This window comes from Candidatus Margulisiibacteriota bacterium (genome assembly GCA_041658645.1).
In the GTDB taxonomy this organism is placed as follows: Bacteria; Margulisbacteria; WOR-1; order O2-12-FULL-45-9; family XYB2-FULL-48-7; genus JBAZZV01.
Map to the genome: position 1 here is coordinate 1 of JBAZZV010000004.1, position 54,710 is coordinate 54,710.

The 54,710-nt window shown below is 54.7% G+C and carries 62 protein-coding genes and 3 tRNA genes (1 of these 65 running past the window's edge); 38 read left to right on the top strand and 27 right to left on the bottom strand.

The window, feature by feature from the left end; translation table 11 throughout:
* The 5 genes from WC903_03910 to tsaE form a co-directional block, all read left to right on the top strand.
* The coding region (locus WC903_03910) for a DUF4870 domain-containing protein (protein ID MFA5893089.1) at nt 1-328 on the top strand (328 nt) is incomplete at its 5' end.
* A 7-nt stretch (nt 329-335) separates the two neighbouring features.
* Entirely contained in the window at nt 336-1,712 is a 1,377-nt protein-coding gene (gene tilS, locus WC903_03915) for a tRNA lysidine(34) synthetase TilS (protein ID MFA5893090.1), read from the top strand.
* The gene (folP, locus tag WC903_03920) at nt 1,709-2,893 is read left to right on the top strand and encodes a dihydropteroate synthase (GenBank protein ID MFA5893091.1); all 1,185 of its coding nucleotides are present in this window, start codon (nt 1,709-1,711) and stop codon (nt 2,891-2,893) included. Before tilS ends, folP begins: the two co-directional genes overlap by 4 nt.
* 2 nt (nt 2,894-2,895) lie before the next feature.
* A complete protein-coding gene (gene folK, locus WC903_03925; GenBank protein MFA5893092.1) occupies nt 2,896-3,555 on the top strand; it encodes a 2-amino-4-hydroxy-6-hydroxymethyldihydropteridine diphosphokinase in 660 nt (219 codons plus the stop codon).
* A gap of 27 nt (nt 3,556-3,582) precedes the next feature.
* Nucleotides 3,583-4,029, top strand: coding sequence for a tRNA (adenosine(37)-N6)-threonylcarbamoyltransferase complex ATPase subunit type 1 TsaE (gene tsaE / locus WC903_03930; protein MFA5893093.1), 447 nt, complete (start codon nt 3,583-3,585; stop codon nt 4,027-4,029).
* 8 nt (nt 4,030-4,037) lie between these two features.
* Here the strand turns inward: tsaE and WC903_03935 are convergent, their stop codons facing one another.
* Nucleotides 4,038-5,174, bottom strand: coding sequence for a hypothetical protein (locus WC903_03935; GenBank protein MFA5893094.1), 1,137 nt, complete (start codon nt 5,172-5,174; stop codon nt 4,038-4,040).
* Nucleotides 5,175-5,226: 52 nt separating this feature from the next.
* Between WC903_03935 and tsaB the strand changes: the two genes are divergently transcribed.
* The 4 genes from tsaB (at nt 5,227) to WC903_03955 (ending at nt 9,755) form a co-directional block, all read left to right on the top strand.
* Complete coding sequence (gene tsaB / locus WC903_03940; protein MFA5893095.1) at nt 5,227-5,886, top strand: tRNA (adenosine(37)-N6)-threonylcarbamoyltransferase complex dimerization subunit type 1 TsaB; 660 nt, start codon at nt 5,227-5,229, stop codon at nt 5,884-5,886.
* 12 nt (nt 5,887-5,898) lie between these two features.
* Complete coding sequence (rimI, locus tag WC903_03945; protein MFA5893096.1) at nt 5,899-6,312, top strand: ribosomal protein S18-alanine N-acetyltransferase; 414 nt, start codon at nt 5,899-5,901, stop codon at nt 6,310-6,312.
* On the top strand, nt 6,305-8,770 hold the full coding sequence (locus WC903_03950; protein MFA5893097.1) for a homocysteine S-methyltransferase family protein: 2,466 nt from the start codon (nt 6,305-6,307) through the stop codon (nt 8,768-8,770). The genes rimI and WC903_03950 overlap by 8 nt, the downstream gene beginning before the upstream one ends.
* A 97-nt stretch (nt 8,771-8,867) precedes the next feature.
* Entirely contained in the window at nt 8,868-9,755 is an 888-nt protein-coding gene (locus WC903_03955) for a hypothetical protein (GenBank protein ID MFA5893098.1), read from the top strand.
* On the opposite strand, the gene WC903_03960 is transcribed toward WC903_03955, so the two are convergent.
* The 4 genes from WC903_03960 to WC903_03975 form a co-directional block, all read right to left on the bottom strand.
* Nucleotides 9,706-10,689 (bottom strand): serine/threonine-protein kinase, encoded by a 984-nt coding sequence (locus WC903_03960; GenBank protein ID MFA5893099.1) that lies wholly within the window; start codon nt 10,687-10,689, stop codon nt 9,706-9,708. The genes WC903_03955 and WC903_03960 overlap by 50 nt on opposite strands.
* A gap of 72 nt (nt 10,690-10,761) precedes the next feature.
* Nucleotides 10,762-11,451: a hypothetical protein gene (locus WC903_03965; protein MFA5893100.1), complete on the bottom strand. Its 690-nt coding sequence runs from the start codon at nt 11,449-11,451 to the stop codon at nt 10,762-10,764.
* A 202-nt stretch (nt 11,452-11,653) separates the two neighbouring features.
* Entirely contained in the window at nt 11,654-12,535 is an 882-nt protein-coding gene (locus WC903_03970; protein MFA5893101.1) for a hypothetical protein, read from the bottom strand.
* A complete protein-coding gene (locus tag WC903_03975; GenBank protein MFA5893102.1) occupies nt 12,532-12,897 on the bottom strand; it encodes a hypothetical protein in 366 nt (121 codons plus the stop codon). Before WC903_03975 ends, WC903_03970 begins: the two co-directional genes overlap by 4 nt.
* A 322-nt stretch (nt 12,898-13,219) precedes the next feature.
* Here WC903_03975 and WC903_03980 point away from each other — a divergent pair, with 322 nt between their 5' ends.
* The 9 genes from WC903_03980 to WC903_04020 are packed head-to-tail and all read left to right on the top strand — an operon-like array spanning nt 13,220 to nt 20,799.
* The gene (locus WC903_03980; GenBank protein ID MFA5893103.1) at nt 13,220-13,876 is read left to right on the top strand and encodes an NAD(P)H-hydrate epimerase; all 657 of its coding nucleotides are present in this window, start codon (nt 13,220-13,222) and stop codon (nt 13,874-13,876) included.
* Between the two features lie 25 nt (nt 13,877-13,901).
* Nucleotides 13,902-15,212: an electron transport complex subunit RsxC gene (rsxC, locus tag WC903_03985; GenBank protein MFA5893104.1), complete on the top strand. Its 1,311-nt coding sequence runs from the start codon at nt 13,902-13,904 to the stop codon at nt 15,210-15,212.
* Nucleotides 15,209-16,117 carry an RnfABCDGE type electron transport complex subunit D gene (locus WC903_03990; GenBank protein MFA5893105.1) on the top strand — a complete coding sequence of 303 codons (909 nt, stop codon included), beginning with the start codon at nt 15,209-15,211 and terminating at the stop codon, nt 16,115-16,117. Before rsxC ends, WC903_03990 begins: the two co-directional genes overlap by 4 nt.
* Nucleotides 16,117-16,563 carry an FMN-binding protein gene (locus tag WC903_03995; GenBank protein MFA5893106.1) on the top strand — a complete coding sequence of 149 codons (447 nt, stop codon included), beginning with the start codon at nt 16,117-16,119 and terminating at the stop codon, nt 16,561-16,563. Before WC903_03990 ends, WC903_03995 begins: the two co-directional genes overlap by 1 nt.
* Entirely contained in the window at nt 16,560-17,150 is a 591-nt protein-coding gene (gene rsxE, locus WC903_04000; GenBank protein MFA5893107.1) for an electron transport complex subunit RsxE, read from the top strand. The genes WC903_03995 and rsxE overlap by 4 nt, the downstream gene beginning before the upstream one ends.
* A complete protein-coding gene (locus WC903_04005) occupies nt 17,150-17,728 on the top strand; it encodes an RnfABCDGE type electron transport complex subunit A (protein MFA5893108.1) in 579 nt (192 codons plus the stop codon). The genes rsxE and WC903_04005 overlap by 1 nt, the downstream gene beginning before the upstream one ends.
* Complete coding sequence (locus WC903_04010; GenBank protein ID MFA5893109.1) at nt 17,725-18,513, top strand: RnfABCDGE type electron transport complex subunit B; 789 nt, start codon at nt 17,725-17,727, stop codon at nt 18,511-18,513. Before WC903_04005 ends, WC903_04010 begins: the two co-directional genes overlap by 4 nt.
* 11 nt (nt 18,514-18,524) lie before the next feature.
* On the top strand, nt 18,525-19,070 hold the full coding sequence (locus WC903_04015) for a hypothetical protein (protein ID MFA5893110.1): 546 nt from the start codon (nt 18,525-18,527) through the stop codon (nt 19,068-19,070).
* 22 nt (nt 19,071-19,092) lie between these two features.
* Nucleotides 19,093-20,799, top strand: coding sequence for a hypothetical protein (locus WC903_04020; protein ID MFA5893111.1), 1,707 nt, complete (start codon nt 19,093-19,095; stop codon nt 20,797-20,799).
* 2 nt (nt 20,800-20,801) lie between these two features.
* Here the strand turns inward: WC903_04020 and WC903_04025 are convergent, their stop codons facing one another.
* From WC903_04025 to WC903_04035, 3 genes are read right to left on the bottom strand one after another with little or no spacing between them, the layout of a single operon-like run.
* Nucleotides 20,802-21,569 (bottom strand): TatD family hydrolase, encoded by a 768-nt coding sequence (locus WC903_04025; protein MFA5893112.1) that lies wholly within the window; start codon nt 21,567-21,569, stop codon nt 20,802-20,804.
* On the bottom strand, nt 21,532-22,407 hold the full coding sequence (locus WC903_04030) for a dihydroorotate dehydrogenase (protein MFA5893113.1): 876 nt from the start codon (nt 22,405-22,407) through the stop codon (nt 21,532-21,534). Before WC903_04030 ends, WC903_04025 begins: the two co-directional genes overlap by 38 nt.
* The gene (locus WC903_04035; GenBank protein MFA5893114.1) at nt 22,398-23,195 is read right to left on the bottom strand and encodes a dihydroorotate dehydrogenase electron transfer subunit; all 798 of its coding nucleotides are present in this window, start codon (nt 23,193-23,195) and stop codon (nt 22,398-22,400) included. The genes WC903_04030 and WC903_04035 overlap by 10 nt, the downstream gene beginning before the upstream one ends.
* 27 nt (nt 23,196-23,222) lie before the next feature.
* Between WC903_04035 and WC903_04040 the strand changes: the two genes are divergently transcribed.
* From WC903_04040 to WC903_04060, 5 genes are all read left to right on the top strand, one after another.
* Nucleotides 23,223-23,295 (top strand) — tRNA-Gly (locus tag WC903_04040).
* A 9-nt stretch (nt 23,296-23,304) separates the two neighbouring features.
* A tRNA-Cys gene (locus tag WC903_04045) sits at nt 23,305-23,377 on the top strand.
* A gap of 68 nt (nt 23,378-23,445) precedes the next feature.
* Nucleotides 23,446-23,519, top strand: a tRNA-Val gene (locus tag WC903_04050).
* Between the two features lie 18 nt (nt 23,520-23,537).
* Nucleotides 23,538-24,827 (top strand): dehydrogenase, encoded by a 1,290-nt coding sequence (locus tag WC903_04055; protein ID MFA5893115.1) that lies wholly within the window; start codon nt 23,538-23,540, stop codon nt 24,825-24,827.
* Nucleotides 24,828-25,063: 236 nt separating this feature from the next.
* The gene (locus tag WC903_04060; protein ID MFA5893116.1) at nt 25,064-25,555 is read left to right on the top strand and encodes a hypothetical protein; all 492 of its coding nucleotides are present in this window, start codon (nt 25,064-25,066) and stop codon (nt 25,553-25,555) included.
* 100 nt (nt 25,556-25,655) lie between these two features.
* On the opposite strand, the gene WC903_04065 is transcribed toward WC903_04060, so the two are convergent.
* The 10 genes from WC903_04065 to WC903_04110 all read right to left on the bottom strand — a co-directional run bounded on the left by WC903_04065 (nt 25,656) and on the right by WC903_04110 (nt 34,150).
* Nucleotides 25,656-26,174 carry an NADH-quinone oxidoreductase subunit B family protein gene (locus WC903_04065; GenBank protein ID MFA5893117.1) on the bottom strand — a complete coding sequence of 173 codons (519 nt, stop codon included), beginning with the start codon at nt 26,172-26,174 and terminating at the stop codon, nt 25,656-25,658.
* Nucleotides 26,174-27,742 (bottom strand): NADH-quinone oxidoreductase subunit C, encoded by a 1,569-nt coding sequence (locus WC903_04070; protein MFA5893118.1) that lies wholly within the window; start codon nt 27,740-27,742, stop codon nt 26,174-26,176. Before WC903_04070 ends, WC903_04065 begins: the two co-directional genes overlap by 1 nt.
* Complete coding sequence (locus WC903_04075; protein ID MFA5893119.1) at nt 27,743-29,140, bottom strand: proton-conducting transporter membrane subunit; 1,398 nt, start codon at nt 29,138-29,140, stop codon at nt 27,743-27,745.
* A gap of 1 nt (nt 29,141) precedes the next feature.
* Nucleotides 29,142-29,777 carry a hypothetical protein gene (locus WC903_04080; protein MFA5893120.1) on the bottom strand — a complete coding sequence of 212 codons (636 nt, stop codon included), beginning with the start codon at nt 29,775-29,777 and terminating at the stop codon, nt 29,142-29,144.
* A gap of 4 nt (nt 29,778-29,781) precedes the next feature.
* Nucleotides 29,782-30,633, bottom strand: a complete 852-nt coding sequence (locus WC903_04085; GenBank protein ID MFA5893121.1) for an NADH-quinone oxidoreductase subunit H — start codon at nt 30,631-30,633, stop codon at nt 29,782-29,784.
* Nucleotides 30,633-32,459, bottom strand: a complete 1,827-nt coding sequence (locus WC903_04090) for a proton-conducting transporter membrane subunit (protein ID MFA5893122.1) — start codon at nt 32,457-32,459, stop codon at nt 30,633-30,635. The genes WC903_04085 and WC903_04090 overlap by 1 nt, the downstream gene beginning before the upstream one ends.
* A 272-nt stretch (nt 32,460-32,731) precedes the next feature.
* Nucleotides 32,732-33,313, bottom strand: coding sequence for a sigma-70 family RNA polymerase sigma factor (locus tag WC903_04095; protein MFA5893123.1), 582 nt, complete (start codon nt 33,311-33,313; stop codon nt 32,732-32,734).
* Complete coding sequence (locus WC903_04100; protein MFA5893124.1) at nt 33,313-33,519, bottom strand: hypothetical protein; 207 nt, start codon at nt 33,517-33,519, stop codon at nt 33,313-33,315. The genes WC903_04095 and WC903_04100 overlap by 1 nt, the downstream gene beginning before the upstream one ends.
* Before the next feature lie 2 nt (nt 33,520-33,521).
* Nucleotides 33,522-33,761: a hypothetical protein gene (locus tag WC903_04105; GenBank protein ID MFA5893125.1), complete on the bottom strand. Its 240-nt coding sequence runs from the start codon at nt 33,759-33,761 to the stop codon at nt 33,522-33,524.
* A 47-nt stretch (nt 33,762-33,808) separates the two neighbouring features.
* Entirely contained in the window at nt 33,809-34,150 is a 342-nt protein-coding gene (locus WC903_04110) for a C-GCAxxG-C-C family protein (GenBank protein MFA5893126.1), read from the bottom strand.
* Nucleotides 34,151-34,230: 80 nt separating this feature from the next.
* Between WC903_04110 and WC903_04115 the strand changes: the two genes are divergently transcribed.
* The 5 genes from WC903_04115 to WC903_04135 all read left to right on the top strand — a co-directional run bounded on the left by WC903_04115 (nt 34,231) and on the right by WC903_04135 (nt 39,427).
* Nucleotides 34,231-35,550: a TolC family protein gene (locus tag WC903_04115; protein ID MFA5893127.1), complete on the top strand. Its 1,320-nt coding sequence runs from the start codon at nt 34,231-34,233 to the stop codon at nt 35,548-35,550.
* The gene (locus tag WC903_04120; GenBank protein MFA5893128.1) at nt 35,550-36,527 is read left to right on the top strand and encodes an efflux RND transporter periplasmic adaptor subunit; all 978 of its coding nucleotides are present in this window, start codon (nt 35,550-35,552) and stop codon (nt 36,525-36,527) included. The genes WC903_04115 and WC903_04120 overlap by 1 nt, the downstream gene beginning before the upstream one ends.
* Nucleotides 36,528-36,567: 40 nt before the next feature.
* Nucleotides 36,568-37,245, top strand: a complete 678-nt coding sequence (locus WC903_04125; GenBank protein ID MFA5893129.1) for an ABC transporter ATP-binding protein — start codon at nt 36,568-36,570, stop codon at nt 37,243-37,245.
* The gene (locus tag WC903_04130) at nt 37,242-38,435 is read left to right on the top strand and encodes an ABC transporter permease (protein MFA5893130.1); all 1,194 of its coding nucleotides are present in this window, start codon (nt 37,242-37,244) and stop codon (nt 38,433-38,435) included. Before WC903_04125 ends, WC903_04130 begins: the two co-directional genes overlap by 4 nt.
* 323 nt (nt 38,436-38,758) lie before the next feature.
* On the top strand, nt 38,759-39,427 hold the full coding sequence (locus tag WC903_04135) for a hypothetical protein (GenBank protein ID MFA5893131.1): 669 nt from the start codon (nt 38,759-38,761) through the stop codon (nt 39,425-39,427).
* A 386-nt stretch (nt 39,428-39,813) separates the two neighbouring features.
* Here the strand turns inward: WC903_04135 and WC903_04140 are convergent, their stop codons facing one another.
* Nucleotides 39,814-39,966: a hypothetical protein gene (locus WC903_04140; GenBank protein MFA5893132.1), complete on the bottom strand. Its 153-nt coding sequence runs from the start codon at nt 39,964-39,966 to the stop codon at nt 39,814-39,816.
* Between the two features lie 63 nt (nt 39,967-40,029).
* Here WC903_04140 and WC903_04145 point away from each other — a divergent pair, with 63 nt between their 5' ends.
* A complete protein-coding gene (locus WC903_04145) occupies nt 40,030-41,223 on the top strand; it encodes an ABC transporter permease (protein ID MFA5893133.1) in 1,194 nt (397 codons plus the stop codon).
* Between the two features lies 1 nt (nt 41,224).
* Here WC903_04145 and WC903_04150 read toward each other — a convergent pair whose 3' ends face one another.
* From WC903_04150 to gmhB, 6 genes are all read right to left on the bottom strand, one after another.
* Entirely contained in the window at nt 41,225-41,704 is a 480-nt protein-coding gene (locus tag WC903_04150; protein ID MFA5893134.1) for a TlpA disulfide reductase family protein, read from the bottom strand.
* Nucleotides 41,705-41,738: 34 nt separating this feature from the next.
* On the bottom strand, nt 41,739-42,701 hold the full coding sequence (trxB, locus tag WC903_04155; GenBank protein ID MFA5893135.1) for a thioredoxin-disulfide reductase: 963 nt from the start codon (nt 42,699-42,701) through the stop codon (nt 41,739-41,741).
* Nucleotides 42,698-43,720: an LptA/OstA family protein gene (locus WC903_04160; protein ID MFA5893136.1), complete on the bottom strand. Its 1,023-nt coding sequence runs from the start codon at nt 43,718-43,720 to the stop codon at nt 42,698-42,700. Before WC903_04160 ends, trxB begins: the two co-directional genes overlap by 4 nt.
* A 1-nt stretch (nt 43,721) precedes the next feature.
* A complete protein-coding gene (locus WC903_04165; protein ID MFA5893137.1) occupies nt 43,722-44,321 on the bottom strand; it encodes a hypothetical protein in 600 nt (199 codons plus the stop codon).
* Nucleotides 44,322-44,401: 80 nt separating this feature from the next.
* Nucleotides 44,402-45,856 (bottom strand): D-glycero-beta-D-manno-heptose-7-phosphate kinase, encoded by a 1,455-nt coding sequence (gene rfaE1, locus WC903_04170; GenBank protein ID MFA5893138.1) that lies wholly within the window; start codon nt 45,854-45,856, stop codon nt 44,402-44,404.
* Nucleotides 45,840-46,418 carry a D-glycero-beta-D-manno-heptose 1,7-bisphosphate 7-phosphatase gene (gene gmhB / locus WC903_04175; protein MFA5893139.1) on the bottom strand — a complete coding sequence of 193 codons (579 nt, stop codon included), beginning with the start codon at nt 46,416-46,418 and terminating at the stop codon, nt 45,840-45,842. The genes rfaE1 and gmhB overlap by 17 nt, the downstream gene beginning before the upstream one ends.
* Nucleotides 46,419-46,459: 41 nt before the next feature.
* On the opposite strand from gmhB, the gene recR reads away from it, so the two are divergent.
* Genes recR through WC903_04215 form a run of 8 tightly spaced genes read left to right on the top strand, consistent with a single transcriptional unit; the run spans nt 46,460 to nt 52,507 of the window.
* Nucleotides 46,460-47,056 (top strand): recombination mediator RecR, encoded by a 597-nt coding sequence (gene recR / locus WC903_04180; GenBank protein MFA5893140.1) that lies wholly within the window; start codon nt 46,460-46,462, stop codon nt 47,054-47,056.
* The gene (locus WC903_04185) at nt 47,056-47,751 is read left to right on the top strand and encodes a hypothetical protein (protein ID MFA5893141.1); all 696 of its coding nucleotides are present in this window, start codon (nt 47,056-47,058) and stop codon (nt 47,749-47,751) included. The genes recR and WC903_04185 overlap by 1 nt, the downstream gene beginning before the upstream one ends.
* Nucleotides 47,730-48,308: a 2-oxoacid:acceptor oxidoreductase family protein gene (locus tag WC903_04190; GenBank protein ID MFA5893142.1), complete on the top strand. Its 579-nt coding sequence runs from the start codon at nt 47,730-47,732 to the stop codon at nt 48,306-48,308. Before WC903_04185 ends, WC903_04190 begins: the two co-directional genes overlap by 22 nt.
* Complete coding sequence (locus WC903_04195) at nt 48,305-48,595, top strand: 4Fe-4S binding protein (GenBank protein MFA5893143.1); 291 nt, start codon at nt 48,305-48,307, stop codon at nt 48,593-48,595. The genes WC903_04190 and WC903_04195 overlap by 4 nt, the downstream gene beginning before the upstream one ends.
* Nucleotide 48,596: 1 nt before the next feature.
* Entirely contained in the window at nt 48,597-49,766 is a 1,170-nt protein-coding gene (gene porA, locus WC903_04200) for a pyruvate ferredoxin oxidoreductase (GenBank protein ID MFA5893144.1), read from the top strand.
* 1 nt (nt 49,767) lies between these two features.
* Nucleotides 49,768-50,709: a thiamine pyrophosphate-dependent enzyme gene (locus tag WC903_04205; GenBank protein ID MFA5893145.1), complete on the top strand. Its 942-nt coding sequence runs from the start codon at nt 49,768-49,770 to the stop codon at nt 50,707-50,709.
* Nucleotides 50,706-50,984: an HU family DNA-binding protein gene (locus tag WC903_04210; protein MFA5893146.1), complete on the top strand. Its 279-nt coding sequence runs from the start codon at nt 50,706-50,708 to the stop codon at nt 50,982-50,984. Before WC903_04205 ends, WC903_04210 begins: the two co-directional genes overlap by 4 nt.
* Nucleotides 50,981-52,507 (top strand): R3H domain-containing nucleic acid-binding protein, encoded by a 1,527-nt coding sequence (locus tag WC903_04215; protein MFA5893147.1) that lies wholly within the window; start codon nt 50,981-50,983, stop codon nt 52,505-52,507. Before WC903_04210 ends, WC903_04215 begins: the two co-directional genes overlap by 4 nt.
* Here the strand turns inward: WC903_04215 and WC903_04220 are convergent.
* Both WC903_04220 and nadB read right to left on the bottom strand, forming a co-directional pair.
* Entirely contained in the window at nt 52,504-52,866 is a 363-nt protein-coding gene (locus WC903_04220) for a hypothetical protein (protein ID MFA5893148.1), read from the bottom strand. The two genes, WC903_04215 and WC903_04220, sit on opposite strands and share 4 nt — an antisense overlap.
* 40 nt (nt 52,867-52,906) lie before the next feature.
* Entirely contained in the window at nt 52,907-54,487 is a 1,581-nt protein-coding gene (nadB, locus tag WC903_04225) for an L-aspartate oxidase (protein MFA5893149.1), read from the bottom strand.
* A 37-nt stretch (nt 54,488-54,524) separates the two neighbouring features.
* On the opposite strand from nadB, the gene WC903_04230 reads away from it, so the two are divergent.
* Nucleotides 54,525-54,710, top strand: the 5' portion of a protein-coding gene (locus WC903_04230; GenBank protein MFA5893150.1) for a hypothetical protein. The gene runs 51 nt beyond the window's last position; only the first 186 of its 237 coding nucleotides appear in the window; it begins with the start codon at nt 54,525-54,527; its stop codon lies off the right edge, out of view.

Sequence of the window (54,710 nt, forward strand, 5' to 3'; positions counted from 1 at the left end):
AATCCCGGCCCCCGGCATTATTCCTATGAAAGACAAGACACTCGCGGCATTGGCCTATATCACCTGGGTCCCTTCACTTTATGTTGTCCTCACCCGGAAAAGAGGGGAGGAGTTCATGACTTTCCATGGGAACCAGGCGCTCCTTCTTTGGTTGCTGATCTTCCTGGCCTTTTTTACGCTCCGTGCCTTGGTCAACCTGGTCTGGAGCTTGATCTATATCCCGTATCTCGACCTGTTGGAAGTCCTCTTTGGCTTTGGCGCCTGGGGCTACGCTTTTTATTGCGGGATCCGTTGCTACCGGGGAGAACCCTTTACCATTCCCCATTAAGGACAATATGGCCATAAAAGATAAATTCATCGAGACGATCAGGGAATACAAGATGTTCGAGCCGGGCGACCTGGTGCTGGTCGCCGTTTCCGGCGGCGCCGATTCGACCGGCCTGCTTAATTTGCTCTACGCTTTCCGCGAAGAGCTGAAGATCTCGCTCCATGTCGCCCACCTTAACCACATGCTGCGCAAGGGGGACGCCGAACTAGACGTCCGCTACGTGGAAGATATGGCCCAGCGGATGGCGGTGCCGATCAGCGTCGAGTCCTTTGACGTCAGCGACCTGGCGGCGCGCGAGAAGATCGGCATCGAAGAAGCGGCCCGGATCGCCCGCTACGAATTTTTCGGCCGGATGGCGAGAAAGATCGGGGCGGGGAAGATCGCCGTCGGCCACACCGCCGATGACAATATCGAGACCTTCCTGATGCGCCTGTTGCGCGGCGCCGGCCTGCGCGGACTTTGCGGCATCCCGCCGAAACGGGCCAATATCGTCCGGCCGCTGATCAAGGTTTGGCGGCGGGAGCTCGAAGATTACGTCGGGGCGCTCAAGCTGGTGCCGCGGCGCGACCACACCAATTACGAATCAAAATACATGCGCAACAGCGTCCGCCTGAAACTGGTGCCGCAGCTCAAGATCTACAACCTCAACATCAAGGAGATAATCCTCCAGACGATCCTTCTGCTGACCGAAGACAATGTCTATCTGGAAACGAAGGCGGCGGAGCTGCTGCCGGAGATCAAGAGCTTCCAGGATGCCGGCCAGATCAGGTTAAGCCAGGATAAACTGGGCCGGTTGGAACCAACTATCCAGCGCTATGTCCTCCGCCTGGCGGTGGAGCAGGTCAAAGGGAACTTGACCCAGCTTTCGTTCGGCCATATTCATGATGTGCTCGACAAGCTCGGCTCGAACGAAAAATGGGAGATCCATTTGCCGGACAATATCTTTGCCAGCGGTGAACGCAACGTCCTGACGATCTCGCGTGAGCGGCCGAAAGAGCGGGAAGCCAAGCCGTTCCGCTACCTGCTGGCTATCCCGGGTGAGGTCAGGCTCGAAGAGGTTGGGCGGGTCTTGCGCGGCAGTTTTGTCGATAAGGTCGAAGGGGCGACTGGCGAGCAGATCGCCTTTGTCGACTACAGCGCCTTCGGCAAGGAAGTGATCGCCCGCAATAAGCTGGCGGGGGACCGTTTTGTCCCGCTCGGGATGAAAGGGAGCAAAAAGCTCCAGGACTTTTTTGTCGATGAGAAAGTGGCGCCGGCGGAGCGCGACGTTATCCCGGTGGTCGAGAGCGCCGGCCGGATAATCTGGGTGGCAGGCCAGCGGCTGGATGACCGGGCGAAAGTGACCGACAAGACGAAAAAGATAGTCAAACTGGAGTTGTTGTGATCGCGCGCCTGATCGAGGGTGACCCGGCAGCCGAGATGAAGGCGCTCGGCGCCGATCCAGCCGGGATCAGACTGATGGCCCCCAAGGCGGTTTTCCGGCTGATCAAGTTGACGGCCCTTCGCCCGGTCGCGGCCAATATTATCAAACAGACGATGCTATCTAATGGCGGGGACGCGGCGACCGCTTACGGGTCCGTCAATCTCTCCGTCAAAACGACCGATCTCCTGGTCTTTGGCACTCTGCAACAGCTCAAATCGCTGGTGGCAAAGCTCAAGGCCCACCAGTTTGGCCTGCCGGTCATTGCCGCCGAAATTGACCGGGCGCTGGCCAATTATACCGCCAACCCGAAAGCGATCAAGGTCGGCCCCAAGAAAATAACCTTTGGCCGGCGGACATTTGTCATGGGGATATTGAACGTGACGCCGGATTCTTTCTCGGATGGCGGACAATTCAGCGAGCGAGTGACGGCCCTTTGCCAGGCGGAAAAAATGATCGCGGAAGGAGCCGATATCATTGATGTTGGCGGCGAATCGACCCGGCCGGGGGCGCGGCCAGTCTCGGCGGCTGAAGAGATAGCCCGGGTCATCCCGGTCATTAGGGAATTGGGTAAGTGGCGTGGTTGTGCCGTTTCGATCGATACCCGGAAAGCGGCCGTTGCCCGGGCGGCGCTCGAGGCCGGGGCGGATATGGTCAATGACATTTCCGGTTTAAAACATGACCGGCAGATGGGCAAAGTGGTGTCCAGGGCGGGGGTGCCGGTTTGCCTGATGCATCTGCGGGGGACGCCGAAAACGATGCAGCGCAATCCCGTATATAGCGACCTGATGGGCGAGGTCATTGCCGAGTTGGCCGAATCCCTTGCAATTGCGAATAATGCTGGTATACTACATGAGAAAATTATCCTTGATCCTGGTCTTGGCTTCGGTAAAACTGCCGGGCATAACCTTGAGATCATCGCCCGTTTGCGGGAATTGAAGGTTCTTGGCCGGCCTCTTTTGGTCGGTCCGTCCCGTAAATCTGTTATCGGCCAGGTCCTCGGTTTGCCGGTCGAAGCGAGGTTGGCAGGGACGGCCGCCCTGGTGGCGGCGGCGATCATGAACGGCGCCGACTTGGTCAGGGTCCACGATGTCAAAGAGCTGGTCCGGGTCGCTCGGATGACGGATGCAATAAAAAGGAGATAACAATGGCTAAGGCGAAAAAAGTGAAGAAAGCGACGAAAGCCAAAAAGATCAAGCCGGCCGCTAAGCCCAAAAAAGCGGCCAAAGCGGTCAAACTTAAAAAAGGGAAGAAACACAGCGGCCCGGCCGTCGCCTACTTGGCGCTCGGCTCGAACGTCGGCGACCGCGAAGAGTACATCGAACAGGCCTGTTTCCTGCTGGAAAAGAACCCTAACATCCAGGTGATTAAACGCTCGACGAATATCGAAACAGAAGCAGAAGGTGGCGGCGAACAGCCCAATTACATGAACGCGGCGATCGCCATCAGGACGAAGCTTTCCCCCCACAAACTGCTGGAAGTTTGCCAGGAGATCGAGACCGTGCTCGGCCGCGAGCGGGAAGTGGAGTGGGGCCCGCGGACGATGGACATCGATATCTTGATGTATAACAACGAGATCATCTCCGACGAAAAACTGCAGATCCCGCACCCGCTGATGCACGAGAGGATGTTCGTCCTGAAGCCGCTGCGCGAGATCGCGGCCAGCCTCTTCCACCCTGTCCTCGAGAAAACGGTCGAATCGATCTACGAGGAACGGAAAGTCGAAGGGGGAGAGAAGTACGACGACGAACTACCCGGCTTCAAAGAGATCCGGACCGGGGGATACGACGATTATGAGCGGTGGTAGGGGGGAATGACTAATTCCTAATGACGAATGACTAATGAAGGACTTTTTTATCATTCAAAATCTGCCGAAGATACGGTTCAATTGGGGAAAAAGATCGGTTCCATTCTTCAGCCGAACGATATAATTGCTTTGACCGGCCAGCTAGGGGCCGGAAAAACTACTCTGATCCAGGGGATAGCGGCGGGGATCGGCGTCAAAGATTACGTTACTTCACCGACTTTTATCATCATTAACGAGTACCAAGGACGTCTTCCTTTTTATCATATTGATCTTTATCGTTTGGACGAAATAAAAGAGGTTGAAGATCTGGGGATTGAGGAATATTTTAATCGTGGCGGGGTGTGCGTGATCGAGTGGGCGGAAAAGCTGGGCGGTTTGCTTCCCGCGAACGCGGAACGGATCACCATCGAACGATTGTCGGAAAATGAAAGGAACATATGCGTATCCTCGGGCTTAGCGGCGCGGCTAGAGTAGTTTTTGAATCAGTACAATTTTGAAGCAAAAAATACCATTTGTTTATTTGAAGGATCAGCTGCAATTAAAGGGGCCAGGCCATACTTTTCAAAGAATACGCGATAACGACTGGTGAAACCCGGTAAATCCACTTGCAGCTTGCGCCCAAGATCAATATCTGGCCAAAGTAAAACGTCCCCGGTCATGCCAGCCTGTTTATAGGTCCGATAGACCGAAGCCAGTACAAAACCTCTTTCTACGGGCGTGTTCAAGGACGAGAGCATTAAATTGAAGAAATGGCATCTGAAATAGCCGCCGTAAAAATTTGTTAATTCGTCAGTAGAAATATCCGGTTGCGCTTGAGCAAACATGGCTTGGCGGTCTTCTTCAGCCAATGATTCGTTATGTATCGGCGCGGCGAAACCAAAATGAAAACGGACGTTTAATAGTTTGGCTGGCTGTCTTAAGGAGTTTATTTCTTCATGGTCCGATAAACGTAACATATATAGCAGACTATCAAGGCCGATTGGATTGGAATGTTCTCCGTTTCTGATCCGAGAAACAGAATCGCAAAAATCGATAATAAATAGTGGGGAACGCAGGTTTTTTGGTAAAGCCGTAATGTCTGCTGGAAGATGTGCTTTAGTTAAGTCCATGTAAAACCCGTGGAAAAGCACAAGTTGTGTAAGTGTTTCTAAAAAGGGAGAGTGCTGAAGCATTTGATTAACAACTTGACGTCCTTCCTCGGCATGATTCCATTCAATACCAAAAGGCACGCCCAGATCGTGCGCCCAGGCCGCCAATACTAAGGCACTTTTATCAATTGAGGTAAATTGTTCGCAGATGGATATTATTTTATCCGTAGCAGCCTTATAGTCAACCTCATGAGCTATAGGCGTCAAATCTAATTTCCGGCAATCGCTTTGTTTAATAGCCGGGTCAAGTTTTTCGTAGAAGTAACGATTTTCACCTTGTATAACAGCCTGCAATGAATCGACAACGGTTTGAATATGCATGGCTCTACTGGCATTAACCGTGCTTAATTCTGCTACAGCGGTTTTTAAAACGAGGAGATTGTGCGGATACGACCTGCTTCTCTGGCCGAGCTTATAAGCTTTTGGATAAATACTTTTGGTTTCAGTAAGAGATGGCATTGTCTTTCCCAATTATATATCGTCAAAAATAGCCAAGTATTTCATACTTTGCTATACTTTTAATATGCGTATCCTCGGCCTTAGCAGCGCGACTAAAATAGTCAGTCTCGGCCTGGCGGATGAAACCAGGGTCCTGGTTGAGACGACCGTGGCCGGAATGAACTCGGAACGGATCATGTTCTATGTTCAGGAGGCCGGGATAACTCCGGAACAGATCGACGGGGTGGCAGTGGCGGTTGGGCCTGGTTCGTATGCCGGGTTGCGCGGCGGTTTAGCCGCGGCCAAGTCGCTGGCCCAGACCTTGAACGTGCCGCTGGTCGGTGTCCCGACTCTCGACGCGATTGCTTATAACTTAGTGGCAGTCGAAGGGACGATCGCTGTTTGCCTCGATGCCCGGCATGACGAGTATAACTTTGCCCTGTTTGGCGCGGCGGACGGCCGCTTAAAGCGTTTGACCGCTGACCTGGTGATCAAGCTCGATCGGATCAAGGAATTGCTGGGCAAGATAACAGGGGAAATGCATTTCATCGGATCGGGGCTGGGGACCGGGGACTGGGGACTGGGGGAAAATATTAAAGTCGCTGATGAGTTGCAGACTCTCCCTTACGGGATCAATGTGGCTAGGCTGGGGTTGTTAAAGCTCAAAGCCGGGGAGCAGGACGATCCGCTGAAACTCGTCCCAAATTATTCCCACCAACCTAATTTCCGGGAATATGGGGTGTGATATAATTTAACCATGATCACTATTTTCCCCATGAAGGAGAAGGATATTCCGGCGGTCGTGGAGATCGAGCGGATGTCTTTTACTTTTCCCAAGCCGGAAGCTGTTTTTCGCGAAGATGAGCATAAATATCTGGTCGCCAAGGACGAGAACCGGGTGGTCGGCTACATCGGCGTGGAAAAGATCCTCGATGAGACGCACATTATCAACATGGCGGTCCACCCGGAATATCGCGGCAAAGAGATCGGCAAACGGCTGATGCAGCATGTCCTGAACGACGAAGATGTCTTTTTCCTGGAGGTCAGGGTTTCGAACGAGACGGCGAAAAAAATATATGAGCGCTACGGCTTCAAGGTCATCAACACCCGCCAAGCTTACTACGCCGACGGCGAGGACGCGTACACTATGAGGAGGTTCCCTGGTGACTAAGTTCCTGGAGGTTTTACATAATCGGGCCCTGGTGATCGACGGGGCCATGGGGACGCAATTGATGGAGCGCGGTGTCCGGCCGGAAGATTGCTTTGACGGCCAGAACCTGACCCGGCCGGAAGTGGTCCTCGAAGTACATAAGGCCTACGTTAAAGCCGGAGCGGATATCGTTGAGACCAACACTTTTGGCGCGAACCGGATCAAGCTGGCCGATTACGGGCTGGCGGATAAGGTCAAAGAAATAAATGTCGCGGCGGCCAAACTGGCGCGCCAGGCGATCGGGGAGAAAGGTTTTGTTTGCGGTTCGATCGGTCCGCTCGGCAAGATGATCGACCCGCTGGGGAAAGTCACTTTCGATCAGGCTTACGCCGCTTTTGCCGAGCAGGCTAAAGCGCTGGCCGAAGGCGGGGTAGACGTTGTTTCGATCGAGACAGTCTCTGACCTGCAGGAGATGCGGGCCGCGGTCATCGCGGTGAAAAGCGAGACGCAACTCCCGATTATCGCCAGCCTGACCTACGACGCGGATGAGAAAACCGTTTATGGGACGACGCCCGAGGTCGCGGTGGCGGTCCTCGAACCGCTCGGCATCGACGTCATTGCCGCTAACTGTTCCACCGGTCCGGAAGGGATGCTCAAGGTCGCCAAACGCTATCTGGCCGTGACTAAACTGCCGGTCATGGTGATGCCCAACGCCGGGATGCCGGAGCTGGTCGGCGATCAGGCGGTTTATAAGATGACCCCCGAGAAGTTCGGCGCGTTCGCCAAAAAGTTCGCGGAGCTGGGCGTTAAAATTATCGGAGGATGTTGCGGGACAAACCCGGCCCACATCAAAGCTATCAAATCAGTCATTTCAAACCCCTATCCCCTATCCCCTTCCCCCTTACTAAGGGGGAAGGGGAATAAGGGGTTAGGGGTAAAATTCGCTTCCCGGACTAAGGTTGTTGTGATTGAAGCCGGGAAGACTATGCTGGTCGGCGAGCGGATCAATCCGACGGGACGGCCGCTTTTTCAGGCGGAGATCAAAGCAGGGAAGAGCCAGGTGATCAGGGCGGAGGCGCGCGATCAAGCCAAGGCCGGCGCGGACCTGCTTGATGTCAACGTTTCTGTTCCGGACGTCCATGAGTCGGAAGTGATGCCTACCGCGGTCAAAGTCGTCCAATCGGCCAGCGAACTGCCCCTCTCGATCGATAGCCCCAATTATGCCGCCCTGGAAGCGGGCTTGAAGGCGTTTTGCGGCAAAGCGCTCCTCAATTCGGTCAACGGCAAGCGCGAAAGTATCGAACGGGTCATCCCGCTGGCGAAAAAATACGGCGCGGCGATCATCGCCCTGGCCTTGGACGAACATGGCTTGCCGAACAGCGCGGCCGACCGGCTGCGGATCGCCGAGAAGATCGTCCAGGCGGCGGTAGAAAAAGGGATAAGTAAAGAAGACATTTATGTTGATAACCTGGTCATGACCGCCGGGGTGGGGATCGCCGGTTGTTTGGAAGCGTTGAAAGCGATCCCGCTGGTCAAGGAAACTCTCGGGGTCAAGACGATCATCGGGATCAGCAACGTTTCGCACGGTTTGCCCGACCGGGCTAAGATCAACGCCCTTTATTTCCAGCTTGCTTTGGCTTACGGGTTAGACGCGGCGATCGTTGACGTAACGGATAAACTGATGCAAAAGGCCATCAAGGTGCCAGGGACTAGGTACCAGGGACCGGGGACCAGGGATGATTTATTAAAAGCTTTCAAAGTTGAAGTGGAGAAAGCGCGGCGGGGTGGGAAGCCGGCGGAAAAGAAGCACGAGTTGGCCGTTAAAGACGTTAAGTTCACAGGCTATCCTGATATCACCAAGGCGGTGATCGCCGGGGACAAGGAATTGACCGGGATCCTGGTCAACCTGGCCTTGGCCAAGAAGCTGGCCCCGCAGAAGATCATTGACCAGGGGTTGATCCCGGGGATGGAAGTGGTCGGTAAGAAATTCAATAAGAAAGAATATTTTCTCCCTCAGGTGATCGAAGGGGCGGAGGCGATGACCGCCGGCTTTATCCTCTGCAAGGCGAAGATCCCGAAAGGGGAGATCAAAACCACCGGTAAGGTCGTCCTGGCGACGGTCAAGGGAGACATCCACGACATCGGCAAGAATATCGTCAAAATGATGCTCGAAAACCACGGTTTTGCCGTCATCGACCTGGGGAAAGATGTCCCGGCAGAGAAGATCGTAGAAGTGGCCAAGAAGGAGCGGCCGAATGTGATCGCCCTGTCGGCCCTGTTAACGACCACCATGGTCGAGATGGGGGTGGTCAAGACGGAGCTTACGAAAGCTAAACTGAATATTCCTCTCTTAGTCGGCGGGGCGGTCGTGACCAAGGGCTACGCCGACCGGATCGGCGCCGTCTACAGCCTTGACGCGGTTGGGGCGGTTTCGCTGGCGAAGAAAATCATGAAACAAGCGCTTAAAACAAGAAAATAGAATATCCCAGAAATCCAGTGTTTTTGAAACCACGCTATATTAGAAACTTCTGAAATCGCCCTAAGTATTTGCGGAGATACGGGAGAGGTGTGTTTTAATGAGCCTGAATGCAATCCTTGTTTCAAATAGCATGGGAGTACAATTAAGTAACAGCGGGAAAAGTCTCCGGAGCTTATTACTAACTAAAAAGATCAATGTTCGTGGGATAAGTCCCAACCTGTTAAGAGGTATATCTTATATCCCTGAAGTTGCGCAAAGAATGAAAACCGCAAAAGGGGATATAAAGAGCATAATTTTTCCTCCGGGGATCACCAAGGAACAAATTCGAGAGATCTTCAATACGCCTGGAATGCCTGGCTTGTATCGGGAGGGCTCTTCTTTTATTGTCGTCCTATCCGGCGCAACCAGACAGATCGATGAATTACATTGTTTAAGTGAAGCAGATTTAATTAAGAAGCTGTCGTTACTTAAAGCTAACAAAGATTACGAGATGATCGCCGAAATAGCCAATAGTTTGACCTGGCCGGCCAGGAACGTCTGCCTGACGATCGTCAGAGCGTTTCAAAGAGTTGGGAACTACGAAGCCGCGATAGATATGCTGGCTCGATTGCCTGCGGATAATGAAACAGCTAAGATCAAAAATACGCTTGTCGAGCAATTGGCTCGGGCCAGACGCCGGTGGGTCGCAGCGAAATTTATGCCTGTTATCGCCGGCAAAGCCGACTGGACCACACTATTTATTGACGATAATCATCAGCAGCTGGTTGACCGTTTGTGCGCCTGTGAAGGGCCTAAATTAGAATTCGATCTGACTCACGCTGACCATCTCTTGACCCCGGAGGCTTATCGTTTCGTTCGCGATCATGCCGGTCAACATAAATTGTTTGCCTGCTGGCAAAGGGCGATCATTAAGATGAGGCCCGAGATTGAACAACTCAAGACAGCGCCTCCAGGATCATGCTCTGCAGTTGGTCGGGATGGCTAAGCCGTTGTTTCGGATCTCTTTCTAATAATCCAAGGAGAATTGGCCTGACCGGCGGAGGGATAGGGTTGAGCCATTTATCAGTTAAGATCAAGCCGTATTCCGGAAAGGAAACTTTTGCGGATTGAATACCCAAATAAATTTCTCTCTGCCATGGTATTGTTTGGGTCAGTATGCGATAGAGTATGATTCCCAGGGAGTAATAATCAGACTCTTCGGTGACGAATCCGGATCCACGCATGATTATTTCTGGAGCGGCAAATTCAGGCCGACCAAAAAAAGTAGTGGGGTAGCCAATATCATTATTTTTTGTTAAGTCCTTAACTAAACCGAGATCGATAAGCGTGACCTTGCCTGCCGGAGAAATCATGACGTTGTCGTTCTTTAGATCTCTGGCTATGATTTGATTTTGATGGAGGTAGTCCAGTACTTCGACCACACTGTAAAGTATCACCAGCGCTTCCTTGTGATTTAGTAATGAGTTTGGGCGTTCAAAATTGTCTAAATTGACCCCGGCTAAATATTCTTCCACAAAATAACCCTCTCCCCAGTCACTGCAACAGCGAACGAGACTGGGATGACTCAATCTTTCTAATAACTGGCCTTCTCGTTCTACCAGTAGATCTGTATTTTCGCAGCGACCTCTTTTGATTACGACCAAACTTCCGCTTTCCATATCACGGGCTTTGTATACGGTGGACGTCAGAGTGCAGGCGATGATCTCTTCAACCTGATATTTTGGCCCGAACATACCCTGGTAATTAACTTTAGTTAGCTGTTTGGGATTGAGGGCCCTGACCCTGTCGCCGATTCTTTCTTGAATGGCGCGCATCCGCGCCATCAGTTTTTGCGGATTAAGGGAGCCGCCGGCGACCGCCGTTGTCCGGTCGGCCAAGCGGTAAAATCTTGCCGGGGATATTCCGTCTACAGGGCTCATATTTATTTTTCCCCACTCAACTTTTCGCCGATCGTCAACTGCGGATTGGCGACATTGCGTAATTTCATATAATTACCAAAACCTTCTAAGCCTATCCGCGGCTTCGATTGGTGTTAGCCAGACCGGAGGAGCCGGTTTATCCGCCAGGAAAATATTTGGATAGATGATTCGGGCATAGGGCAGGGTTTCTTCAGGGAAAAGAATTGGTTGGGGGTCAATCCGCCTGTCATTGTTAGGATCAATTTCTAAAACGCTTGCTCCGGCGGTAAAAGTCGATGCCAGCAGTTCAAGATGCAGGTGATACCGCCCGTCAAGATAAGAAGTATCTTCGTCCGCCAGATGTCCCAGCGCACCGCCCGCCGGAATAAGATCAAACGGTTTTAACCCGGCAATGGGTTTAGCATGTTTAATAACCGAACAAAGGAGCCTCTCTTCACAAATCGCGTGCGCCAGCCTGATCTCGGCCAGATAACTGCGGCCGGGATCAACGATATTAATGATGACGCCCTCAAAGATCGAGACAACTGGTGTTCCCGAAGGCAAGCCGATCACCAGTTCTCCGGAAGTTCTTTGGAAAGCCATAAAATCAAGGCCGGGATGTTGGGGATCAAAACCGTTGACGTTCAGCCAGCCTTTAAAACAGCCTTTAACATCTTTAATTCTTGAAGTATCGATAGGCGAGCGAGGTGCCGGTTTTATGGCTGACCATTTTTCAATTTTCGGCAGTCTTCCAAATATTTGATTGGCAGGGATGATTATCATGCTTTTTTATCGGCTCCGGAGTTGATGAATTTCAATGAAACCGCGACTGTCCAGAGCCACACTTGATACGGATATCTTTATTGCGAGCAGCGGCTGGGTTAAAACCCCGCGGCGAGCCGGGGATGTTTTGGCGTGGGAATTTATTTAACTAATCCCCGGCGATTGATTGGTTTTATATCGTCTGATATCGTTAAATTGATTCTTAGCACGGGATGGCCACTCCAATCCCGGCATAAGTACTTCGCCAGAATCCCCAGTATTCGCTCCAATCGACCAATTTAATGTTATGGAGTAAAGCGGCATCCCGGGGATGGGGGGTGGTCAACCATTGATAGAATTCTTCTTCGCTTTTTGCTCCGCTATTTTCCCTCATCGCGTTCAACATCGTCTGATCGATTTGCATCTTTATAATATCCAATTCGTTTAGCGATCCCGCAAGAACTGATGATTTGTTCCCGGCTATTATTTCTTTCCATTCCTGTGCCTCTCTTTCTGCCTCCTCATCAAGTTCCGCTTGAGTATGGAAGAAAGGCAAGGCAAGAATTTCATCCAAAACCGGCCCAGAGGAAAAAGAGGACCGAAATTCTCTTAATACCTCTCCAATACTTTTTGTTAATGGGTTTTTGGCGGTGCCTTCCAGGCAGCCGAGAAAACGTTTTATTGATTCAATGTCAAAATTGCTAAAAGGAGAGACTGCGAGAATTGTTTTAACCGATCTGTAGGGATAATCGAAGCCCATGTATATTAATCCCAGGTCGCTGGAAAAAGTCCTGACCAGATTAGCGTTAAGATCAAGTTCTGTAATATTAATGCTTAAACGGCAGCAGTATTCGCAGGAGGATAATATTTCACTGGTTCGCTGTTCGCGATAAGCATAAAGGCTTTGATTATCATCCGTGACCAGAATTCCAGCCAGTACGCCTTGTGTCGCGCCATCAAAGGCAGCGCCGAATTTATCGGTTTTGCCGGTCCCGCCTAAAACCTTGAAATGCGCGGGCAGGGCGTCATTTTTGTAATGTTCGTTAATGATAGAAAAAGCCCGCCCCTGCCGACAAAGCGAATTCAAACGTATCTTTTCAATCATGATTTTTTATCTGATGAATTAAACCAGACTGAATATGGATTTTTGGGGTTGAGAGGAGTTAGTTTAACCAGCCGGCCGGTTCTCCCGCAGGAAGAATATAATTCAATCAGCAGGCCAAGTTCATCATATTGGCCGTTTTGGCCGAGAAGATAAGGGAGCAGCTGTTTGAATGATGCTCTTTTCATGCCGAGAACAAACTCCGCCCCGCGACATAAGGCGGCGACCGAACTCCCGTGATTAAGGTTCCCTCTGGTTCGAGAATTAATACCGCTTAATAATGTTTCAAGCCCCTCAACGGAAACAGGCTTATGCTCGTCATTTTCGATCCAGATCCTTTTAAAACGAGAAACCCATTCCGGCATTTTTCCTAATCCCAAGGATAAGCTCTGTTCCGCAAAACCGTAAGCGGTCAAGCGATGCGGAACCGCCAGTCTTATATAGGATTCCACCTGTTGGATGCTCGGCGCCGAAAAAGCGACGATTTGAAAACAGTAAACTCTCTCCCAGCTCCTTTCTCCCCCGGCCGCGGGACGAAATGACTTTGGACGATTGGAGGGAGCAGGGATCAGTCCTGGCCCTGGCAAGAGATTAAAGCGGACCGTTCTAATTGTCATGCTTATCTGTCGTTTACGGCCGGGAAAAATTTCAGGTTAAAGTCCGCGCTTGATGTTATAATATGGCTCCATGCGAGCCATTACCACCGCGGAAGCCCGCCAATTTGACCGCGACGCCCAGAAAAAGTACGGAGTCCCCTCGATTGTCCTCATGGAGAACGCCGGGCGGGCGGTAGCGGAAGAAGCGATCAAAGTTATTCGTAACGCGAAACGCATATCACGTAACGCGCGCGTGGTTGTTGTTTGCGGGGTAGGGAATAATGGGGGAGACGGGTTGGTTGCCGCGCGGCATTTACTTAGCTCCGGTTATAAAGTTGAAGTGTTGCTCGTCGGCGATCACTCACGATTAAAGAACGATCCCAAGATCAACTACGATATTCTCAAGCGTTTAGGGCGTGGAATCCGGTTAAATAACGACCTGAAAAACCTGAAAACAGGCCTGATCATAGACGCGATCTTCGGGATCGGATTAAGGGATGAAGTGGGGGCGCCGTATCGCGCTGTGATCGAAGCTATTAACCTCTCAAAATTGCCGGTCCTCTCCGTCGATGTCCCTTCCGGTCTTGACGCCGACACCGGTGAGCCATTAGGTCTGGCGGTTAGAGCTAAGCTGACCGTTACTTTTGTCGCTAATAAGGTTGGGTTCACCAAGCGAGCGGCCAAAAAATATACTGGGAAGGTCGTGGTCAGGGATATTGGGATACGGCTTTCACCATTTGACATCTGACATCAGTCGAGTAGAATTATTCCTGATGAGAGCTAAACTGAAGAGCTTTGCCCGCGGTATCCATCCGCCTGAAAACAAAGAGCTGACTGCCCGGGAGCCGATCAAAACGGCCCCTCCGCCGCGTCAGGTCAGGCTCCTGCTCCAGCAGAATCTCGGCTGTCCCAACGAACCGCTGGTCAAGGCCGGCGACCGGGTGGTCGAAGGCCAGAAGATCGCCGCCTCTGCCAAGTTTATCTCCGCGCCGCTCCATGCCTCGATCTCCGGCCAGGTGACCTCGGTGGACAAAGAAGCGATCGTAATTGCCGCGGCTGAAGGGGTTTCAACCGAGGCGCACTATGTTGGCCAATGGTCGTATGAGGAGTTCACCCCGGAACAGATCAGGCAGGCGGTCCGGTCAGCCGGGATCGTTGGGTTGGGCGGAGCGGCTTTTCCCACCCACGTTAAACTGACCCCGCCGGCTGGCAAACAGATCGAAACGGTCATTATTAACGGTTGTGAGTGCGAACCCTACATTACCTGTGACCACCGCTTGATGGTCGAGAGAGCGGGGGACGTTATTTACGGGGCGCGGGCCATTGCTAAAGCGGTTGGGGCTTCAAAAATAATCATTGCTATAGAGAATAATAAGCAAGACGCGATAAAAGAACTTGGAGCACGGAACACGGAAAATGGAACACAGGGAGGGAGTGTTGAGGTCCTCCAAACCAAATACCCCCAAGGCGGGGAGAAGATGCTGATCAAGTCGCTCACGGGGAAGGAAGTCCCGTCCGGCGGTTTGCCGTCCGATATCGGGGTCGTGGTCCAGAATGTCGGCACGGCGGTGGCGATAGCGGAGGCGGTCCGGTTGGGCAAGCCGCTGATCGAGCGGGTCGTGACCGTGACCGGGACCGGCGTCAAAAAACCGCAGAACCTGAAAGCCCGGCTCGGCACTTCTTTCCGGGAATTAATTGAGCAATGCGGCGGCTTAACGGCTGACGCCGTGAAAGTGCTGATGGGCGGGCCGATGACGGGGATCGCCGTCCCGGAGCTCGACCTGCCGCTCCTTAAAGGGAATAATTGCCTGCTGGTCATGAACAAAAAAGAAGCGGTTGCTTACGAAGAAAAAGATTGTATCCGTTGCGGCCGCTGCATTAAATCTTGCCCAGTTGGCCTGACCCCTAATTTTCTGGCCGAATTCGCCAAACTGAAGAATTGGGACGCCGCCGCTGACTACCGGGTGGCCGATTGTATCGAATGCGGCTGCTGCGCTTACGTTTGTCCGAGCCGGATCTATCTGGTCCAGTATTTCAAGTTAGCTAAAAAAGAATTATTGCTGAAGCAGGCGGTCTGCAAATGAATTTTGACCTTTCGGTCGGTCCGCACATCAGAGCACAGGACGATATTAGGAGCATTATGCGCTGGGTGACCGTTGCCCTGCTCTTCCCGGCCGGGGCGGCGATCTATTACTTTGGCTGGTCGGCCTTGTTCCTGATAGTTTTCACCACGCTCACCTCAATTCTAGCGGAGGTCGTCTTTCTCCGGCTGGCGAAAAAACCGCTGGCGGCCGACGGGAGCGCCGGAGTCGCCGGTCTCCTCCTGGCCCTGATCCTCCCGCCGACCACGCCGCTCTGGCTGGCGGCGATCGGCGCGGTCTTTGCCATGGTCGTGGTTAAAGGGTTGTTCGGCGGGTTAGGCTTCAACATTTTTAACCCGGCGCTGGCCGCCCGCGCTTTGCTCCTCGCTTCCTGGCCGGTAGCAATGACCAGTTGGGTCAGGCCCTTCGATGCGGTGACGACCGCTACCCCGCTATATTTAGCGAAGATCCACGAGGCTGGCCCAAGCTATCTGCAGTTATTTCTTGGTGACCGGGCCGGATCTTTGGGCGAGACCTCCATCCTGGCTATCCTGATCGGGGCCTTGATCCTTTACTGGAATAATATTATTGATTGGCCGGCGCCGACCGCTTTTATCGGTTCGGTCTTTGTTCTGACCTTCCTCCTGGGCCACGATCCGATCTATTACGTCTTGAGCGGCGGGTTGGTCTTTGGCGCCTTTTTCATGGCGACCGATTACGTCACCACGCCGGTCACGACGGCCGGCCGTTTCATTTTTGGCCTCGGCTGCGGGGTGATCACGGTGCTGATCCGCTTCTATGGCGGCTTTCCGGAAGGGGTCAACTACTCGATTCTACTGATGAACATCATGACGCCGATCATCGACAAGTATGTCCGGCCGCGGGTTTACGGAGTAGGGAGAAAATAATGATAAAAACGGTCAAGCTCGGTCTCATTTTAATGGTTTTTTGCGTCATCTCGGCCGGACTACTGGCTTATGTTTATATCATTACCCAGCCGCGGATCGTCCGGAATTCGTCCGCCGCCTATGATCTATCGGTCAAGGAGGTCCTGCCGGTCGCCTCGAGCGGAGAGGCGGTCAGGGTCGCGCCGCGCGGTTACGGCGGTCCGGTCGTGCTGCTGGTCGGCGTTAGCAACGAGAAGAAAGTGGTCGGAATAAAAGTGTTGAGCCAGAAGGAAACGCCGGGTTTAGGAGCCAAAGTAGTAGAGCGGGGATTTTTGGACCAGTTCATCGGCAAAGGGGCGAACGACCCGCTGGAGCCGAAGAAAGATATCGACGCGATCACGGGTGCTACCATCACCAGCCGGGCGGTTTGTGAGGGAGTGCGGCAAGCCATCCGAGGGAAGAAATGAGCCTCTGGCACGATCTTAACCAGGGAATAATCAAAGAAAACCCGGTCCTCCGCCTGATGATCGGGCTCTGCCCGGTCCTGGCCGTTTCCAACAGCGCGCTTAACGCTTTAGGGATGAGTGTCGCGGTCGCCTTTGTTTTGACCTGTTCCAATCTGGTCATTGCCGCGATCCGCAAGCTCGTCCCGGACCAGATCCGGATCCCGATCTTCATTATTATCATTTCGACCTTTGTCACGATCAGTGATTACATCATGCAAGCTTTCACGCCGGAGCTGTACGCCGCGCTGGGGGTTTTTGTCCCGTTGATCGTCGTCAACTGCATTATCCTGGGACGGGCGGAAGCCTTCGCTTATCGTAACCCGGTCTTGAATTCGACGCTGGACGGTATCGGGATGAGTTTGGGTTTTGGTTTAGCCTTGGTCAGCATCGGCGTCATCCGGGAAATGCTGGGGGCGGGGTCGGTCTTCGGTTTGACCCTCTTTAACCCGGCGGCCGCCGCCACGATCATGATCCTGCCGCCCGGAGCGTTCATCACGATCGCTTTTCTCATGGCGGGCCTCAACAAACTGGAGAACAAGGTGCAATAATGGAACTATTCGGCATATTTTTCGCGGCCTTCCTGATCAATAACATCCTCCTGATCAGATTTATCGCTCTCTGCTCGTTCTTTGGCGTTTCGACCAAGATCGACACTTCGCTCGGGATGAGCTTTGCCGTGATCTTTGTTATGACGATCTCCTCGGCCGTCTCCTGGGCGGCCTATCATTTCATCCTGGCGCCCTTCCATCTGGAGTTCCTCCGGACGGCGGTCTTTATCCTGACGATCGCCTCGCTGGTCCAGCTGGAAGAGCTCTATCTCAAGAAGATGATCCCCCATCTGTACCGGGCGATGGGGATCTACCTGCCGTTGATCACCACCAATTGCGCCATTTTAGCCGTCGCTTTTCTGGCGATCGATTACCGCTTCACCTTCAGCCAGGCGATGGTCTATTCGATTGGCGTGTCCGGCGGCTATTCCCTGGCGATCATCCTCTTCGCCTATATCCGGGAAAGGATGATGCTAGCCCCGATACCGAAGTGGTTTCAGGGTTATCCGATCGCTTTCCTGACGGCCGCTCTGATGTCTCTCGCGTTCCTTGGTTTTACAGGAATGTTCGGTTTATGAACGTAGTTCTTGTCTCCATAGTGGTGCTTGGTTTGTTCGGTCTGGTCTTTGCCCTGCTGTTGGCTCTGGCGGCCGATTATTTTACTATCGAGCAGGACCCGCGACTTGACGCTATCCTGGCTATATTGCCGGGGGCGAACGACGGAGCTTGCGGCGCGGCCGGCTGCCGCGATTTCGCCGAGAAACTGATCGCCGGGAAAATGACGGTCAGCGGCTGCGTGGTGGGTGGAGCGGCGGTCGCTAAAAAACTGGCTGACCTGATGGGGGTAGAGGGGCAAGAAGTGCATAAAAGGGTGGCCGCGGTCCATTGCGGCGCGCGGGATGACCAGCGGAAGAAAAAAGGTAATTATGCCGGCGTCAGGACCTGCGGAGCGGCCAACATCATTGATGGCGGCGGGCTAAGTTGTGCTTATGGCTGTCTCGGACATGGCGATTGTTGTTGCGTCTGCCCTTTTGACGCGATCAGGATGAAAGAGGGACTGCCGGTCATCGATCCGGAGAAGTGCACGGCCTGCGGCAAGTGTATTACCGCCTGTCCCCGGCAGATCATTTCTCTCCGGCCGTACGATTTTCCGGTGATCGTCGCTTGTTCCTCGCGTGAGACCGGAGCCGTGACGCGCAAGAATTGTCCGGTCGGCTGTATCGCCTGCAAGATCTGCGAGAACCTGGCGCCGGAAGTTTTTAAAGTCGTCGATAATTTATCGGTGATGGATTATTCGAAAACCGGGGTGAACTGCGATCCGGCGATCGAGAAATGCCCGACGAAGTGTATTTTGAATATCTAGGGGAGGGAAGTATGAAAAAAATCATTACTTGTCTGGTGATCGGTTCGTGCTTGGCCTCGGTCTCTCTGGCGGCGGTGAAAGCGACCGCGAAAACTACGGTTAAAGCCCCGGTGAACGCCACGGCTGAAGTGACGACGGTCGCTCCGCCGTTGGCTGTCGTCCAACCTGTCGCGCCCCGGAAGAAGGGCGGTTTATTGGTCGAAGGTAATTTTGAGGGAGGGACGGGGGTAGTTGAGCTCGGCTATCTTTTGCCTTTTCCCGGCGATATTAACCGCGACCTGAAGATCAACCTCGGGTACGGCCTGGGGAATAAATATAACGTCACCGTTGCCAGGTTGAGCTTGACCAACGTTATGGCTGGTTGGCTGGTCGGCCTGTCGATCGATTACGGCAACTATTCAGTTCCGGTCCAGAAGATGCCGATCATTGGCGAGATAACTAAGGGGGGCATGACCGGTGTGGGGATAACGCTCGGCAAGAACCTTGGCCGCTACAAGGCCAAAGCCGGCTACAGCACAGCCCTCGGTTTGATCGCCGGTCTGGAATACCGGTTTTAACTTAATGCGGCAATATTATTATATGATTAAGAAGTTAGTTGGCGTCTCTTTCTTGGTTATGCTTGCTCTCTGGGGGATCTTTCTTTTGGCCGGTTGTGGAGAAGGGGTGGAGGAGACCATGACCACGACCACGACAGCTTCGACCTCGTCAACCACTACGACTACTCTCGCGGCCCCGGCAAATGTTTCGGCGCTGGCCTCGACTCTTCAGAATATTATCACCTGGGAGGCCGTAACTGGAGCAGTTTCTTACAACCTTTATTGGTCGACCACCACGGGAGTGACCACTGTCGGCGGGACAAAGATCAGCGGCGTCAGCAGCCCTTACACTCACGCCGGGTTAGTGAACGGCCTGACCCATTATTATATTGCCGACGCGGTCGATGCCGCCAGCAACGAAGGCGCGGTTTCCACCCAGTTTTCCGCCCAGCCCCAGAACGCCGGCACGCTTGACACGAGCTTTAACAGCCAGGGCTGGCTGCTCCGTAATACGGACGCGGGGGCCGATGGTTGCGCCACCAACGCGGGATTCAATACGAACGCCATAGTGACTGATAGCGCGGGAAAAATACTGGTTACCGGCTTCGGTCTGAATTCCAACGGCGATAAGGACATGGTCTTGTGGCGTTTTAATGCCGACGGAACCATGGATACTACTTTTAACGGGACCGGTTATGTTGTCTCTAACATCAGCGACGGCGCTAACAAGGATGATGCCGGCAATGCAGTGGCGATCGATTCTTCAGAAAGAATCCTGGTCGCCGGATATTTGCACAGCGGCGGCATTTCCTATATGACGATCTGGAGATACAATTCCAACGGGACTCTTGACACCAGCTTTAACAGCGGACAAGGCTGGTTGACGCGTAACAATGCCGCGGGGGGCAACGGCGATGACCAGGCTAATTCGATCGCCATTGATGGCTCCGGAAAAATACTGGCTGCCGGCACCAGCGCCTTCTCGCCTACTGACTTGGATATGGCGGTCTGGCGTTTTAATTCGGACGGTAGCCTCGACACCACCTTCAATTCTGTCGGCAGTTATACCCAGAGCGGCGCGGCCGGCGGGACCGGGGACGATTATGCCTTTGGTATCGCGCTTGATCCAACCGGTCGGATCCTGGTCACCGGCTCCAGTAAGGACGGGGCCAGCCATAGTAACCTGGTAGTTTGGCGCTTTAAATCGGACGGGACTCCTGATGCTACTTTTGGCGGCAGTGGCTGGGCCCTAAAGCTTGGTTCAGCCGGCGGTCTCGGTGATCGCGGCTATAGTATTATTTCAGACCCGGACGGTAAGATCGTAGTCGCCGGATTTGCGCTGAAGAGCAATGGCAGACAAGCCATGATCGTCTGGCGTTATAATCCGGACGGGAGTCCTGATACTACATTTAGCGGTACCGGTTATAACGGCACAGGCAATATAGGCGGTGGTGATACCGATCTGGGGCAGGCGCTCATTCTTGATCGTGCCGGCAAAATAATGGTCGTCGGCGGATCGAGCGATACTAGCGCTAATCTGGAGCTCGCGATCTGGCGGTTCAACACCGACGGAACGCTCGACACTTCTTTTAACGGTCAGGGCTGGCTGCTGCACAATAATGCCGCCGGCGGGAATAAAGATACCATGGGTACGGCGATCAATATCGATCCTTACGGCCGGATTATCGCCGCGGGATACAGTTACCACGATGCCACCCACACCAGTTTGGTCGTCTGGCGGTACAAATAAATTTAAATTCCGAACAAGCGGCGGGCGTTGCGGGTGGTGGCTAGCGCGACTTCTTCGATAGTTAACCCTTTGATCTCCGCGAGCTTTTTGGCGACTTCAATGACATAGGCCGGTTCGTTCCTGGTCCCCCGGAAGGATTGGGGCGCGAGGAAAGGGCAGTCGGTTTCGATCATGATCCTCTCCAGCGGGACAGCTTTGGCCGCCGCCCGGATAATTTCTGCTTTGGGAAAAGTGATATTACCGGTAAAGGAGATATAAAGTCCCATATCTAAGGCTCCTTGTCCTAGCGCCATATCTCCGGCAAAACAGTGGAGGACCCCTTTAAGTTTGCCCCGGTTCTCTTCCCGCATGATCGTCAACGTATCACGCGCCGCGTCGCGGGAATGGATGACCGCCGGCCGGTCAAGCTCCTGCGCCATCTTAAGAAAAGCGCGGAAGGCTTCTTTCTGCTGTTCGATCGGGGAGAGCAGGTAATGGTAATCGAGGCCGGTCTCGCCGATCGCGACAATATTTTGTTTCCTGGCGATCTGTTTGAGGTCGTCCAACGCCGCGGCCGTTACCCGCGAGGCTTCCTGCGGGTGGATGCCGGCGGCGGTATAAATATAACCGGGATATTCCGCTGACAATTTCAGCGACTGCTGGAGCGACTCCTCATCGAGCGCGATCGTGATGAGCGCCTCGAGGTTGGCCTCTTTGGCGCGCTGAATGACCGCGGGGAGGTCAGGGGCGAGTTCAGGAAAAGTTAAGTGCGCGTGGGTGTCGATGTACATATTCTGCGATCTCCTGGGCTATCCTGACGGAAGCCTGGGTATCAACGAAATTGGCGGTGCCGACCTGGACCGCTTTGGCCCCGGCCAGGAGGAACTCGACCGCGTCGCTCCCCGACATAATGCCGCCGAGGCCGATGACCGGGACTTTAACGCTGTGCGCGAGCTCATAGACCATGCGGAGCGCTATGGGCCTGATCGCCGGGCCGGAGAGGCCGCCGGTCAGTTTCCCCAGGCGAGATCGGCCCGTCTCAATATCGATCGCCATACCGACGACGGTGTTGATGGCGGAAAGAGCGTCGGCCCCGGCTTCGACCGCCGCTAGGCCGATGACTTTGATGTCGGTGACGTTCGGCGTCAGTTTGGCAATAATGGGTTGAGTTGTCGCTTTCCTGACGGCAGAAATAACCTCTTTGGTCAGTTTAGGGTCGACGCCAAAGGTCATCCCGCCCAGTTTGACGTTCGGGCAGGAGATATTCACTTCAATTCCCTTGACCATGGACTCTTTACTTAAACGCCGGGCCAGTTCGGCGTATTCTTCGACCGACTCGCCGGCGATATTGACGATGATTGGCGTGTCAAATTTGGCCAGAAAAGGGAGGTCTTCTTTCAGGAAATAGTCGATCCCTTCGTTCTGCAGGCCGATCGAATTGAGCAGACCGGCCGGGGTTTCGACGATGCGAGGTGAAGGATTCCCTTCGCGAGGGAGGAGGGTGACGCTTTTGGTGATGATGGCACCGAGTTTGTTGAGGTCAATATAGTCGTTATACTCCCGGCCATTGCCAAACGTGCCGGAAGCGACCATGACCGGATTTTTCATCTTGATGCCGGCTAATTCCATACTATCTCCTTCGCGTCAAAAACTGGACCGTCCTTGCAGACCATTTTAAAGCCGCCCTTGGTTTTTATCGCGCACCCTTTGCAGGCGCCGATCCCGCACGCCATCCGCTCTTCCATCGAGAGCTGGCAGTCGATCTTCTTTTGCCAGGCGATCTCCGCGATTGCCTTCAGCATTGGGTTTGGCCCGCAGGCGTAAATAGTGGTAAGTTCGGAGTTCGGGGTGGTGAGTTCGTTCTCCAAAAAACTCAAGAGGATATCGCTGACGAAACCTTTTTTGCCGGCAGAACCATCGTCGGTCGAGATGACGACCTGGTCGGTCAGTTTTCTGAAATCACTTTCGCAAAACACCGCTTCCTTACTTCTGCTGCCGATCAGAACATAAATAGCTTTGCCCCCTGTTCCCTTAATGGCTTCCGCGAGTGCTCGCAGCGGCGCCACGCCCATCCCGCCGGCGACCAGAATATGGATCTTTTTAGTGGGATCAACGGTAAAGCCGCTCCCGAGCGGGCCGATGATATCTAATTCCTCGTTAACGGAGTATTTGGTCAACAATTCAGTACCGCGGCCGACCACTTCGTATAGTAGTTCAAAGGTCTTATGTTCGGCCGACCAACGGTGGAGGCTGATGGGGCGGCGGAGGAGGGGGTCATTGGTACCGGAACATTTGATCTGCACGAACTGGCCTGGTGAAGCGTGGGTGGAAATATAGGAGGAAGCAAGGGTCAGTTTAAAAAGGGTGGCGGATATCTTCTGGTGGTCGAGGATACGGCATCTTTCTTGAATCGGCATCGTATATATTGTATCATATAAAATATCGCGGGAGTAGCTCAGTTGGTAGAGCTTCTGCTTCCCAAGCAGAAGGTCGCGGGTTCGAACCCCGTCTCCCGCTTTTTCGCGTGGCGCGGTACCCAAGTGGTTAAGGGAACTGTCTGCAAAACAGTCATCCGGCGGTTCGAATCCGCCCCGCGCCTTTTTAACCGGATTCGAACCGCCCTGCGTCATATGTTATAATAGTTTAAGTTGCTTCGCTCTCATCATTGCGCGCTTAGCTCAGCTGGTTAGAGTACTTGCTTGACAGGCAAGGGGTCACTGGTTCGATCCCAGTAGCGCGCAATCTTTTTTTGAGTGATTATGTCAGAACGACCGATCATCATTGGGTTTGGCCCCGCCGGCATGTTTGCCGCGCTGGAGTTGATCGAGCAAGGCTATCGCCCGTTGATCTTTGAGCGGGGCAAAAGCCTGGAAGAGCGCTCCGCGGACGTTAATAAATTCATCCGGAAAAGAGAACTTGACCCCGAATCAAATATCCAATTCGGAGAAGGCGGGGCCGGTTCATATTCTGACGGGAAGCTCTTCTCCAGGACAAATAACTCTCCGCTCGCCGCTAAAGTTCTGGAAACCTATGTAAGATTTGGCGCTCCGCCTGATATCATCCACAAAAACAAACCTCATCTTGGGACCGATGTTTTGTGCGATATCGTGAAAAACATCAGGGAATATATTATCTCCCAGGGTGGAGAGATCCATTTCTCATCGAAACTGACTGGCCTTATTGTCAGTAACGGCCGGGCCCGAGGTGTGACGATCAATTCTGTTAAGGAGTATTTGTCGTCCAAGATATTCCTGGCTATTGGCCATTCTGCCCGAGATACCTTTGAAATGCTGCATGAAGCGAATATTCTTATTGAGCAGAAGCCTATATCAGTAGGGGTGCGGATAGAACATCCGGCCGAACTGATCAATAATATACGACACTCAAAACGTGATCAGGCGGCCGCCACTTATTCTTTCACTTACACCGACCGGACAACCGGCCGAGGCGCCTACACCTTCTGCATGTGTCCGGGAGGTGAGATCGTGAACGCCTCTTCCGCCAACGGGCATTTGGTGTTGAACGGGATGAGTTATTCAAAACGGGATTCCAAATATTCAAACTCCGCGATCGTGGTGACCGGCCAGACCTCTGATTATGAGTCAGATCATCCTTTGGCCGGAGTATATTTCCAGAAAATGATCGAACAAAAGGCCTTTGTGGCGGGCGGGTCCGCCTGGGAGGCACCGGCGCAGAACCTCGAGGACTTTCTTTCCGGCAAATTGTCCACCGCTTTGTTAGAGAATTCATTCAGAATGGGGGTGAGGACGGCCCAACTGTCAGCTCTGTTCCCTGACTTTGTTCCCGAGTATCTGACCAAAGCATTTCTTCACTGGAAAAAAGAATATCCGCTTTTTGTGGGTGATCAGGCGATCTTGCTGGGAGTCGAGACCCGGACGACCTGTCCGGTCCGTTTTCCGAGAAATGCCAGGGGTGAGTCGGTAAATGTGCGTGATCTGTTCCCGATAGGCGAGGGAGCCGGTCAGGCGGGCGGGATAACCAGTTCGGCCATAGACGCCATAAAAGCGGTTCGGGCGAGGAAAGGATAACCTCAAATATCCCCACAAAAATAGGGAAGCGTTGGCTCCCCCCTATTTTTTGTTTCGATCAGGAACTATTTATTTGGCCTTGACCGGGCTGGTAACTACCGGTGCGATTTTTATTGTCGTGGACTTTATAGCCGTGGACTTGATCGACTTATTGGTCGTTCTTTTGAAATGATACCTTAGCCAATTGATATGCCGCGAGGTCCTTGCTATACTGGCTCACTTCAAGGAGGATTAACATGCCAAGAAAAATATCGATCACTGGGCTGGCCCTTTTCCTGATGCTCGGTAGCGGCGCGCTCGCTTTGGGACCCGCGGAATTGACGATCTATGGAGGGGCAACCGTCTCGAATTATTCCGGCGGCTATGATATCGGGGCTTCCGCGTTAATTGACCTGCCGCTCATGCCAAAAATCGGCGTCGAGGTCGAAAGATCGTCCTTAGTCGGTAACGTGAACATTGCCAGGCTCGGGCTGGTTTATGAACAGACTCTTATTCCCTTCCTTTCCAGCCTTAAAGTTTCAGCCGGCTCTTCGTTCATAAGCTCCGACGGCTCTTTTTCCATCGGTTCGCATACTTTCCCCGCTTCAGCCACGGCCAACGGCTCCTACGTGACCGCCGGTCTGGTCGTCAAATTGCTTAGCCTGACCGTGAACCCTAAGTATGTCTACAATCAATACGACGGAGCAGCTGTCTCGGAAGGGATTTTAAACGTAGGGTTGGCTTTTTAACCTATAACTTATAACATATAACCGATAACTTATGCGCCAAAGGCGCATCCGCCTCTGGCGGATAACTGAAGACTGACGACCAACGACTGAAGACCGAAGACTAATGACTATTTTTAAGGAATGCCAATAAGTGTCTGATAATTGTAGTTGGTGACGGGGGACAACCTGGGATATGCAGGTCAACTTTCAAAACTTTATCAACTCCGCCTAAAGTGTAATAAGAATCTTTAAATAATCCCCCGTTCAGCGCGCAATCTCCTACGGTAATGACGAACTTTTCCCCCGGCATCGCTTCATAGGTCTTCTGCAGGGCCAGCAGCATATTCCGGCTGACCGGGCCGGTCACCAGCAGGGCATCGGCATGCTTGGGCGAAGCGACAAAGTTAAGGCCGAATCTTTGGATATCGTAGATCGGGTTGGTGGCGGCGATGATCTCCGATTCGCAAGCGCCGCACGAGCCGGTATCGACCTCACGGATCTGGAAAGAACCCCGGAACCTCCGGTCGATGGCCCGCTTCAACTCTTGGCCCAGGCTTTCAAGATCTGGAGCGAACTCTTCCCGCTTGAGATCGACGATCCCTTTGAGTAAACGGTTTTTTATTATCTTAAATATTGCCATTACAGGTCATTCCCCGAATAGGAAAGGTCAAAGCTCTTATTGCAGAGCGGGAAATCAGGGATGATCTCTCCCTGCACGGAATAAGCCAGCCCCTGCCAATTGTGGAAAGAGGGGTCAACTATGTTACAGCGTTCGATCTTCCCTTGAGGATCGATCCTTAACCAGTAGCGAACAGGACCCCGCCATCCTTCAACTACCCCGAGGCCATAACCTTCCTTTGGGGCCGACGAGCCGGAGCCGAGGTCGCCCGGGGTAAGTTGAGCGAGAAAGCTCGTGATCAGAGTGATCGATTGTTTAAATTCCAACAGACGCAGATTCAACCGGGCCAGCGCGTCGCCGCTCTCCAGGACGATCGGTTTAAAACCGGCTGACCGGTAGAGAGGTTCGGTCGCGCGCCAGTCGAGCGGCAGGCCGGAAGCGCGCGCGGCCAGGCCGACAATGCCGATATCTTCGGCGGTCTTTTTCCGGAGTATCCCGGTTGAATCGACCCGGTCCATGAAGCTGGCGCTGTTAAAGAGTATCCCTTCCAGCTCCTTCAGGTCGGCGGCCAGAGAGTTAAGCCGGCTGGAGAGATCTGTGGTCCCTCGCTCGTCAATGTCTCTTTTGACTCCGCCAATGAGGTTGATCCCTTTCAGATAACGGCTGCCGGCCAGCTGTTCATTAAGAGATAGTATCTGCTCTTTCATGATCGAGGCAAAAGCAGCGGGGAAGGTAAAGCCGACGTCGAGAGCGATCCCGCCGATACCGTTAACATGGTTGTACATCCTCTCCAGCTCGAGATAGATGGCGCGGAGCAAAACAGCGCGCGGGGAGGGCGTCAGGCCTAAGATATTTTCCGCAGCGAGGCAAAAAGCCAGACTGTGGGCGAAAGCTGAGTCGCCAGAGATGCCTTCGCTTAAAGTGAGCGCTTCAGCCGGCTCTTTCCCTTCCATTAACTTTTCCACGCCGCGATGGGTAAAGCCCAGCCTGACCTCCAGATTGATGATCGGCTCGCCGGCGACGCTGAAACGGAAATGGCCGGGGCCGATGATCCCGGCGTGGACCGGGCCGACCGGGATTTCGAACAACCCTTCGCCTTCGCCTTTAATAAAAGCATAGGCGCGTCCGGTGGGCGCCGTTGATGACGGTGGAATAAAATCTTTCCTAAGAGGGAAATAGCCCTCCGGCCAGACCTCATCATGCAGGCGCAACCGGCGCAGGTCAGGGCTCCCTTCCGGTTTGATCCCAAACATTTCCCAGATCTCCCGTTCGAATAAACTGGCTGAATAGATCTCTTTGGCCAAAGAAGGGAACGACTGATCGCCTGGGGGGAGATCAAGACAAACATAGAACCAATGTTGTTCGGCCGCCGAATAGAAGGCGGTGTTAAGACGGAAAGAAGAGCGCGTCGTTCTCTTATCTTCCGCGAACATCATCATGACCGGGGAAGAGCAGAGCTTATGGAGCGCCAGGCAGGCTGGGATAAAATCCGCCGGTTTCACGGTTAAGTAACTCTGATCCTGGTATCTGGCATTGATCGCTACCGGGACGATCTGATACTTAGCGCGTAACTCTTCCCCGATCCCCATTTAAACTCCTCTCAAGACGCTGACAGCCGCGTCCAGGCTTTGCCGCAGAACGTGCGGAATGAATATCCCCAGGCCAATGATAAACAGGAGCAAAAAGCCGTAAGCTAACCAACTACCGATCGGTTCAATCGAAGAGACGGCCTGTTCCGGGGGACGTCCGAAAATGATCTTGCCGAAATGATAGAGCAAGGCGCCGCCGATCACGGCCAGCAGGCCGAGGAGGAGGGCGCCGATCAAATAATGGCCGCCGACAAAAGCCGCGCTGATCAGGTAGAACTCGCTGACGAAGATCGAGGCGGGCGGAAAACCGATCAGGGCAAAAATGCCGGCCAGCAGGGCTAGACCGGTCACCGGCAGAGCGCGGCTGATGCCGGAGATCTCGCTCAAGTCGTGCGTGCCGTAAGCCTGGGCCACCCGGCCGGCGCCGAGGAACATCAGCGCTTTGCTGACCGCGTGGTTGAACAGGTGGAGAAGAGCGCCGAACATGGCGAGCGGGCTGTTCAAGCCGATCCCGATCGCGATCAGGCCGAGATGCTCAATACTGGAATAGGCCAGGAGACGCTTGAGATCTTTTTGGGTGATGATGAAAACGCAGGCTACGGCCAGGGAGAGCAAGCCGAAAAACAGCATCAAGTTGGAGTAGAATGGCGCGCCGCAACATTGCGTGACGACAATACCGTAACGCAGGATGGCGTAGAGCGAACACTTGAGCAGGACGCCGGAGAGCATGGCGCTGACCGGCGAGATCGCCTGGCTGTGAGCGTCCGGCAGCCAGGTGTGCATCGGCGCCAGGCCGGCTTTAGTCCCGTAACCGACCAGGATAAAGAGAAAAGCTACTTTGACGACCTCCGGGTTGAGCAGTTTGGCCGAGGCGAGCAGATCGGTCCAATTGAGACTGGGCAGCCCGGTTGAGGTGGCGAGGGCGAAAGTAAAGAGGATCGCGCCGAACAGGGCCAGGGTAATGCCGACCGAGCAGATGATCAGATATTTCCAGGCGGCCTCGACCGAGTGCTTGGTATTATAGAAACCGACCAGGAAAGAAGAGATCAGGGTGGTCAGCTCGATCGCCATCCAGAGGAAACCGAGATTATTGATCAGCGGGACGAGGAACATCGCGGCGGCGAAAAGGTTAAATAACAGGTAATAGAATAACGCTTTAGTTGCAGTGAGCTTTCCCTGTGCCAGATCGGTCGCGATAAAAGAAACAGAAAAGAGGGCGGCGGCCAGGGTGACGGTCGCGGTCGTAAAGATCAGGAGGGCGCTCAATGCGTCGGCATAGAAGAGGCTTCCCCAAGAAAGTTTGAGGTTGCCCGTGCCGACGGCCAGGAGGAAGTAAAGCGCCGCCAACCAGATAATAAAATGGAGAGCGGCGTTGAGCGTGCCGACGCGTTTGATCATGTTAGCCCCTTAACCCCGACAGTTTACTGACGTCAATATGGGTAAAGATCGCGTTGATCCGGTAAATGAACAGGCCCAGGATCATGACGCTGACCAGGACGTCAAAGAAAAGAGCGATCTCGACAAAGAAGGGCATCCCGCCGGGGATAACGGTCGCGGCGAGAAAAATGCCGTTCTCCGCCAGGAGGAGCCCGATGACCTGGGCGAGCGCCTTGATCCTGCCGACCATCAGGAAAATGCCGGTCAGCAGAACGAAGCCGGCGACTCCCAAAGTCGCTTGCTCGAGGTAGGCCGGCGCGGGGATGACCGCGACGGCGAACGACCACGCCACCAACCCAAGGACGGTCACCAGCAGGAGGGAGACCTGGGCGTTCAGGAAGAGTCCCAGGTGGCCGCTGGCGCCGATCTGCTTGATCAGCGCGTCAAATAGATGCGGGATGAGCAACACCTTTAGGCTGAACAGCAGAAGAGCGACCAGATAAAGTTCCCAGCTCCCCGCGCGGTACGCCGCCAGCAGAGTGAGCAGGGCGAGGCAGAACGACTGGTAACGGAAATTACGCAGGAGTGCCGGGAAGCGGCTGACCAGGGCGGTCTCCGCGGTGATCAACAATATTGCGAACAGACAGAGCCAGGCCATTTTCTTATACCCCCAGGAGCGCGCTGACTACGGCCAGCAGCGCTAAGATCACGCTAAAGACGATCAAGTCGGGGACCTTGAAGAGCCGGTATTTGGCTATCCCGACCTCGATCAGGGCGATAACCAACGCCAGAAGAATGAGACAGGCGGAGTAAGGCAGGATGGCCAGCGGACAGATCACTCCGACCAGAAAACATAACCAGAAAAGCTGTTTGATCTGGGCGGACAGCTCAAGCAGGGCCAGCGCTGGGCCGGAATAATCGAGGAGCATCGCTTCATGGACCATGGTCAGTTCAAGATGAGTTTCCTGGTTATCGACCGGCAAGCGGGCCGTTTCGGCCAGGATGACGATAAGGAGGGCCGCCCCGGCGAGGAGGTGAGCTATCGACCAGAGCGGACTAGGAGTTAAATAAAGGGTAAAGATGACCAGGCAGGCGGCCGGCTCGACAAAACTGGCGATGAACATCTCCCGGGATGAACCGATCCCGCCGAAAGAGCTCCCCGCGTCAAGGGCGGCCAAGGCGAGAAAGAAGCGGCCGAGCGCCAGGATAAAGATGATTGCCAGCAGGTCGCCGGTCCGGCCGAGGCCGGGGCCGAACGGGGTCAGCGGGAGGAGCAGGACCGCGGTCACGCTGGTCGCCAGAACGACGAACGGCGTGACCCGGAAGATCCAGGAGGAATTGGCCGGAACGATCTCTTCCTTGCCGAATAGTTTCCAGAGGTTGCGGTACGGCTGAAGCAGCCCCTGGCCCTGGCGAAGGCGCAAGTTGTTTTTTATTTTTGTAATGAGGCCGCCGGCCAGTGGGGCCAGCGCGACCAGAAACAACAGCCGTAAAATAATATTAATTATGGCCATCAGAGTACCCTCACTAAAAGGAGGAGCAGGACCAGCGTGACCAGGATATAGGAAAGGTAAAGGTGGATACTGCCGGCCTGGAACCGCCTGAACGTTTTGGCGGCGCGCAAGAGAGAGCCCAGCCCCGCGTCATAAAAGTATTTTTTGAAGACCTTGGTCGTATAGGTCTCGTAGACGAACGATTTGACGTGGTAAAAAGAATCTTTGATCTTCTCTGTCTTACGGAAGGGGAGGAGGAAAAAACTGAAACTGATCCGGAACGGTTTGGAGAAAGCGGTGGCGGTGTATTCATTGCGGCTGCCAACCTGGTAATAACCGCAGTCCCAGGTGCGGCCGATCCGGACCTTTTTACCGGCCAGGAATAAGTAAGCGGCCAGCGCACTGGCCAGGCTGACACCCAAGGCCAGGGTGATAAATAACGGGGAGACGGCGAGATGGCTGACCGGCCCTAGCCCTAAGCTAAAAAGATCAGCGGTTTGGGGAGTCGCGTGGCAGATCGGGCCGGCGACCCGGGCCAAGAGGTTAAAAATGCTGGGAGCTAATAAGCCCAAACCGGCCACCACCGCCGCCAAAAATAACATGCTAATCAGCATTGAAGCGGGTGATTCTTTCGCCTGCTCGGCTCCCTGGCCGCGCGGCAGGGCCAGGAAAGTGATGCCAAAAGCTTTGACAAAGCAGGCCGCCGCCAAGCCGCTGGTCAAAGCGAGGGCGGCCGCGCTTAGCGCGAAGCCGAAGGCCAATGTCCCGGGGACTTTGAGCGCGCCGGAGAAAAAGGCCTGCAGGACCAACCATTCACTGACAAAGCCGTTGAGCGGGGGGAGGGCGGAAATGCCCATGGCCCCGATGAGGAAAAAGGCGGCGGTCCAGGGCATCGGCTTGATCAACCCGCCTAATTTTTCCATATCGAGCGTGCCGGTCCCTTTCTGGACACTGCCGGCACAGAGAAAAAGCAGCCCTTTAAAAGCGGCGTGATTGACCAAATGATAAAGGCCGGCGATCATGGCCAGGGCGGCTAAGCTGGCCAGGTTGAGCCGGATGAAGACCATTGCCAAGCCCAGCCCTAGCAGGATGATCCCGATATTTTCGACGCTGGAATAGGCCAACAGACGCTTCAGGTCGTTTTCCATTAGCGCGTAAATGATCCCGGTCAAACAGGAGCCGATGGCCAAGGCAATGATGGTGACGCCCCACCAGAGCGAGCTGATCCCGAGGACCAGGAAAACAAAACGGATCAAACCATAGAGGGCGGTTTTTATCATCACCCCGGACATGAGGCTGGAGATATGGCTCGGTGCCTGGGGGTGGGCGTAGGGGAGCCAGATGTGGAGCGGGACGATCCCCGCTTTGGTCCCGAAGCCGATCAGGAAGAAAATAAACAAAGCATTCCGGAGCAAGGGCGACATGGTCTGGCAGGCGACGGCCATGGCCGGTAGATCGAACGAGCCGGAGTGCCGGTAGATCAGGAAAAAGGCGGCGGTCAGAAAAGCGGTGCCGCAATGGGTCATTATGATGTAAATAGAGGCGGCCTGGACCGCTTCTTTGTTCTCGCTGTCGGTCAGGACCAGCAGATAGGAAAGGAGGGTCATCGCTTCCCAAACGATCAGGAAGACGAGGGCGTTACCGACGATAACCAGCAGGAGCATTGAGACGATAAAAGCAAGGGTGATTAGCTGGGTGGTCAATAGTTTTATCCGGGTATATTTTCCCTGAAAATAACCAAGCGAATAGACTAAGGCGGGGAAACTGACCAGCAATATAACGGCGACGAAAAAGAGGGCTAAAGGGTCCAGTACGACCAATGATTTAAAATTAATTAATAAGTTCATTTCTGTCTCAACGAAGAGCTTGTCGCGTCGTTAATTACTCGGGCTGGAAGCTCTTTGCCCAAACAGAAGATGATTTATTTTAGCACTAAAATATAAATTTGTAAAATAGTCAGTCGGCAGTTGATTTCGCTTCCCTCATCCGACGCGCCAAAGTAGCGCACCTTCTCCCAGAGGGAGAAGGTGTTTCGCCAGGCGACATACCCTCTCCCTTTGGGAGAGGGTGAGTATCTTTAACACCATGGGTGAGGGCTGCATAAGATATAAGTTATCTATTACTTATCCGTTAACTTCTCTTTCAACTTCAGCGTGGACTCTTTGCAGATACGGCTGACCTGCGATTCGGAGAGGCCGATCTCTCGGCCGATCACCTTAAAGGTCTTGTCGTGCTTGTAGTAGTGCTCGATGACGTACTTTTCCTTGTCGGAAAAATCTTCCATGGCGGTATCGAGATGGAGGAGCTTGTCGACCTCCTCGTGAACGATCTCCTTGCGGTTGAAGGCCATATATACGTTGGCGGCCGAGGTGATGAACTCATAGAGGCCGGCGACCGGGTCGCCGCTCCGCCGGCGGAGGTAATCCTGCATCGAACCTTTCAGGCGGATAGAAACGTAGGACCAGAGCGCCCCTTTGCGCGGGTCCCAGGTCTTTAAGCAATCGACAAAGGCGATCTTGGCTTCCGATTCCAGATCTTTGGCCTCGGAAGAAGCGATATGCCGGGGGAGAGTGGAGACATACCAGCGGACGGACGAGTTGATCTGGTCCTTGTATTTATCGAGCGTCTCGGCGCTATATTTGAGGAATTGCTCGCGGATGATAGAGACGATCCGGTCTTCGACCTCGCGGCGGGTGGTCATCAATCGAACCTCTTGGCCAAATTCTTGAGAAATTCGGCGGTCCGGTCGGTTCCTAATTCCTGGCTGAAGCGCTGGGCGGTTTCCCAGGCAAACTTCCAGGAAGCGCGCAGGATAGGGGAGATGCCGGTGGGGGGGATGCCCTCGGCCTTGACGCCTGGGCGACCTATCTTTTTAAGTTCTTTTTTATCGATTCTATTGATGGTCACGGTTATTGCTTCTTGAACAGAGCGCTCGCGACTGATAGGGTCTGGCGTCTCAAGTCGGGATTGGTCACGATCATCTCGGCCAACGCATCCACCATTTTAGCAAAATGCGGGTTAAAGGTAAAGGTCTTGCCGTACTCGGCCTCCAGCGCGGCGATGACGACCTTGCGGGCCATCTCCTTGGCCGGGAGGGCAGGATGAGCGTCGCTGGCTATTCTTTCCTTGAACATTTCCAGGTTAGGCATGGCGTATTTTCTTCGTCAGTTTAGCTCAATAATTTCAGTCCGGCAAGCTAGGGACCGGGTCTGGCCACAAATTCGGCCGCTTTTTCAATACAGCCGAGGCAGGAAAGTTTTTTTAAGCTTCTGATCTCTTGGCATTTCAGCGAACCAGCCTGTTCGGTGAAGTAGCGGTCGAATTCCGCCACTTTGTCGGGATGATGCTTGGCCAGGAGATCATGGGCGGCCGAGAGGGCGCCGCACAATCCGCCCGGAGCGTTCCCTCCGCCGTGCGAGAGGTATTTATCGATCTCCTTGTTGTCCAGGCCAAAATGGTCTTGCCAGGCGGCGACGACCGATTGAGCGCAGTTATAGCGGCGGCTGATGTAATGCGCTTTTGCTTTTTTGCCCGGCATGTCATAATTATATAATAGAGAGTTTCTTATTGATAGAAGATGTTGGTTGGCTGGGAATTGTGTATAATAAAGGCAGGACAATGATCAAGAGAATTATATCGATCGCGCTGCTGGTGGCCGGCTTGGGCTTGGCGGCGGAGGCGATGACGTACCAGGAAAGTGTTAGTTACGCCCTCAAGCATAGCCCTTCTGTCCTGGCCGCCGAGCGGAAGTTATCTGCCGCCAGGGCGAGAATGGGGCAGGCGGTCGGTGCTTTTTTCCCGACGATCAAGCTTGATGGCAATTACGGCAAGTCTTACTCCCAGCCCTCAACCATGCAGTTGACCACCCAGACGATCCTGGGGGCGATCACCACCGACATAACCTTTGGGACCGATGAGCAGGCGACGGTCAAAGGGTGGACGCTTTCCGCTTCCCAGCCGCTCTTTGTCGCGGCCCTCTGGCCCGGCTACGGCCTGGCGACCAAAGGGGTCGATTCTGCCGGACAGGATTATATTCGAGTAAAACTGGAAACCGCGTTCAATGCCACTGCCGCCTATTTTGCCGTCCTTTCCTCTACAAAATATGTCAAGTTGTCTGAAGATTCAATGGAGATGGCCCGTTCGCACGTCAACCAGATCGAGTTAATGCTGAAAAGCGGGGTGGCGACCAGAGCTGATCTGCTCCGGGCGGAGGTCCAGTTGGCCAATTCCGAAGTAGCGTTGACCCAGGCCCGCAACGGCCTGGAATTGGCCAAGAGCTCGTTCAATAATGTCCTTGGACGCACTCCCGACGAAAAGGTTGAGATCAGTGATGGACCGACTGGCCAGGTCCCAACTGTGCCTGAATATGCCGTCATGACCAAAGCGGCTTTTGAGAATAGCCCGACCTGGCGAAGTTTTTCCCTGGCCCGCGGGATGGCGGCCGATAATGTCACCCTGGCGCGGACTGCTTTGCTTCCCTCCGTTTTCCTCTCCGGCCAGAACGGCTGGCGCAGTACGGAATATCCCTCCTATCGCAGCGACGCGAGGTCCTGGTCTCTCACCGGTGCCGCTTCCTGGACGCTGTTCGACGGTTTGGGAATGCAGAACAGGATCAACGAGGCGGCGGCTAACCTCGAAGCGACCGAGGCGACCGAGGCGCAGGTCAAAAATGGCTTGCTGCTTGAAGTTCGCCAGGCTTATCTTGAATTGAAGAGTGCTATCGAGACGATCACCTCAACCAAGAAAGCGGTCGATTTCGCGGAAGAGAGCCATAAGGTTTCCAGCCTCCGTTTCAATTCCGGGGTCGGGACTAATCTGGAAGAGATCGATGCCCAGGTCGCGCTGACCCAGGCGCGGACCACGCAGCTCAAGGCGCTTTTTGACCTGGAAATAGCCAAAGCTAAACTGAACAAAGTTGTCGGTAAGGAGGTTATCTGATGAAGAAGGATAGAAAATGGTTGTATCTTATTATAATAATATTGGTCGCCCTGTTGGTTAGCTGGTCCGGTTATAACTGGCTGAACCGCGACGTGGTCGCGACCAAGGCGGTGACCATTGTCCGCGGACCGATCGCTGCGGTCATCTCGGCCAGCGGGACAGTTGACGCGCCGATCTATGATCTGGGGACGAAAATGGGCGGGCGGCTCGAGAACTGGAAGGTCAGGGAAGGGGAAAAGGTCAGGAAGGGGCAATTGATGGCGGAGTTCGATAGCTACGAACAGGCGCGCAATGATTATGAGCGGGCGGCCCAGCTCTATAAGGAAGGAGCGGCCAGCCAGCAGGCGCTTGACGCGTCCAAGACGATGTTCGATTCTGCCCGGATCATTGCTCCGGCCGACGGGATCGTTGCCAAGATCAATTTTGACGAAGGGGAGACGGTCGTCCCCGGCCAGCCGGCGGTCACGGTCGTTAATTACGACAAGTCGTGGGTCAACGCCCAGATCGACGAGATCGATATTGCCAGCGTCAAGATCGGAGACAAAGTGACGGTGACCTCGGATGTTTATCCCGACAAGAACTTTCTGGGGGAGATCTTCTGGATCGCCCCGCTGGCCGAGCTGCGCCAGGTCGGCGGCCGGGTCAAGATGGACGAAGAGTCGTATGTCTTTCCCTGCAAGATCAGGTTCCTGGGAACCCACGACGAATTAAAAGCCAACATGTCGGTCAATGTTGATATTGTGACCAAGCAAGTTGCGAACGCCTTGCTGGTGCCGCGCGAATCATTGGTCAGCAAGGGTGAAGCCCAGACGGTGTTCGTCATCAAGGGAGGACGCTCCCTCCAGATCCCGCTGACGATCGGGATCCGTTCGTTCGCCAGTGTTGAAGCTTTGTCCGGCGTCCAGGCCGGTGATCTGGTCGCCGTGGCCAACGGATCTAAGCTCAAGGATAAAGGGAGGGTCAAGATTGAACGATAAGCCCGTTGTCCGGATCAACGGCGTTAAGAAGCTCTACCTGATGGGGAAGGTCGAAGTGCCGGCCCTGCAAGGGATAAATTTGCAGATCGGCCGGGGCGAGTTTGTCTCGATCATGGGACCGTCGGGTTGCGGGAAATCGACCTTGATGCATATTGTCGGCTGTCTCGACCGGCCGACCAGCGGCCACATTCTGCTGGACGAGGTCGATGTTGACGAACTGGACGACAATTCGCTGGCCGGCATCCGCAACCAGAAAGTCGGTTTTGTCTTCCAGACTTTCAACCTCCTCCCCAAGCTCAACGCTATCGAGAACGTGGAACTGCCGCTGATCTATGCCGGTGTCCCTTTTGACCGTCGGCGTAAAAAAGCGGCGGAGATCCTGGCCCTGGTCGGCTTGCAGGACCGTTTGTTCCATAAACCGTCGGAACTTTCCGGCGGCCAGAGCCAGCGGGTGGCGATCGCCCGGGCGCTGGTCAACGACCCGTCGATCATCCTGGCTGATGAGCCGACCGGCAACCTCGATTCAAAAAGCGGCGATGAGATCATCCACCTCTTCATGGAGCTGAATGCCAGGGGGATCACCATGATCATAGTCACCCATGACCAGGATATTGCCAACCATAGCAAGCGGATCATCCGCCTCAAAGACGGCCTGGTCGTGGCCGATAGCGCGGTCCCCGACATGGAAGACGATCAGCGCCATAACCGCCGCTCATGATCAACCTGGTCGAACCGGCCAAGATCGCCTTCGGCTCACTCCTCAGCAACCGGACCCGTTCCCTCCTGACCATGCTTGGGGTGATCATTGGCGTGGCCGCGGTCATCACCCTGGTCTCGATGGGCGAGGGGGCTAAAAGTTACATCATGGACCAGATCGGCAGTTGGGGAGTCGGCTCGAACAGCATTACGATCCAGCCTGGCAATGAGAATACCCACGCGATCGAGTTGACCCTGACTTACGAAGATGGCCAGGCGCTGCGGCAAAAAGTCAGCAATTTGCAGTACTTGATGACAGAATTCGTCGGCCGGGGGCGGTTGGTTTACGGTAAGACAGAATATAAGCCAGGTTATACTCTAGGCGTCTCCGCCGATTATCCCTATGCCTATAAACAAAAAGCGGTCGAAGGGCGGTTTTTTTCGCAGGCCGAAGACTCCGGCCGGAAACGGGTGGTGGTCATTGGCAAGACGGTCGCCCGCAAGATGTTCGGGGAATTTTCGCCGATCGGCGAGAACATCAAGATCAATGGCGTCGGCTTCAAAGTGATCGGGCTCCTGGAAGAAAAGGGGACGATGCTGACCTATGACATGGATGACATGGTCCTGATCCCGTCAACTCTTTCTGAACTGGTCCTCGGCACCAATAAGATCTGGGAGATGTTCCTGACCGTTAACAACGAGAGCCAGGTCCCGCAGGCGATCCGGGAGATCAAGAAGATCCTGATCACCCGGCATCGCAAGGAAGATTTCCATACCCATACCCAGCAGGGGATGATCGACATGATCAATAATATCCTGAACGCCATGACGGGGATCGTTTCGGCGATCGCCGCCATTTCCCTTCTGGTCGGCGGCATCGGGATCATGAACATCATGCTGGTGGCGGTCACGGAACGGACCAGGGAGATCGGTATCCGCAAGGCGATCGGCGCCAAGCGGCTGGATATTTTCCTCCAGTTTGTTTTTGAATCGGTCCTGATCACGATGAGCGGAGCGTTCCTGGGCATTTTGTTCGGCACACTGGCCGCCTGGGGGATCATGGCGGCGTTGAGGATGGAAGCGGTCATCGCCTGGGGGGCGGCCTATCTGGCCTGCCTGGTCGCCTTTTTCGTCGGGACCTTCTTTGGCGTCTATCCGGCGATGCGCGCATCTAAACTGGACCCGGTCGAGGCGTTGAGGTTTGAGGTCTAGACCCTCATCCGTTACGTTGGCTTATGACCCTCATCCGCTAGTGTTGAGGACGGGTACCTTCTCCCAGAGGGAGAAGGTGTGGTGTTGAGGTGGCGGGGTGAAGAGCCCTCATCCGTGACGTTGAGGATACGTACCTTCTCCCAGAGGGAGAAGGTGTGGAGCAGGGTAAGACAGCCCTCATCCGTTACGTTGGCTTATGACCCTCATCCGCTAACGTTGAGGATGCGTACCTTCTCCCAGAGGGAGAAGGTGACTAGCGGAAAAAAAGTCAGACTGTGTTTGTTGAGTGAAATAGGAACAATTAGTTAAATAAGGGAAAGGTAATGGATCCCGACATTAAAAAATTAATAGACCTAACGACAATTGTTAAAGTGGATGACAACATATTACGTAAAACGATTTTTGGAGACGCATTTTACGTTAGTAGGTTTATAAATAATCAGGGGCAGCAAATCATTCTAAGCGATTTAGCGCAAAATTGGGAAAATAAGTGGTTGTCATTTGGTGAGCTATGGAATGGGGAAAGACAAAATTATCGGTTTCTATTTGACTCTTTTAAGCTTTATTACTTGAGTTTTGAGCAGTTAAGAATCAATAAAGTATCGTGTATTAATGAAGCTTTTGGTGATAGAGATAAGATGGTCGATTTTAATCAATTAACTGGATTAAATATGTATGGAATGTATTACCATGGCAAGAAATGCATAGACTTGCTTATAAAGCTTAAATTAATTAATGAAAATCACAATGATTGGGCTTTTTGTAAAAAATTCTCAGAAACCAGAAACAAACTAATAGAACATAATTTCAATCCTAACGGACTAAGTTTTCAAATAGCCCCTTCGATCTGGAGCCTTGCGAGTACGGATTCACTTTTGGTTACTCTTGTCCATTCGTCTTCTAATGAAAGAGCCTTTGATGTTTATGTCGACTATTATGATGATTATTATCAGTTGGAAAGAATTCTCGTGAACGTCATTAGGGGTTTTTGAGTTTGTCTGTCTTGCTTGAGGGTTTAATCGATGCAGATTGGGTAATGCTAGGCACCCTCTCCCTCTGGGAGAGGGTACGAAACCTCAACGAAACGGGTGAGGGTCGTAAGGTGCTCGGTCTAAGAACGTAGCACCCTCTCCCTCTGGGAGAGGGTACGTCAGTTTGCGTAAGCGGGTGAGGGTCTTAGGTTGAAACAAATTAAAAAACAGTTTGCCAGACAACTCCGGCAAGACCAAACTTCCGCCGAAGAGAAGGTCTGGGAGTTGTTACGGGATAAGCGATTGCTGGGCTTAAAGTTCCGCCGCCAGCATGTGATCGAGGGTTTTGTGGTAGACTTTTACTGCCATGAACATCGGTTGGCGATAGAGGTGGATGGCGGTATTCATCAGAGCGAAAAGACTATGACGAGGCACGCCAGCAAGTGATCGAAGGCGAAGATGTCCGGTTCATCCGGGTCAATAATGACGATCTCGAAGATAATATGTGCGCTCTGATCAATAAAATTAAGGAGGTCGTAAGCCCTAGTGTTTAACTGCATTGCTAAGAACCCTCTCCCTCTGGGAGAGGGTACGAAACTTCAACGACAGCGGGTGAGGGGATAATGATCTACTCTCTCTGGGAAGAGATGAAACAGGCTTGGCGGGCGCTGTTGTCGAACAAGGTCCGCAGCACCCTGACCATGCTCGGGGTGATCATCGGGATATTCTCGGTCATCACCCTGGTGACGATCGGCGAGGGGGCCAAAACCTACGTTACCGACCAGATCAAGAACCTCGGCGCCGGCTACGATTCGTTCGCCCTGGTGGCCGGCAAGGATATGAGCTCCCCGCCTAATCCGAAATTCACTTATGCCGATATCGCCTTTTTCAAGAACCGCGTCCCGGAGATCCGCGATGTCGTCGCGATGAATGTTGGTTCGGGGGACCTCAACTACGGCAAAAAGGAGCTAAAAGCGATCAGTGTTTTTGGCGTGACCGCCAACTATCTGGAACTAATGGGGGGACAATTGGTTGCTGGGCGGTTTTTTACCCAGGCTGAGGTCGAGTCGCGCCGCAAAGTGGTGGTGATCGGGGCGACGGTCGCCCGGGATATTTTTGGGGACAGCAACCCGCTCGGCGAAAGGCTTAAGATGGATGGCAATCAGTATCTGATCATTGGCCTGTCCAAAGCGCAGGGGAGCATCGGCCCGATGGACATGGACCGGCGGATCATTTTGCCGGCTACGATCGTCAGGAACATGTTCGGTAATTACAATATAATGCGTTTCAATATTTTCCCCAAGGATATCAAACAGCTGGATGAAGTGAAAGAAAAGGTCCGGGTCGTGGTCCAGCGGCGCTTGGGGAACGATGATTTCCGCTTCATGACCCAGCAAGGGATCCTCAACATCGTCAACAACGTGCTCGGGGCGCTGACCGGCTTTGTCACCGGCATTGCCGCGATCTCGCTGCTGGTCGGCGGGATCGGCATCATGAACATCATGCTGGTGGCGGTCAATGAAAGGGTCCGCGAGATCGGCGTGCGCAAGGCGATCGGGGCTAAAAGCCGCGATATAATTTTACAATTTTTGGTCGAAGCGATGATGATCAGCCTGATCGGCGGCGTCCTGGGGATCATTCTGGGCTTGCTGGGGGCGTTCCTGATCATGTGGTTCATTAAGGGGACGCTGGTCATCGCCTGGTGGGCGGTGATCCTGGCGACCGTAGTTTCTGCCGCCGTCGGGATATTCTTTGGTGTTTATCCGGCCGTGCGGGCGGCGAGGTTGGACCCGGTCGTCGCCCTCCGCTATGAGTAAACTATTGGGCCAGCCAGTCGGTCAGGGCCAGCTTCACGTTGTCATCGTAGTCGACGAATAACTTCTCGATCTCCCCGTCGCGGTTAACGCAGAAGGTGGTCGGGATGATCAGGACCTGGAAGGCGTCGAGCGAGGCCAGTTTTTTATCGAGCAGGACCGGGTAGGACAGCGGGTTTTTGGCCAGGAAACTTTTTAACTCCTTGCTCTTCTTATCGAAGGAGACCGCCAGTATCTCGAACTTATGGTTGTAGAGCGCTTGCAGATCGGCCAGTTCCGCCTGGCACGACTTGCTCCAACTGGTAAAAAAGACCACGATGACCGGTTTTTCCCCGGCGTATCTTTGCAAAGTTGTCGTTTTGCCATTAAGGTCGGGCAGGGCCAGGGCGGGCGCGACCGACCCGAGCTGCGGGGCTGTTTCGGCCGCGGCCGCCAGGACGAGCGCGGTTAAAGCCAGTAATAAACAACTAATTAACTTTTTCATCGCTCCGTAAATTATACGCCCGCCGCTCATAGTGTCAAGCCTGCTCGATAAATTCCCGGGCGGCATCGGCGGCTATCGCCCCATCGGCCGCCGCGGTCACGATCTGCCGGAGATGTTTGCTCCGGATGTCGCCGGCGGCAAAAATACCGGTAGCCGAGGTTTTCATCCGGTCATCGGTGATAATAAAACCCCGCTCATCAAGCTTGACGATCCCCCGGACCGCTTCATTGTTTGGGTTGGTGCCGATATAGATGAAGACTCCGTCGGCGGGGACCTTGATCTTCTTCCCGCTGGCTTTGTCCTGGAGCGTCACCTCGGTCACTTTGCCCGAGCCGCCGATCTCGGCCAGTTCCGCGTGCCAGTAAAGGTAGATCTTGGGATGGTTGAGCGCTTTCTCGGCGATGATCTTGTCGGCCCGCAGCTGGTCGCGCCGGTGGACGATCGAGACCTTGGCCGCAAAGCGGGTGAGGTAGAGCGCTTCCTCGACGGCCGAATTGCCGCCGCCCACCACGACCACGTTCTTTCCCTGGTAGAAGGGGCCATCGCAGGTCGCGCAGTAAGAAACGCCGCGGCCGCGCAGTTCGTCTTCACCCGGCACCCCGAGCTTGGCCGGTTCCGTGCCGGAGGCGATAATGATCGCCTTGGCCGAGAGCTTAGTCGCGCCCACTTCAACCTGCAGCTGCTGGTCGATCTTTTTGACGTTCCCCCAGAGGACCTCCAGGCCGAGTTGCAGCGCCTGCTTTTCCATCCGCTGGCAAAGTTCCATCCCCGGGATGCTGTCGATGAAGCCGGGATAATTTTCGATCTGAAAAGCAGTGGAAGCGAGCCCGCCGAGGACCATTTTTTCTATAAGCAGCGTTTTGAGCCTGGAGCGGAGGGCGTAGATCGCGGCGGTCAGGCCGGCGGGACCGCCGCCGATGATGACGACATCATAGGACTGGCTGGGCGAGACGATGACTGCCTCCGGTTTGGTTTTAGCGGCGACTTGCGGGGTCATGGCGCGATCCCCTCCTCGTTGATAATGACTTTGCTCCGGCCCAGGAGCGAGATCTTTTGCTCTTTTAACGAGACCATGACCTGGTCGCTGCTCAAGTGGTTGTCTCCCTGGTCGGCCCGGGCTTGGCCGGTCAAGATTATCTGCTGGCTAGCGAGCAGGTAATTGGCTTGGTCGCCGCCGGCGCTGATGTCACGGTAATTGATCCGGGCCTGGCCGGCCAGCTCGATCTTTTTCTCCGCCTGTAAATATTTGCCGTTGGCCGCGGTGACGGTCGCCTCCTGCCAGCTGACGTACGGGTGGCCGTGGGCGATGAACTGGTCCAGTTCCCGGTCGAGTTCAAAGCTGGCCGCCTCGAAGGTGACCGGCGAGCTCTTGCTCGGGACGATGACCAGCCGCGGGTTCCCTTCGAGTCTGACCCGTTTCAATTCGACGTCACCCCGGAGAGAATCGGCGTAGCCGGTGATCTCTCCTTTGTTGAGGACGATGCCTCCGGTGCAAAGCAGCAGCTGGTCGGCCACTTTCCAGCTTAGGTTTCTCGCCTGGAACCAGTAACCGAGACCTGGCTGGTAATTCTCCGCGATGGTAAAGAGCGAGCCCGGTTTGTCCCGGAGCGTCTTGATCAGCGTGGCGATCTGTCGTTCGTAGGAGACATCGTAGCCGAGCGGTTTATCCAAAAAGATCTCTTTCTTTTTCATGTCCCAGAGGGCGGCCGGGGAGCGGAATTTCAGGACCGGCCGGCCGTGCTTGTAGAAGGTCCCGGTCGTCTCCTGCAGGGTGGCGACCCCGGAGTCTTTATTGACCACCGCGCTCTCGGCCCGCAGCTCCCAGAATTTTTCCCCGCCGGAAACTTCTTCGAAGGAAACTCGCTTGAAGGCCAGATCGGCGCGCCCCTGCTGGTCTTTGATCGTTTGATAGATGACCTGGGAGATGTCTTGTTTGGGGGAGAAGATCGCCCAGTAGAACCAGCCGGCGATGATCGCCAGGACGGCCAAGAGGAGGGCTAACCGTGAGAGCTTCATGTTAATACCCGAGCGCCCGGAGACGGACAGCTTCCATCCCCTCGAGCATGGCCCCCCATTTGTTTCCCTGGCGGTTGTAACCTTCGGCCAGGAGGAGGTGGAGGGCGGCGACGCTGCTGTCGATCTTGAGCCCGCGCTTGGTGTAGACCATGGCCGTATCGGTCTCGTTCAGTTCCCCGTAGATCAGGGCGAGGTAGCCATAGGCCCAGACGTTGCCCGGGTCGAGTATGAGGACATTGTCGAATTCACGGATCGCGTCCCGCTTCTTGTCGTTGAAATAATAGGTGAAAGCGAGCCGGAAACGGAGGCGCCAGTCGTTCGGTTTGGCCGTGACCTTGGCAATATATTCGTTCAAGGCCTTTTTGCGGTAATCAGGATCGAGCTCAACGGTTTTTTTCAGGTTGGTCCAGCCGTCCTGGATATTATTGGTATAAGCCATGGTGATCGCCAGATCGAAGCGGGCGTCGGCATCTTTCGGGTTGGCGCGGACAGCCGCCTGCTTAGTTGCTAGTTCTTTCTGTAATTCAGGAGTAATTCTCCAAGCGTAAGCAGGAACATCCAACATCAAACATCCAACCTCAAAACAAATCAAAAATGCCAATAGCGAAAATCCCAAACGTTTGAGATTTGCGATTTGAAATTTGATATTTGTTTGGAAGTTTGAAGTTTGAGGTTTGAAGTTCATTTTTGACTCCCCAGTATTTTAGCGACGATATTAGTAGTGGAGCGCCCCTTGATCGGCGGGATCACGACTACCCGGCCGCCGAGCGCTTCGACCAGTTTCTTTTCCGGCAGGTCGCTGATCTTATAATCCCCGCCCTTAACATGGATGTCGGGGCGGAGAAGTTTGATGACATTGTCCGGCCGCAGTTCGGAAAAGATCGTGACATAATCGACGCATTCGAGCGAGGCGAGGATCTCGGCCCGCTCCATTTCCGAGATGTAGGGGCGGTCCGGGCCTTTGAGGGAGGCCACGGAGGTATCGCTGTTCACGCCGATGATCAGGATGTCCCCCAGTTTTCCGGCTTCGCGCAGATAGCGGACATGGCCGAGATGGAGGAGGTCGAAACAACCGTTGGTGAAAACGATCCGGGCCCCTTCGTTTTTCAGGTTTTTGACTATCACGGCGAGCTCCTGGCGCAGTTTGATCTTGCGGGCGACCGGTTCGCGCCCCTCCAGGGAGACCTCCAGCTCTTCGCGCGAGCAGGTCGCGGTCCCGATCTTGCCGACCACGATCGAGCCGGCCAGATTAGCGAGCGTCGCGGCCGCTTTCATTGTCGCGCCGGCGGCTAGGGCGAGAGAGAGGGTGGCGATGACCGTGTCACCGGCGCCGGTAATGTCGAAGACTTCGCGCGGGATCGCCGGGATATAGGTCGAGCCCTGGCGGTTGAAGAGGGTCATCCCGTCTTTGCCGCGGGTCACCAGGATATAGTTGCTCTTGATCTGGTTGAGCAGGGCGCGGCCGGCGGCCGCCAGGCTTTTATCATCTATTATTTCCGTTTTGGTGGCGATAGCGGCCTCGCGCAGGTTAGGGGTGAGGACGGTCACGCCGCGGTACTTGCCGTAATCGGTCCCTTTCGGGTCGACGGCGACCGTCTTCTTATGTTTCCTGGCCAGGCCGACGACCAGCCGGCAGAGCTCGCGGCTGACGACCCCTTTTTCATAATCGGAGATGATGATCGCGTCGACCTTGGGGACCAATTCTTTGAGCCGGTTGGCCAGTTTCTGGCCCACGAGCGGCGAGATGCTGGTCCGGTCTTCCCGGTCGACCCGCACTACTTGTTGCGAGGCGGCAATGATGCGCGATTTAAGAATGGTCGGCCGGTTGGCGTCCCGGATCAGATAATTGGTCGGGACGTTGTCGCGCTCCAGCGCCCGGAGAAGTTTTTCTCCCGAACTGTCGGCGCCAATAATGCTGACGAGGTAGGGGTGGCCGCCGAGTGCGCTGATATTGGCCGCGACGTTGCCGCAGCCGCCCGGAACATGGGTGATCCGGACGACGTCGGCTATCGGGACCGGAGCTTCGGGGGAAATGCGGGAAACCCGGCTCCAGATATGTTCATCGAGCATCAGGTCGCCGAGGATCAGGATCTTTTTGCCGGCGAAAGCGGGGAGGAGTTTATTTAGCTGTTCCATGGTCAGCTCCTTGTTTCAATATCCAGTCTACGGCTGCCGCCAGGTCGGCGGCCAGATGGTCGGGTTTTTCTTTTAGCTCTTTTTCTTCGTTTTTACCGTGCCCGGTGCGGACAAAAATGGTCTTTATTTCCGCGCGTTGGCCGGTCTCCACGTCGGTTTTCTTATCGCCGACCATAAAACATTTGGCCAAGTCAAGGTCGTGTTCTTTGGCCGCCCGCTTGATCAGCCCGGTTTGCGGTTTGCGGCATTCACACGACTGCCGGTAAGGATAAACACCGTGCTCCGGGTGATGGGGGCAGTAGTAGCTGGCGTCGATCTGGCCGCCACCGTGGAGGACCATTTTGTGGACGTGTTTGTCGATCGACTGGAGCATATCCTCGGTGATCAGGCCGCGGGCGATCCCGGCCTGGTTGCTGATGATAATGATCTTGTAGCCGGCCTCTTTCAGCCGCTTGATCGCGGCGATCGCGCCGGGGAGAAAACTGACCTGAACAGGATGGTTGAGGTAACCGGTATCTTCAATAATTGTCCCGTCCCGGTCGAGAAAAACCGCTTTGTTCATGATTTGGCATTATAACATAAATCGGCTATAATCAGAAAGAGATGTACGCGGACTCACTAACCAAACTTATCGAAGAATTAAAAAAACTCCCGGGGATCGGGCCGAAATCGGCCCAGCGGCTCGCTTTTTTTATCCTGGGGAGCGCCCGCAAGAGCGTGGATGATCTGGTCGACGCGGTCATTCAGGCCAAGGAGCGGATGAGGTTCTGTTCGATCTGTTTCAACATCACCGATATCGACCCGTGCAAGCATTGCGCCGACACTTCGCGGAGCCAGGAGGTGATCTGCGTGGTCGCCGAGCCGAAGGACCTGGTGGCAATCGAGCGGTCCGGAGTGTATAATGGCCAATACCATGTCCTGGGCGGGTTGATCTCGCCGCTGGACGGGATCGAACCGGACAGTTTGCGGGTCAAAGAACTGTTGGTCCGCCTGGACAAAGGTTCGATCAAGGAAATTGTCCTGGCGATCAGCCCGACCACCGAGGGTGAAGCGACCAGTATCTACCTGACCCGCTTGCTGAAGCCGCTCGGGGTGCACTTGACCCGCATCGCCTACGGCCTGCCGGTCGGCGCCGACATGGACTATGCCGATCCGGCTACCCTGTCCAAATCCCTGGAAGGACGAAGAGAGGTACACTGATGTTAAGAAAATATTTTGGCACCTGGTTCACGGTCATGGCCCGGCCGATCCTTTTCTACTCGCGGTTGAAGGAAGAGGATTGGAAAGAGCAGAGCCTGACCTTTCTGCTCGTCGGTTCCTGGTCCCTGGCCGTGATCATGGCGCTGGGTGTCTTCCTGGTCCAATTTTTGCCGATCGGCTCGACCCTGTTGGTCGAGGTCAGCGGTTGGAAATTGCTCCTGGTCGCGCCGGTCATCCTGACCCTCGGTTTTGTCTTCTATCTGATCACCCTGTTGATCATCGGCGGGCTGCTGGTCCTGGGCCTGGGCTGCGCCTTCTATATGTTAGGCGTTCTCCTGCATGGTTTAGGTTTGCTGGCCAGGGGGAAGGGGAGCCTGAACCGGATGGTCCAGAGCTCGTTTTACAGTAGCGCGGTGATCCTGGCCGGCATTTTTCCGGTCGTGCTGGCCTGTTTGACCCGCTACGGTTGGCTGGAACTCTCGCTCTTCCGCGTTGGCTTTAATCTGGTCATCGGCTTGACCGCGATTTACGCTTACGGCCTGTGGGCGGTCGCTCTCCGCAAGAATTATGGCGTCGGTAAGTGGCAGGCTTTCACGGCCGCGCTCGTCCCCGCGCTCGCCCTCTTGATTTTCCTCTTCGCTTTTGATAAAATCGGTATGGAAAGGTTGGATGGATGGATAGCACCGTTGAAATAAGATGGCATGGACGAGGAGGGCAGGGCGCCAAGACCGCTGCCCTTCTTTTTGGCGAAGCGGCATTGGCGCTGGGTAAGAATATCCAGGCCTTCCCGGAGTATGGCCCCGAGCGGATGGGGGCCCCGGTCGCTTCTTTCAATCGCATCTCCTCCCAACCGATCTTCCTGCATTGTTCCATTACCAATCCGAACGTGGTCATCGTCCTCGACCCGACCCTGATGGGGAAGGTCGATGTCACTCAAGGCTTGCCGGCCGATGGCTATTTGATCGTTAACACTACGGCCACTCCGGCGGAGATCCGCCAGCAGTTAAAGCTGAAAGGGACCAAGGTTTTTACCGTTGACGCTTCCGGCATTTCCAAAGCGACCATTGGCCGCGACATCCCCAACACTCCGATGATGGGGGCGCTGGTCAAAGCGACGGGGCTGCTCGATTTCGAACATATGCTGGTCGACACCGAAGATAAATTAAAGAAAAAGTTCGCCTCCAAACCGGAGATCGTCAAAGGGAATATCGCGGCGATCCGGCGGGCGTACAGCGAGGTCAAAGGGGAATGACAGAAAAACCGGGTTGGAAAAAGCTGGCTGAAGGGGACGTTCTCCCGGCCGGCACCGCCGAGGCTTTCGAAACAGGCGACTGGCGGAGCGAACGTCCGGTCTGGCACCAGGAAAGATGCATCCAATGCCTGATCTGCTGGTCCTATTGTCCCGACACTTCCATCCTGGTCAAGGACGCCAAGATGACCGGTATCGATTACAAACACTGCAAAGGCTGCGGCATTTGCGCCAAGGAATGCCCCGTCAAGCCGGACAAAGCGATCACCATGGAACCGGAGCATAAATAACATGCCAATTGTAGCTAAAACAGGTAATGAAGCGATGGCCGAGGCGATGCGCCAGATCAATCCCGACGTCGTCGCGGCCTATCCGATCACCCCGGCGACCGAGATCGTCATGATCTTTGCCAAATACGTGGCCGACGGATTGGTCGACACCGAATTTGTCGCGGTCGAGTCGGAACATTCGGCGATGTCGGCCTGCGTGGGCGCTTCTTCCGCCGGCGCCCGGGTCATGACCGGGACCTCCTCGCAAGGCCTCTGTTTAATGTATGAGATCCTGCCGATCGCCGCCGCCCTCCGGTTGCCGATCGTCATGTGTGACGTGAACCGGGCGATCTCCGGGCCGATCAATATCCACTGCGACCATTCGGACACGATGGCCGCCCGTGACTTTGGCTGGGTCCAGATCTTTTCCGAGAATTCGCAGGAAGCATACGATTCGCTCATCCAGGCGGTCCGGATCGCCGAAGATCCGCGCCTTCACCTGCCGACGATGGTTACGACCGATGGCTTTATCATCAGCCACTGCCTGGAACGGATCGAAACCCTGGAAGATAAACAGGTCAAGGATTTTGTCGGTTTGGAACGCCAGGCCGAGGTTAAACTTCTTGATACCACCAAGCCGGTGACGGTTGGCGCGATCGATCTTCAGGACTATTATTTTGAACACCGGATGCAGGTGGCCGAAGCGATGCGCGGCGCCAAGAAGGTCATCCTCGAAGTGGCTGGCGAATTCGCCAAAAAGTTCGGCCGCAAGTACGGCCTGTTCGAAAGTTATCTGGCCGACGATGCCGAATACATTATGGTCGCGCTCGGCTCGACTTGCGGCACCGCCAAAGTGGTCGTAGATGAACTGCGGGCCAAAGGGGTCAAAGCCGGTCTGATCAAGATCCGCGTTTTCCGCCCCTTCCCGGCCGAGGAACTGGCCGCGGCCCTCTCCAAGGCTAAGGCGATCGCCGTGATGGACCGCTCCGATACCTGGTCAGCCCAGGGGGGGCAAGTCTATACCGAGCTCCGTTCGGCTATGTACGGGGAGACGAAACAGCCGCCAATGATCAATGTCATTTACGGACTGGGTGGCCGCGAGATTACTTTGGCAGACCTCCACTCGGTCTTTGCCTCATTGCAAAATGTTGATCGGCAACCAAAGGTCTCTTATCTGGGAGTGAGGGAATAAGATGGTTAATCTTAAGGAATTGTCAGCCCGGCATGAGCCCTTGACCGGCGGGCACAGGATGTGCCCTGGTTGCGGCGCGCCGATAGTGGTCCGCCAGGTCCTGATGGCGAGCAAGGACCCGGTCGTGGTCGTTTGCGCCACCGGTTGCCTGGAAGTTTCGACCACTATTTTCCCTTATACCGCCTGGACCGTTCCTTTTCTCCACAATGCTTTTGAGAATGCCGCCGCGACCCTCTCCGGGGTAGAAGCCGCTTACCGCGCCCTGCGGAAAAAAGGCCAACTCCCCGAGCGGGTCAATTTTGTCGCTTTTGGCGGCGACGGCGGGACCTACGACATCGGCCTGCAATCGCTCTCCGGGGCGATGGAGCGGGGCCACGACCTGTTATACGTCTGCTACAACAACGAAGCTTACATGAACACCGGTGTCCAGCGCTCCGGCGCGACCCCGCAAGGGGCCAACACCACGACCGAGCCGGCCGGCAAGGTGAAACAGGGGAAGACCCAGTGGCGCAAGGACCTGACCGAGATCATGGTCGCCCACAGTATCCCCTACGTTGCCCAATCGATCGTCGGCAACTGGGCCGACCTGACCCGGAAGGCGGAGAAAGCTTTCTCGATCCGGGGCCCGAAATTCATGAATGTCCTGCAGCCGTGCCGCCTGGGCTGGGGCCATAAGCCGGAAGAGACGACGGTCCTCGGCCGCCAGGCCGCGGAATGCTGCCTCTGGCCGCTTTATGAAGTGGAGAACGGCGTTTACAAGGTGACCAAGCCGCGCGAGAAAAAACCGGTCGTTGATTACCTGAAAGCCCAGGAGCGTTTCCGCCATCTCTTCAAGCCGGGAAATGAAAAACTTATTACGGATATCCAGGCGGAAGTGGACCGCCGCTGGGCGCAATTGCTGGCCAAAGAAGAAATGACGACAAAAGGGGTGGAAACGAAATGAACAAGAAGCAACTGGCCGGAAAAGTTGGCGAGAAGATGGACCTTTCCAAAGCCGAGACCGAGCGGATCATTGACGCGACGATCGAGGAGATCACCGCGGCGCTGGAACGCAGCGAAAAGGTGCGGCTGGTCGGCTTCGGCAATTTCGTGGTCCGGAAGCGGAAAGGGCGGGTCGGCCGTAATCCGCAGACCGGCGCCACCATTACCATCGGTGAATCGCGCTGTCCGGCTTTTGTCCCCGGGATAAACCTGAAAAAAACCATCAAAACTAAATGAACCCGCCTCTGGCCCGGGACATCAACGAAGAGATCGCTAAGCTCTTGACCATCCTCCCGCTCGACATTCAAAAAGCCCTCAAGGAATCAAACGACCTGGCGGCATTGGTCGAAGTGGTGCTTGATCTCGGCCGGCCGGCCGAAGCGCGCTTTACCAAACGTAACCTGCCGCTCGGCGGGACCGTTAACCAGGGTGATATTGATTACGTGACCGCCCGCGTCGGCCAGTTCTCCGGCGATAACCGGGCCGGGATCGAGCGGACCCTCCACCGGATCTCGGCCATGCGCAACCGGCAGGGCAAGATCATCGGCCTGACCTGCCGCATCGGCCGGGCGATCTACGGGACCAACGACATCATCCAGGACGTGATGGAGTCGGGCAAGAACATCCTTTTTATGGGACCTCCCGGTATCGGTAAAACGACCAAACTGCGCGAAGCGGCCCGTTTCCTCTCCGCGAAATTACATAAGCGGGTCATTGTCGTCGATACCAGCAACGAGATCGCCGGCGACGGCGATATCCCGCATCCCGGCATCGGCAGTTCCCGCCGGATGCAGGTCGCAGCACCCGAACTGCAACATCGGGTGATGATCGAAGCGGTCGAGAACCACATGCCGGAAGTGATCATCGTTGACGAAGTGGGGAATGAACTGGAAGCGGCCGCCTGCCGCACCATTGCCGAGCGGGGGGTCCAGCTGATCGCCACCGCCCACGGCAACTCGCTCGATAACATCATCAGCAATCCGACGCTGTCCGACCTGATCGGCGGGATCCAGTCGGTCATCCTGGGGGACGAAGAGGCCAAACGCCGCCACACCCAGAAGACGGTCCTTGAGCGGAAGGCGCCGCCGACCTTCGACATCGCGGTCGAGATCCGCGAACGTGACATCTTCGCCATTTATACTGACGTGGATAAAGCGGTCGACGCCTTCTTGCGCGGTCGCGGCTTGGTCCCGGAGATCAGGGTCAGGAAAGCGGGGGGGAAGATCGAAGTCGTCCAGAAACAGCGGGCAGAGATGCCGGAACCGGAGCCGGCGCAGCTGGCCGAAGCGGAGGCCGAGAAGGGGCCGGGCCCCCTCCGGATCTATCCCTTTGGCGTTAATAAACAGGTGCTCGAGCGCTCGCTCCGGGTCTTAATGATCGCGGCGGTGGCGGCGGAGAGCCTAGATGAAGCAGACCTCATTCTGACGGTCAAGTCGAAAGCCCGGCCGAACAACAAGGTCATGGTCCTGGCCGGCGAGCACGGTATCCCGGTCCACGTTATCAAGAAGAATGTTCCCGCCCAGGTCATGCGTTTCCTTAAGTTCTTTTTCCGGGTCGGCGGCAAGGACGCGCCGGAAGAGATCGCCCTGCGGGAAGTGGATGACGCGATCGTCCAGGTCAATAACAAACGTAAGGCGATCGACCTAAATCCGCAAAACGCTTATATCAGGCGGGTCCAGCACCAGCGGGTCGACGCGGCGGGGTTGCATTCCGAATCGGTCGGGGAAGAGCCAAAAAGACGGCTTAGAATTTATCCTTAGGTTAGAGCTTTCAGGCTGAACTTGATCCCCTCTACCAGTATTTCCGCTGAATAAAACAGTTTTTTCCCCTCTTTATCAAAGAGACGGACGATTTTTTTATCGTCTTCTTCGTCAAACTTGACCATTACCGTGGCCGGGAACTTAATACTGCGGTCGGGGATATCGATCGAACCCAGAAGCGGGGAGGAGAGTTTCCACCTGTCCATGTGAACTTTTATCGGGTCAGGCCTTTTTTCATTTTTCCTGCCTCTCGCCCAATTCTTAACTTGGGCTACTTGACCGCTCAGCGACTGAAGAAATGTCTTCACGTCAATTTTGCCGGATAAGACTTGGCTTGCGACTTGGCTTGGTTTGATCATGATGGTGTTTCGTTGGATTTTGCGGTTTATTTCAGAAAATTTAGGAGTTTTTATAAACCAGATGTCTTTTCCAGTTCAGGTCGTCTTTTTGCGGGAAGTCGGTCCGATAATGCGCGCCGCGGGATTCGGCACGATCAAGCGCGGCTTGGGTGATCAGGCGGGCAACGGTCAGCATATTACGCAGTTCCAGGTCACCCTTAACCTCATTTTCTATCATCTCCAGGCGGTTCAGGACCCCGGTCAGGCTCTCTTTGGAACGGATGATCCCGGCCCCGTTCCACATGGCGGTTTTGATGATTAGTTTGAGGCGTTGAACCTCAATATCCTTAAGTTTAGGCTTAATGACTAATGACGAATGACTAATGACTAATTGTGGAGTGGATCCGGAATTTAAAATATCAGTTTTGGCTGACTGGGCGGCACGATATCCAAACACTAGCCCCTCCAACAGCGAATTGGACGCTAACCGGTTCGCGCCATGGACGCCGGTCGAGGCGCATTCGCCGGCGGCGAAGAGGCCGGCTATATTGGTCCGACCGTCGATATCGGTCTTGATCCCGCCCATAAAATAATGCGCGGCGGGGGCGACCGGGATATTGTCTTTGGTTATGTCCAAGCCGCGCTCCAGGCAAGTTTTATAGATCATCGGGAAACGGTGTTTGATCTTCTCCGGGGCGATGCCGCGCAGGGAGAGGAAAACATGGTCTTCGTTGCCGCTCTTCAGCTCTTCGTAAATCGCCCGGGAGACGATGTCGCGCGGCGCCAGCTCCAGTTGGGCGTGATATTTTTCCATAAAGCGCTCGCCGCGGTTGTTGAGGAGCATCCCCCCTTCGCCGCGAACCGCTTCCGAGATCAGGAATTGGGGGAGGGCGACCAGGTCTTCGAATTGCTTGAACTGGACGAGGGCGGTGGGGTGGAACTGGACAAACTCCATGTCCGTGACCTCGGCTCCCGCCCGGTAGGCCATGGCGACTCCGTCACCGGTCGCGAATTCCGGATTGGTCGTATAGAGATAGACCTGGCAAACGCCGCCGGTGGCGAGAATAGTTGTCTTGGCCAAATAGGTGACCGCGGAGCCGCTCTTCTGGTCTATAGCCTGTGCCCCGACACAGCGGCCGTTCTCGACCAGGAGATCGATCCCGAGGACCCGCTGGTCGACCCGGACCTTCCCTTCGGCAATAACCCGGCGGCCGAGCGTCTTTTCGATCTCCGCCCCGGTTTCGTCGCCGGCATGGAGGATGCGGCGTTGTTTATGGGCCCCTTCGAGCGCCAGAGCAAATCCGCCGCCGGCTTCGGTCTCCGCCCGGTCGAAGCGCGCTCCCATGGCGATCAGTTCTTTGACCCGCGGAACCCCTTCGGTCACCAGTACCCTGACCGCCTGCTCGTCGCAAAGGCCGGCCCCGGCTTCGATCGTATCTTCAAAGTGGAACTCGGTCGAGTCGCTGATCTGGTCGATCGCCGCCGCGATCCCTCCTTGGGCTTTTTCGGTCGCTGTTTCGCCGATCTTCCCCTTGGTCAAGACGGTAACCCGGGCGTGCCGTGAAGCTTCCAGGGCGGCCGAGAGGCCGGCAATCCCGCCGCCAATGATCAGGATGTCGCAGTGTTCGATCTTTGGGGTCATGTTGAGATTATACAATAATTGGGTTATAATTTCAGCGATGAGTGATTTCGGCGTAAGTCTTATTCAGTTGACCAATTACAGCCCGATCTTCAAGGGTGGGGCGATCGTGCTGGTCGGCCTGTGCGCGCTTCTGTTCGCTTACTGGCTGAAAGCCCGCTGGAAGGAACCACTCGAGGGGCGTTTCCTGGTCTTTATCGGCGTGGCCTGTTTTGTCACTCTGTTC

Excerpts from the sequence above, each read along its gene's own strand:
- tilS (MFA5893090.1), top strand. The coding sequence starts at position 336 with ATGGCCATAAAAGATAAATTCATCGAGACGATCAGGGAATACAAGATG.
- folK (MFA5893092.1), top strand. The coding sequence starts at position 2,896 with ATGGCTAAGGCGAAAAAAGTGAAGAAAGCGACGAAAGCCAAAAAGATC.
- tsaE (MFA5893093.1), top strand. The coding sequence starts at position 3,583 with ATGACTAATGAAGGACTTTTTTATCATTCAAAATCTGCCGAAGATACG.
- tsaB (MFA5893095.1), top strand. The coding sequence starts at position 5,227 with ATGCGTATCCTCGGCCTTAGCAGCGCGACTAAAATAGTCAGTCTCGGC.
- rimI (MFA5893096.1), top strand. The coding sequence starts at position 5,899 with ATGATCACTATTTTCCCCATGAAGGAGAAGGATATTCCGGCGGTCGTG.
- WC903_03955 (MFA5893098.1), top strand. The coding sequence starts at position 8,868 with ATGAGCCTGAATGCAATCCTTGTTTCAAATAGCATGGGAGTACAATTA.
- WC903_03960 (MFA5893099.1), bottom strand. The coding sequence starts at position 10,689 with ATGAGCCCTGTAGACGGAATATCCCCGGCAAGATTTTACCGCTTGGCC.
- WC903_03965 (MFA5893100.1), bottom strand. The coding sequence starts at position 11,451 with ATGATAATCATCCCTGCCAATCAAATATTTGGAAGACTGCCGAAAATT.
- WC903_03970 (MFA5893101.1), bottom strand. The coding sequence starts at position 12,535 with ATGATTGAAAAGATACGTTTGAATTCGCTTTGTCGGCAGGGGCGGGCT.
- WC903_03975 (MFA5893102.1), bottom strand. The coding sequence starts at position 12,897 with ATGCCGGAATGGGTTTCTCGTTTTAAAAGGATCTGGATCGAAAATGAC.
- WC903_03980 (MFA5893103.1), top strand. The coding sequence starts at position 13,220 with ATGCGAGCCATTACCACCGCGGAAGCCCGCCAATTTGACCGCGACGCC.
- rsxC (MFA5893104.1), top strand. The coding sequence starts at position 13,902 with ATGAGAGCTAAACTGAAGAGCTTTGCCCGCGGTATCCATCCGCCTGAA.
- WC903_03990 (MFA5893105.1), top strand. The coding sequence starts at position 15,209 with ATGAATTTTGACCTTTCGGTCGGTCCGCACATCAGAGCACAGGACGAT.
- WC903_03995 (MFA5893106.1), top strand. The coding sequence starts at position 16,117 with ATGATAAAAACGGTCAAGCTCGGTCTCATTTTAATGGTTTTTTGCGTC.
- rsxE (MFA5893107.1), top strand. The coding sequence starts at position 16,560 with ATGAGCCTCTGGCACGATCTTAACCAGGGAATAATCAAAGAAAACCCG.
- WC903_04005 (MFA5893108.1), top strand. The coding sequence starts at position 17,150 with ATGGAACTATTCGGCATATTTTTCGCGGCCTTCCTGATCAATAACATC.
- WC903_04010 (MFA5893109.1), top strand. The coding sequence starts at position 17,725 with ATGAACGTAGTTCTTGTCTCCATAGTGGTGCTTGGTTTGTTCGGTCTG.
- WC903_04015 (MFA5893110.1), top strand. The coding sequence starts at position 18,525 with ATGAAAAAAATCATTACTTGTCTGGTGATCGGTTCGTGCTTGGCCTCG.
- WC903_04020 (MFA5893111.1), top strand. The coding sequence starts at position 19,093 with ATGATTAAGAAGTTAGTTGGCGTCTCTTTCTTGGTTATGCTTGCTCTC.
- WC903_04025 (MFA5893112.1), bottom strand. The coding sequence starts at position 21,569 with ATGTACATCGACACCCACGCGCACTTAACTTTTCCTGAACTCGCCCCT.
- WC903_04030 (MFA5893113.1), bottom strand. The coding sequence starts at position 22,407 with ATGGAATTAGCCGGCATCAAGATGAAAAATCCGGTCATGGTCGCTTCC.
- WC903_04035 (MFA5893114.1), bottom strand. The coding sequence starts at position 23,195 with ATGCCGATTCAAGAAAGATGCCGTATCCTCGACCACCAGAAGATATCC.
- WC903_04055 (MFA5893115.1), top strand. The coding sequence starts at position 23,538 with ATGTCAGAACGACCGATCATCATTGGGTTTGGCCCCGCCGGCATGTTT.
- WC903_04060 (MFA5893116.1), top strand. The coding sequence starts at position 25,064 with ATGCCAAGAAAAATATCGATCACTGGGCTGGCCCTTTTCCTGATGCTC.
- WC903_04065 (MFA5893117.1), bottom strand. The coding sequence starts at position 26,174 with ATGGCAATATTTAAGATAATAAAAAACCGTTTACTCAAAGGGATCGTC.
- WC903_04070 (MFA5893118.1), bottom strand. The coding sequence starts at position 27,742 with ATGGGGATCGGGGAAGAGTTACGCGCTAAGTATCAGATCGTCCCGGTA.
- WC903_04075 (MFA5893119.1), bottom strand. The coding sequence starts at position 29,140 with ATGATCAAACGCGTCGGCACGCTCAACGCCGCTCTCCATTTTATTATC.
- WC903_04080 (MFA5893120.1), bottom strand. The coding sequence starts at position 29,777 with ATGGCCTGGCTCTGTCTGTTCGCAATATTGTTGATCACCGCGGAGACC.
- WC903_04085 (MFA5893121.1), bottom strand. The coding sequence starts at position 30,633 with ATGGCCATAATTAATATTATTTTACGGCTGTTGTTTCTGGTCGCGCTG.
- WC903_04090 (MFA5893122.1), bottom strand. The coding sequence starts at position 32,459 with ATGAACTTATTAATTAATTTTAAATCATTGGTCGTACTGGACCCTTTA.
- WC903_04095 (MFA5893123.1), bottom strand. The coding sequence starts at position 33,313 with ATGACCACCCGCCGCGAGGTCGAAGACCGGATCGTCTCTATCATCCGC.
- WC903_04105 (MFA5893125.1), bottom strand. The coding sequence starts at position 33,761 with ATGCCTAACCTGGAAATGTTCAAGGAAAGAATAGCCAGCGACGCTCAT.
- WC903_04110 (MFA5893126.1), bottom strand. The coding sequence starts at position 34,150 with ATGCCGGGCAAAAAAGCAAAAGCGCATTACATCAGCCGCCGCTATAAC.
- WC903_04115 (MFA5893127.1), top strand. The coding sequence starts at position 34,231 with ATGATCAAGAGAATTATATCGATCGCGCTGCTGGTGGCCGGCTTGGGC.
- WC903_04120 (MFA5893128.1), top strand. The coding sequence starts at position 35,550 with ATGAAGAAGGATAGAAAATGGTTGTATCTTATTATAATAATATTGGTC.
- WC903_04125 (MFA5893129.1), top strand. The coding sequence starts at position 36,568 with ATGGGGAAGGTCGAAGTGCCGGCCCTGCAAGGGATAAATTTGCAGATC.
- WC903_04130 (MFA5893130.1), top strand. The coding sequence starts at position 37,242 with ATGATCAACCTGGTCGAACCGGCCAAGATCGCCTTCGGCTCACTCCTC.
- WC903_04135 (MFA5893131.1), top strand. The coding sequence starts at position 38,759 with ATGGATCCCGACATTAAAAAATTAATAGACCTAACGACAATTGTTAAA.
- WC903_04140 (MFA5893132.1), bottom strand. The coding sequence starts at position 39,966 with ATGCAGTTAAACACTAGGGCTTACGACCTCCTTAATTTTATTGATCAG.
- WC903_04145 (MFA5893133.1), top strand. The coding sequence starts at position 40,030 with ATGATCTACTCTCTCTGGGAAGAGATGAAACAGGCTTGGCGGGCGCTG.
- WC903_04150 (MFA5893134.1), bottom strand. The coding sequence starts at position 41,704 with ATGAAAAAGTTAATTAGTTGTTTATTACTGGCTTTAACCGCGCTCGTC.
- trxB (MFA5893135.1), bottom strand. The coding sequence starts at position 42,701 with ATGACCCCGCAAGTCGCCGCTAAAACCAAACCGGAGGCAGTCATCGTC.
- WC903_04160 (MFA5893136.1), bottom strand. The coding sequence starts at position 43,720 with ATGAAGCTCTCACGGTTAGCCCTCCTCTTGGCCGTCCTGGCGATCATC.
- rfaE1 (MFA5893138.1), bottom strand. The coding sequence starts at position 45,856 with ATGGAACAGCTAAATAAACTCCTCCCCGCTTTCGCCGGCAAAAAGATC.
- gmhB (MFA5893139.1), bottom strand. The coding sequence starts at position 46,418 with ATGAACAAAGCGGTTTTTCTCGACCGGGACGGGACAATTATTGAAGAT.
- recR (MFA5893140.1), top strand. The coding sequence starts at position 46,460 with ATGTACGCGGACTCACTAACCAAACTTATCGAAGAATTAAAAAAACTC.
- WC903_04185 (MFA5893141.1), top strand. The coding sequence starts at position 47,056 with ATGTTAAGAAAATATTTTGGCACCTGGTTCACGGTCATGGCCCGGCCG.
- WC903_04190 (MFA5893142.1), top strand. The coding sequence starts at position 47,730 with ATGGATAGCACCGTTGAAATAAGATGGCATGGACGAGGAGGGCAGGGC.
- WC903_04195 (MFA5893143.1), top strand. The coding sequence starts at position 48,305 with ATGACAGAAAAACCGGGTTGGAAAAAGCTGGCTGAAGGGGACGTTCTC.
- porA (MFA5893144.1), top strand. The coding sequence starts at position 48,597 with ATGCCAATTGTAGCTAAAACAGGTAATGAAGCGATGGCCGAGGCGATG.
- WC903_04205 (MFA5893145.1), top strand. The coding sequence starts at position 49,768 with ATGGTTAATCTTAAGGAATTGTCAGCCCGGCATGAGCCCTTGACCGGC.
- WC903_04210 (MFA5893146.1), top strand. The coding sequence starts at position 50,706 with ATGAACAAGAAGCAACTGGCCGGAAAAGTTGGCGAGAAGATGGACCTT.
- WC903_04215 (MFA5893147.1), top strand. The coding sequence starts at position 50,981 with ATGAACCCGCCTCTGGCCCGGGACATCAACGAAGAGATCGCTAAGCTC.
- WC903_04220 (MFA5893148.1), bottom strand. The coding sequence starts at position 52,866 with ATGATCAAACCAAGCCAAGTCGCAAGCCAAGTCTTATCCGGCAAAATT.
- nadB (MFA5893149.1), bottom strand. The coding sequence starts at position 54,487 with ATGACCCCAAAGATCGAACACTGCGACATCCTGATCATTGGCGGCGGG.